The sequence below is a fragment of the Kribbella sp. NPDC055110 genome, from assembly GCF_053607525.1.
Genome location: NZ_JBSGTS010000003.1, coordinates 284,275 through 339,706 on the forward strand (window position 1 = coordinate 284,275; position 55,432 = coordinate 339,706).

Consider the following 55,432-nt stretch of genomic DNA (forward strand, 5'->3'; position numbering starts at 1 on the left):
CAGGTCGCGCGGTGCAGGTCGCGCGGTGCAGGTCGCGCGGTGCAGGTCGCGCGGTGCAGGTCGCGCGGTGCAGGTCGCGCGGTGCAGGTCGCGCGGTGCAGGTCGCGCGAGGTGGGTCGCGCGAGGTGGGGGTGGGGTGGGGTGGGGTTAGTTGGGTGGGGTGGGGTGGGTGGCGGTGATTATGGGGTCGGTTTCGTCGTCGAATTCGCCGATTACTTCTTCTAGGAGGTCCTCTAGGGCTACTACGCCGATTGCGGTGTTGCCGCCGCAGACGACTGCTAGTTGGGCGCGTTCGTCGCGCATGGTGCGGATCGCCTTCGCTACCGGGGTGTTGTCGCCGAGTTCGAGGGCGACGGTCATCAGGTCCGAGGCGCGGCTGGTGGTGTCGCCGGCGGTGGTTACGCGGGCCGCGTCGCGGACGTGCACGATGCCGCAGATCCCGGTGGATCCGTCGGTGCGCGGGCCGACCACGGCGAGGCGGGAGTGGCCCTCGCGGCGGCTGGTCAGCTCGACCTCGCGGGCCGACGCGGACGCCGGGACCGTGGACAGTTCGGCGAGCGGTGTCATGACCTGGCCGACGGTGGTGTTCTGCAACGCGAGCATCGCGGTGAGCAGTTCGTGCTCGGGTTGTTCGAGGGTTCCGTGTTCGCGCGAGGACTCGATCAGCAGCCGCAGCTCGTCCGGGCCGTGTGCGTTGGCGATCTCGTTCTGCGGCGTCACGCCGACCAGCCGGACGCACAGGTTGGCGATCCAGTTGAGAACGCTCAGCAGCGGGCGGAACACGTAGGTGAACCCGCGGAACGGCAACGCCAGCGCGAGCGCCGCTCGTTCGGGGTTGCTGATCGCCCACGACTTCGGCGCCATCTCGCCGAGCAGGACGTGCAGCAGACCGATCCCGGCGACGGCGATGATCAGCGCGATCACATGCCCGACACCTTCCGGGATATGCGCCAGCTCGAAGAGCGGATGCAGCAGATGCGCGACAGCCGGTTCGCTCAGCGAGCCAAGGCCCAGCGTACACAACGTGATCCCGAGCTGTGCGCCCGCGAGCATCAAGGACAGCTCGCTGACGCCGGCGATCGCGGCGCGGGCCGAGCGGCTGCCGGACGCCGCCGCCTCCTCGAGCCGGTGCCGTTTGGACGCGACCAACGCGAACTCGGCGGCCACGAAGAACCCGTTCAACGCCAGCAGTACGGCGGAGATGATCAGAGCGAGCGTCGTACTCATGCGACCCGCTCCATCACGACGATGCCCGGCACCCGGCGTTCGATGGTCTGCACCGTGAGACGCACGTACTCGGGCGGAACCGGCCGCCCGTCGTGGTCGATCCGGTGCGGCAACTCGATGACGAGCGAGTCACCGATGTCCGGGATCCGGCCGAGCCGCGCCATCACCAGCCCGGACACCGTCTCGTAGTCGTCGCTCTCCGGCAGCTGTACGCCGGTCGCCTCGGCGACCTCGTCGACCCGCCACCGAGCAGGCAACACCCACGACCCGTCGCCGCCCTGCACCGGCCCGGTCTCCGGCAGGTCGTCCTCGTCGCGGATCTCGCCGACCAGCTCCTCGGCGATGTCCTCGAGCGTCACGATGCCCGCGAACCCGCCGTACTCGTCGACGACGATCGCCAACTGCCGGCGCGCGACCCGCAGCCGATCCAGGACACCCGGCAGTGGCAGCGTCGACGGTACGGCGACCGGCGGCGACGCCAGCGAGCCGACGGCGATCGTTGCACGGTCGGCCGGTTCGAGCTCGACCACCTCGCCGATCGCGACCACACCGATCACCTCGTCGACCGAGGCCCCGATCACCGGGAACCTGCTGTGCCCGGTGTCCTGCAGCTCGACGACCCGGGTCAGCGGCGCGTCGCGGTGCACGGTGACCACGTCGACCCGCGGGACCATCGCCTCGCCGGCGGTCCGGCCGCGGAAGTCGAGGCCGCGGTCCAGCAGCCGCATCGTGTCCTCGTCCAGCAGGCCCTGCTCGTACGACGTCTCGATGATCCGGTCGAGCTCCTGCGCGGTCGCGCCCTGCGGCAGTTCCTCGACCGGCTCGATGCCGACGCGGCGGAGGATCCGGTTCGAGGCCGAGTCGAACAGGTGGATCAGCGGACCGGCGACGGTCAGGTACAGCAGTGTCGAGCGGGCCAGCCGGAGCGCGATGGCCTCGGACTTCGCGATCGCCAGGTTCTTCGGTGCCAGTTCGCCGAGCACCATCTGGATGATCGTTGCCAGCAGCAACGCCAGGATCACCGAGACCGACCTGCTCACAGCCTCCGGTACGTCGGCCGCGCCGAGTACGTTCTCGAGGCCTTCACCGAGGTACGGCTCGGCGAAGTACCCGGCGAGCAGGGCGGTGATCGTGATGCCGACCTGCGCTCCGGACAGGACGAACGACAGTCGCCCGGTGACTTTCAGCGCTCGCGCCGCGGCCGTGTTCCCATCCTCGGCCAGCGTCCGCAGGCGGCTCCGGTCGACAGCGACGTACGCGAATTCCTGGGAGACGAAGTAGCCGGTGGCGATGGTCAGCACCAGGATCAGGCCCAGGCCGGCCAGGATCAGCATGCGATGAGCTTACCGAGGAACAGACGCCTTCCAGGCGACCACCTGACCGTCGCGGACCAGCTCGCCGTACTGGGCCGGGTCGACGTGGTCGGTCAGGATCAGGTCGGCGATCGGTACGACGGCATCGGCCGGCGACTTCGCCTGGCTGAAGTCGTCGAACCACGGACGGGACGCGCGCGTGTCGACGAGCCCCGGGCAGACGGACGCGACCAGGGTGTTCTCGGCGAGATCCCGCTCCCGTCGCTCGGCCGCGACCGCACGTACCGCCGCGACCTGCGCCACCTTCGACGGGAGGTTGATCCATTCCGGCCAGCCCTGCGCCTGCGCCGTACCGTCGTGGACCGCCGTCCGCCACTCCTCCACGACCTTCTCGACGTCCTCCAGCGAGGCCCCGTCGAACCGTCCCCACAGGTGCTCCGGCAACTGCTCCAGCGTCCCGAGCGAGCTGGCGACGACGATCAGCCGTCCCCCAGGCCGCAGGATCGGCCCGAACGCCCGGAGCATGTACTGCGCGCCGAGGTTCGCCACGTTGACGAACTCGTCAACCTGTTCCACGGGCGTCGCCCCAGGCTCCAACGGCCCGACCGCGTTGGACACCACGATGTCCACGGCCTCCAGTTCGGCTGCCAGCCGCCGTACAGCGTCCCCGTCGGTCACGTCCAGCGCGCGCCCTTCGACCCGCGCCCTTCCTTCCACTCGAGCTGCCGCGGCCGCGACCCGCTCCGGATTCCGGCCGGTGAGCAGGACCAAGTCCTCCGGGTTCATCCGCTGTGCGAGCTCTTCCACCAGTGCATATCCGATGCCTTGGTTCGCGCCGGTGACCAAGGCGATGCGTTGTTCTGTCATGTGGCCAACGTAGGTCCGTGACCGGTATGACTCCAACGAAAGTTCCGCACACGTGGTATGCGTAGATGTCATGGACTTCACCGACGTCTCGCTGGTCGCGCTGCGCGTGTTCCGGGAGGTCGCCGAACGCGGCACGTTCACGGCCGCGGCCACCGCGCTCGGGTACACGCAGTCGGCCGTCTCCCGCCAGATCGCCACCCTCGAACGCGCCGCCGGCAACCAGCTCCTCGAGCGCCGCCGCGAAGGCGTCGTCCTCACCGCCGCAGGACAGGTGGTACTCCGGAACGCTGCCACCGTCCTCGACCAGATCGACGCCACCGCCCGCGAACTGGCCGGCCTCCCGGTCGCGGGCGGGACCGTACGGCTGGGTTGGTTCCCGAGCGCCGGCGCGATCTTGTTGCCACGGGCAATCAGCGCGGTACGTCGGACGCACCCGGCGATCACCGTGACGACGCGGGAGGGATCCACGCCCGCGCTGGTCCGGGCGTTGCGGGCCGGGACGATCGATCTCGCGGTGATCGCGTCCGCTCCGCCGTTCCGGCCGCCGGACGCCGAGTCGCCCGCGTTGAGGCTGGAGACTCTCGCGGAGCGGAGCCTGCGGCTGGCGGTTCCGACCGGGCATCCGCTTGCGGCGCACGACTCGGTGGACGTCGCCGACCTGCGCGGTCAGCGGTGGATCGCCGGGCCGGCGTCGAGCAGTGAGCTGTGGATGGGGGTTTGGCCGGGGCTGGACGAGCGGCCGGTGATCGCGCACACGGTCCGCGACTGGCTCGCGAAGCTCCAATTGGTCGCGGCCGGCGCGGGGCTCACCACGATCTCCGCGTCGATGGCTTCCGCGGTGCCACCCGGTGTTCGGGTGGTCACGGTCCGGGGCGGGCCGCAGGAGTTACGCCGTACGATCCTCGCCCGGCTCCCTGGCAGACTCCCGGAGCCGACAGCCCTACTGGCCGCCGCCCTCCGAGCGGCCGCTCTCGAGGTCAACCCGCCCACCTGACCCGTCAACCGGTGCCTGCGGCGCGGGGTTGGAGACGGCAGCGCCCGTCGCGGGGGTGGAGGTCGCGGAACTCGTCGCGGGGGTGGGAGTCGCGGAACCCGTCGCGGGGGTGGGAGTCGCGGAACCCGTCGCGGGGGTGGGAGTCGCGGAATCCGTCGCGGGGGTGGGGGTCGCTGACGCCGGCGCTTGGGTGGCGGGCAGTTGGGTTGGGGGTTCGTCGTCGCCGTGGCGGGCCTTGTCGAACTCCTTCATCGCGCGGGCCGCGTTGCGGGTCAGCTCGGGGAGCTTCTTGGCGCCGAACAGCAGCACGACGATGACGAGGATGACGATCCATTCGCCGCCTTCGGGCAGCGCGAGCTGTGGCACCATGCCTCCAACGTACGTCGGCGCGCGAACCGTAGGCTGGGCCATATGTCACGAGTCCTGCCCGAGTTGTTCGCGGCCGCGGTCCGTCGGGACGGCGGCGCCCCGTTCCTCACCTACTACGACGACACGACCGGCGAACGGATCGAGCTCAGCGCGGTCACCACCGCGAACTGGGTCGCGAAGACCGCCAACCTGCTCGTCGACGAGTACGACCTGGAGCCGGGCGAAACCGTCGCGATCGGCCTGCCGCCGCACTGGCTCGGCGTGGTCTGGGCGCTGTCCACCTGGTCGGTCGGCGCAGCCCTCACCAGCGGCACCGGCACCCTCGCGATCACCGGTCCGGACTTCGCGATCCGCGGTGAGCGCGAGACCGTCGCCTCCGCGCTGCTCCCGCTCGGCGGACGCTTCCGCGAGCCGATTCCGGACGGCATCCAGGACTACGGGGCCGAGGTCTACAACCATCCGGACGTGTTCGTGCCGTTCGACCCGCCGACGCCGGCCTCCCCGGCGTACGACGACCTCACCCATGAGGACCTGATCGGTACGGCGGAACCGATCAGCGACCGCATCCTCACCGCACGCACCCTGACGGACCGCGACGGCCTGGGCCTGCTGGTCGGGGTGATCGCCGGAGGTGGTTCGATCGTGCTCTGCCGCAACCTGGACCCCAGCAAGGTGGAGCGCCGGGTCACGGACGAGAAGGTCGACCGAGTGCTCGACGGCATCGACGACGGGGAGGCATAACGTGCGGCGGTTCGAGGGAAAGGTTGCGCTGGTCACGGCAGCGGCGCAGGGCATCGGTGCGGCGGTCGCGCGGCGGCTGGCCGACGAAGGCGCGTCGGTGGTCGCGACCGATCTGCAGGAAGACAAGCTCGCCGAGGTCGCGCAAGGGATCGGCTCAAACGCGCTCGCCATCCGAGCCGACGTGACGAACCGGGACGACGTCGACGCGGCGGTCGCGGCCGCGGTCGAGCGGTTCGGTCGCCTGGACGTCGTGGTGAACAACGCCGGCGGGTGCATCGTGCGATCCGTGCCCGAGGATGCCACCGCCGAGGAGTGGCACGCGCAGCTGGACCTCACGCTGGTCGGCGCCTCGCGCTGCATCCAGGCCGCACTGCCGCAACTGGTGAAGAACCGTGGCAACGTGGTCACGATCAGCTCGGTGAACGGGATCGCTGCCTTCGGCAACGTCGAGTACTCCGCCGCCAAGGCCGGTCAGATCGCGATGACGGTCAACTACGCCGCCCGGTACGGCGAACTCGGCGTCCGGTTCAATGTGGTTGCCCCCGGCACCATTCGGACGCCGAACTGGGACAACCAGCCGGACACCCTGGAACGCTTCGGCAAGATGTACCCGCTCGGCCGCATCGGCGAGCCCGAGGACATCGCCGCCGCGGTCGCCTTCCTCGCCTCCGACGACGCCTCCTGGATCACCGGCCACACCCTCCCGGTAGAAGGCGGCGTCCTCACCGGTCCTGGCGTCCTCGACCTGACGACCTCAGGCCCCTTCAAGAAGGAGTATCCAGGGCTCTGAACAGCTGCTCGGCTTGTGCCAGGGCGCTCGGATCTCCTGTAGTGCGGTGCAGGCCGCGGAGCGCGTAGGCCTGTTCGAGTTTGTTGCCGAAGGCACCCCAGTCCGCGGCGGCGCGGGTGAACCCGGCGGCCGCGGCCTCGGTGTCGCCGCGGTGTTCGGCGAGCAGCGCCTGAGCCGTGGTCGCCGAGTACTCGCGCATCGGCAGCACCGGCTCCACGAAGTCCACGAGGACGGCCGCCGCCTCGGCGTGACCGGCGGCGAGTGCCGCGCGTACCAAGGACGGCAGGCGGACATCGAACTCGATGCTGCCGTGCAGACCGGCCAGCGAGGCGAGCAACTGCAGGATCTCCAGGACGCCGTCCCGGTCGCCGTCGCGCGCACGCGTCGTCGCCGCGGGCGAGGCCGCGACGGCGATCATGTCCGGCCAGCCCGCCTCCACCGCCAGCCGGTACGCCTCCTCGGCGTGATCGCGAGCGCCCGGAAGGCCGGCCTCGGCCTCCGCCACCGCCAACGCGCCGAGGACCTCGATGCGCCGCAGCAGGGTGAACGCCGGGGACGGCTGCTCGAGCTGGGCCCGGCACGCCGCGATCACCTCGGCCGACCGGCCGGTCTCGATCATCAACTGCAGGACGGTACAGCCGATCTGCTCCATCATCTCGGCCAACCGGCGCCGGGCGGAGAACTCGCGAGCCGCTTCCAGCTCGCCCAAGGCGACCACCGGCCCCTCGATCTGCCACAGCACCCAGCCGTAGTTCAGCCACGTCACCGCCGCATCGCGTCCCCGACCGCCCTCGAGCAGCGCGGTCAGCGCCTCCTTGACGTCGACCAGCCCACCGGTGTCACCCAGGCCGACCCGGGCGAGCCCGCGCGACTCCAGGGCCCGGAGCGGTACGGCGTACCCCTGCTCGGTCGCGATCCGCAGCGCGAAGTTCGCCGAGTCGATCGCCTCCTGATAGCGGCTCGCGACCACCCGGATGCTCGCCTGGCCCGACAGCAGCAGCGCCAGGTCCTCGCTCGGCCCGAGCGCCTCGAGCATTCCGACCGCCCGGTCGACCGTCGCCAGGCTCTCCTCCATGTTGCTCAGCGAGTACGTCGATGCGCGTAAGGCGAGCGCGACGCCGCGGATGTCCCCGATCGCCTCGAATCCGGCGATCGCCTCGAGGTACGCCGCCTGGGCGTCGTCGAGGCGGCCCGCCTGGAAAGCCGCCCAGCCCCAGCGCAGCAGGACCGTGGGACGTTCCGGATCGCCGGCCGGGCTCAGGGCCAGCGCGCGGTCGAGCAGGGCGAGCGCCTCGTTGGTGTCGAGGTCCATCGCCAGTTCCGCGGCCATCAGCTGGTACTCCCGCGCCCGGGGAGCGATCGCCGTGGCCGCATCCGGGTCGCCCAGTGCTGCGGCAAGGTCCAGGGCCGTGCTGAGGTGGTAGGCGATCAGGTTCGGCGTCTCGGCCTGACAGGCAGCGCAACGCAGCTCGAGCCAGTCGGCGGCGGCGAGGTGCCGCGCCGACCGAGCCGCCCGCGGCACCTGGCTGTAGGCGACGTCCCGGGTCAGCGCATGCCAGAAGGCGTACTCGCGCTGGCCGAGCATCGACGACCGCCGGACCGGACGCACCAACTCCTTGCGGGCCAGTTCCTGCAGCGCCTGGACCACCTCGCCCGGATCACGGTCGGACAGCGCCGCCACGGCTTCGGCCCAGAACACCGGCCCGATCACGGCGGCGTCCGCGAGCAGGGCCTTGCGGTCCGGCTCCAGGGTGTCCAGGCGGGCCGCGATCAGCGCCGCGATGCCGATCGGCAGGTCGGCCGAGCCCGCCTGGTCCGGGCCGCAGTCATTCACGACCCGGGCGAGTTCCTCGGCGTACAAGGGGTTGCCGTCGGCTCGGCGTACCAGCTGGCGACGCGTCTCGTCCGGGACGTCCTGACCGGCGAACATCCCGGTCAGGAGTTGATCGGTCTCGTCCGCGGTGAGCGGCGAGACGCCCAGAGTGAGGGAGTTCTGTACGCCGCGGGTCCATTGCGGCCCGCGTTCGAGCAGTTCGGGGCGGGCGGTGACGACGACCATCAGCGGCAGGTCGGTCAGCCATTCGGCCAGGTGATCGACGAAGGCGAGCATCGCGTCCGTCGCCCAGTGCAGATCCTCGAGAACCAGGACCACGGGCGACTGCTCGGCGAACGACTCCAGCAGTTGCCGCCAGGCCGCGAACGATTCCTCCTGGGTCGCCGACCCCGGTTGAGCGGACCGATCGGCGCCGACCAACGGCCCGACCCGGGCCCGCAGCCACGCACGGTCCGCGCCGTCCGGCACGATCGCGTCGAGCTTTGCCACGGCCTGCGCCGGCGGGTCGGTGTCCAGGATCCCGGCCTGGACCTTGAAGATCTCGGCGACCGGCCCGAACGGCGTCTCGCCGTACGGCAGCGACCGGCCTTCGCGCCAGGTGACGAGCTCGTCGTGCTGATCCAGCCAGGCGCCGAACTCCGCGACCAGGCGCGACTTGCCGATACCCGGCTCGCCGAGCAGCGTGACGAACTGCGGCACCCGCTCTGCGAGGGCCTTCTCGAACGCCGTGCACAGCAAGGTCAGATCGCGCTGCCGGCCGACCATCGGCGTACTGAGGTCGCGGATGACGTCCGTACCGAAGCGGGCTCGCGGCGAGCCGGCCTGCCAGCGTTCGACCGGACGGCTGATTCCCTTGGCCGCAACGGGTTCCAGCGCGTCGTACCCGAAGACGCGACTCGTCGCCTCGTGGGTGCCGTGCCCGACGACGACCGCGCCGATCGGCGCGGAGGACTGCAGGCGGGCGGCAAGGTTGACCACCATGCCGGTGATGAACGGCTCGCCGAGCTCGGGGCGCGCGGTCAGCTGGACCAGCGCTTCACCGGTCTCGATGCCGATCCGGACCTCCAGCGGCCCGTCCGGCAGCATCCGCACCGCGTCGAGGATCGCCAAGGCTGCCCGGACCGCCCGTTCGGCGTCGTCCTCCCGGGACCGCGGTGCGCCGAAGACGGCCAGGATCGCGTCCCCGGCGAACTTCTCGACCGTCCCGCCGTACCGCTCGACCGTCTGCCGCAGGGTCGAGTGGTACGGCGCCAGCCAGCGCCGGACGTCCTCGGGGTCGGCGGACTCGGACGCGGTGGTGAAGCCGACGAGATCGCAGAACAGCACCGTGACGACCTTGCGCTCCTCGGTCATGGCGCCGCCCCCGGGCTGTCGGATCGGTTCAGCTTCCGGACTCGAGGCTGCGGATCCGGGCGGTCAGGGCCTTGAGCAGGGCCTGGGCGACCTCCGGGTTCTCCTTCACGACCGGCTCGAACGCGAGCGCGGACAGCGCGAACGTGGTCAGCCCGTCCGGTCCGGCCACCACGGTCGCGGACCGCGGCAGGCCGTCGATCAGCGAGACCTCGCCGAAGTAGCCCCCCACGCCCAGCGGCTCACGAACGACGCCGTTGACCTCCACGTCGGCCGAGCCTGCCAGCACCACCTGCAGGCCGGCGTCGTGCGCACCCTGCTCGACCACATGACTACCGGCCGGAACCTTCAGCGTGGTGCCACGCTCGATCAGGTCGGACAGCGTGTCCTTGGACAGCCCCTGGAAGAGGTCGATCTTCGCCAGGAACTGCGGCAGGCTCTCGTAACTCATGGATCGCACCCCTCGATCGGTGCCCGGTGCACGGGCAGCACAGTGAACTGCGCCAAAGGCTACAGCCGGTGCGGATCCTCGACCACGACCTCTTAACCCTTCGGCCAGGCCTCCCAGGCGGTGGCGAACATCTCGTCGACGGAAAACGTGTTCTGCCAGCCGAGGTCGCGGGCGGCCAGGTCACCGTTGGCTACGACGCGTGACGGGTCGCCAGGGCGGCGCGGGCCCTCGGTCGGGGTGAAGTCGATGCCCGTGACCCGGCGGGCGGCGTCCATGATCTGGCGGACCGACGTACCGGTGCCGCTGCCGAGGTTGTAGACGGGCTCGAGGGTCTTGCCGGCCTCGAGTGCGCGGGCGGCCGCGACATGGGCGCGGGCCAGGTCGGCGACGTGCACGTAGTCCTTGACCGACGTACCGTCCGGGGTCGGGTGGTCGGTGCCGTAGATCTGCGGCACCTTGCCCTGCGCGAGCAGGTCGCAGACGATCGGGAACAGGTTGTACGGCGACGCGTCGTACACCGTCGGGTCGCCGGACCCCACGACGTTGAAGTAGCGCAGCGACGTGTGGTGCAGCTCCGTCGCGGCCGCCTGGTCGCGGAGCAGCCACTCACCGATCAGCTTCGACTCGCCGTACGGCGACTGCGGGTCCGGCGCGGTGTCCTCCGTCACCACCTCGTCGCGAGGCGTCCCGTAGACACCGGCGCTGGACGAGAACACGAGGTTGCGGATCTCCTTGTCCGCCATCGCTTCGAGCAGCGACACCATCGCGGTCACGTTCTGCGTGTACGTGTGCAGCGGGCGCTGCACCGAGACCCCGGCGTACTTGAACCCCGCGAGATGTACGACGCCTTCGACACCCTCCAGCGCCTGGCGTACCGCCGTACCGTCCAGCAGGTTCGCCTGCACGAACGGCACCCCGTCCGGGACGAACTCCGCCTTCCCGCTCGACAGGTCGTCGATCACGACCACGTCGATCCCGTCGTCGCGGAAGGCGCGCACCACATGCGCCCCGATGTATCCGGCACCACCAGTCACTAGCCAAGTCATGCTTCAGATCCTGCCAGCAGAATCTGACCAGGACCCCGCAAACGGGCCGAATCTGTACCAACTAGCAGACAGTTGCCAGCCAGAAGTAAGCCAACTCGGTCCACTCCACCTCAGCCGGCGCGACCTGCACCGCAAACTCCTCCCGCGACGGAAAGTTCTTCAGCACGTCGAACGTGCGCCCGTCCGACAACTGCCTGGTCTGGTACGTGTCACCGTCGGCCGTCGCCCGGGTGATCGGATAGTTGCTGCCCTCCACGTACCGGTTGTCCGCGAGGATCACCACACCACCCGGCTCGACCCGCTCCCGCAGCCCCTCGATGAACCGCCGTACGTCGGCCCGCAGAACATGGGACCAGAAGAAGCCCGCGAAGATCGCGTCGAACCGCCCCTCGACCGCACCGAGGTCGTACGCGTCCGCGGTCCGGAACCGCACATCGGCCGAACCGTAGGAACGCGTCCGTGTGATGGCGAGCGGCTCCTCGTTGAAGTCCGTCGCGACCACGGACCGCGCCGTGCTCGCCAGCGCGGTCGTCCAATAGCCGGTGCCGGCGGCAACTTCCAGGACCGAACGGCCTTCGACGAGCGGTGGCAGGAGTGCCCGCAGACGGGCCAAGTCCTCCTGCCGTTCCGGCTTCTCGTACACCGCGTCGTACTCACCGGCACGCTCACGGTAGTAACCGGCAAGCTCGTCCATCTGCACAACCTCCGTGTTCGCGGAGGTCCGAGCGACCCAGACATCAGAACCTAGCAGCCCAAACCGGTTTGGGGAGTCCTACCTACCCGAATCGGGCAGCGACACTCCCCGGTCGAAGGCCCGAGGCGCCCCAAACCGGTTTGGGGCGGGTTGTCGAGCGCGCGGTCCGGCGGACGCGAACCTGCGGCGCGGGACGCTAGCTCCGCGTGACCGCGCGGAGTTTCGGCGTGAGGAGGAAGGCTCCGGCGTACAGGATGGCCGCGATGATCAGGAGGCCGTGGAAGCCGATGATCAGGGCGGCGTACTCGAGGCAGCCGCCGAGCATCGCGCCGAGCAGGTTCGCGCCGAAGGACGCCGTACCGTCGGCGGTGTCGGTGAACCGTTTCGCGAAGATCACGTTCGCCGCGAAGATCGGTAGGAACGCGATCAGTACGGCGACCAGCGCCCGCAACCCGACCGGCATCCCGAGCAGCCAGCTGTCCGGGAACACCCACGACAACGCGAGCCCGCCGAACAGTACGGCGAACATCACCTTGACCGGTGGTGTCTTGAACCGCCTGGTCACTTCGACCGCCGCGAGCACCGCCACCAGCACGCCGGCGAACACGATCGCGTTCACGACCCACGTCGTACCGAACAGCAACGCGAACCCGGTGATGCTCTTCGTCTCCAGCAGCATGAACCCGGCCCCGAGCAGGAACAGGTCCGCGTACGGGCGCATCCGCCGGTACGACGCACCGCCGCCGGCGATCCCGACGCCGACGAGACCGGCGACCAGGACCAACCCGAGCGTGATCAGGTAGAGCGAAGGGATCCGGTCCGTGAACAGGTACAGGAACGGCCGGTTGTCCGTCGCGGGCGGCGGAGTCTCCGCGCTCGCGCCGGGCCACTCGGCGGAACAGGTCTGGTCCTGCTCGGTCAGGCCGACCGTCACGACCGCCTGCTGCAGACCGTCGCCGATCTTGTCGACACACGGCTTGTGCCCGAAGGCCTGCTGCGCCGTCGACGCGAGCCGGTCGATCAGCCAGGTCTCGCGGTAGTAGTTGTACATCGCGAACGCGCCACCCGGGTTCAGGTGGTCACGCGCCGACTCGAATGCCTGCTGCGTGAACAGGTAGCTCTCCAGCCGCAGCGAGCTCGCGCCGTTGACCAGCGTCAGCGAGTCCGGCAGCGCCAGCAGGATCAGGTCGTACTTCTTGTCCGTCCGGGACAGGAACGCCCGCCCGTCGTCGATGTGCGAGCTCACCCGCGGGTCCTGGTACGGGTGGTCCGGGTGCAGTGCCTTGCCGAGGTCCCGGATCCGCGGGTCGATCTCGACCGCGTCGACGTGCTGCGCACCCTTCTTCAGCGCGATCGCGACGTCCGAACCGGAGCCCGCGCCGATAATCAGCACGTTCTTCGGCTGCTTGCCGGCGTTCGCCCGCTCGTACGGCAGCCCGTACTGCGGCTCCCACTGCAGGCGCGCGTCGGCCGGGATCGCCTGCTGGTGCGGTACGCCGTTCACCGTGATGGTCAGCAGCGGCACACCCTCCCAGGTGTACTGCTTCGTCTGCACCTTGTAGTACGGCGACCAACTGTTCTCGGCCTTCGTCGACTCCTTGAACAACACCCCGAGCATCACGAGCAGCGGCGCCAGCACCATCGCGGCGCTCAGCCCGGTAGCGACCAACCGCCGACCGGGCACCCCGGAGACCCGCGGGATCATCAGCACCGCGAAGACCACGGTGACGATCAGGCCCCACCAGATCGGCGGCGCGCCCAGGAACGACAGCCCGGTGAACGTGACGATCCCGATCAGCGAGCCGACCAGGTCGAACCGGTACGCCGTCAGTCGCGGAAGCTCCGCGAAACAACGGCCGACCAACTCGGCCGGACCGGCCAGCACCACGGCGGCCGCGATGAAGATGACCGGCAGGATCACCCAGACCGGCGGGCCGGTGGTGTTCAGGCTGGTGAAGTAGATGACGCTCGACGAGCTGCCGCGGTTGACCGTGACCGGCTTCCACGCGATCACCAGGACCAGCAGGCCGAGCATGATCGGCGAGTAGTACGGCAGCCGTTTCGCCCGGCCGGAGCGCAGTACGCCGATCCCGATCCCGAGGAACGAGCCGAGCAGCACGAAGTTCGAGAAGTAACTGAGATGGACGACGTTGGAACCGGTCCAGCGGATCAGCGCGAGCTCGACGAAGAGCATCAGCGCGCTGGACGCGATCAACCGCGTCCGAACACCGAACGGGCTCGGCCAACCGGTCGTGACGACGGGATCAGTAGCGGAGTCGACTGCCATGCGGGGCGACGTTACCGGATCGCCGGGTGTTCTGCGTCACCCCGCAAGGCATCGTGACAGAGGGTCAGTGGCAGCGGGTCAGCGGCGGCGGGCCGGCTTCGGGAGTTCGCAGCCGGACTTGTTCAGGTCGATGGCGCGGTTCGCGGTCAGGCAGGTGTAGAGCCACCAGGTCTGCTGGCCGTACGCCGCACCTTGTTCGACGGTGACGTTGCCGTCGGCGTCCACCTCGCACGGGTTGTTGACCGTGCATTGCTCGCCGTCCTCGTTCCCGGTGTTGTTGATGCCGATGACCTCACCGGTGGAGGTGCTGACCACGGGCGATCCCGACGTACCGCCGATCGTCTCGCAGCCCGGCTGCTGGTACTTGATCGAGTTCTGCCAGGTCCAGTCGCCCTCGCGGAGCTGCGGGATGGTGGCCTGCACCGAGCAGGTGTAGATGCGCTTCCAGTACCCCGACACCACGGCCAGGCCGGCGCCGTCCGCGGGGCCCTGCTTGGCCAGCGTGAGCGGGGACACGTTCAGGCGGCTCTTGATCGACGCGTAGGACTCGTTGACCTCGTACACGATCATGTCGGTCTTGGTCATCGTGCCGAACAGGATCTTGGCGGCGCGGACCGTACCGGCCCGGCTGGAGTCCGGCTTGAGCAGCGTGATCGAGCGCGTCGACGACTTGTTCACCAGGACCTGGCCGGGCTGCAGGAACCCGCCCTCGTAGCAGTGCCCGTTGGTGAGGACGAGCGCCTTGTCGGTGTCGACCGATTCGGCGTACCGGACGAGGGACGCGGAGCAGTTGCTCAGCGCGGCGATCCCGGTGAAGTCGGCGCCAGGCGCCGCTGCTTGGGCGGACGTGGTGCCGAGGAGCGATGTCGTCGCGACCGCTGTGGCGGCCAGGAGCGTACGGAACAGTTTCATGGGGGCGGTTTCCTCACTGGTTGTACGTAGAAGACTTCGTAACGCATCGATCCGCTGCGAACCATCACAGCTGTGTGAAGCAGGGTCAGGTCACGGGTTTTCCTGCGCTCCGTGTCAGGACTGCTACTCTTCGTCTCCGGATCCGCCCGGTCTCGAACCATCGCCCGCCCCGGCACGTCGTACCTGGTGACCAGGAACGACAAGGTACGGTCGGGAGAGCCCGCCCGGAGGAGAACGGAAGGACGTCATGCCGCAGGACAAGCCAGACCTGCGCAATCTTCGCGAGCCGGTCCGGTTCAAGCGGGCGCTGACGCTGCTGCTGATGACACTGGTCCTGCCGGGATCGGCGCAGATCGTCGCGGGCAGCAGAAAGACCGGCCGCTGGGTCTGGCGGGTGGTCGCCGGCCTCGTCGCCATCGTGATCTTCTTCGTGATCCTGGGCCTGATCTGGCGGTCCGGCACGATCAACATCCTGGCCCGCCCGGGCACGCTGCGGATCGTCCAGATACTGCTGATCCTGCTCGCGGTCGGCTGGGCCGTGCTGTTCGTGGACGCGTACCGGCTCGGTCAGCCGCTCACGCTGGAGCGCAATCACCGGCTGATGACCAGCATCATGGACGGCGTCCTGATCTTCGTCGTCGTCGGCGCCTTGATCTACGCGAGCGTGATCGTGAACACGCAGCGCGACTTCGTTGCCAGCGTGTTCGGCAGCGGGCAGAAGTCGAAGGCCGACAAGGGCCGCTACAACGTGCTGCTGATGGGCGGCGACTCCGGCGCGGACCGGATCGGCACCCGCCCGGACAGCATGACCGTAGCGAGTATCAACGCGAACACCGGCCGGACCGTGCTGATCGGCCTCCCGCGGAACCTGGCCAAGGTGCCGTTCCCGGCCGGTACGGCGATGGCGAAACAGTTCCCCGAGGGCTTCAAGTGGAACAAATGCGCCGCCGAGTGCCTGCTGAACGCGGTCTACACGTACGCCGTCAACCACAAGGCCCTGTTCCCGGGCGACGCGAACCCCGGTGAGACCGCGACGTCGCAGGCCATCGAGGCGGTCACCGGTCTGAAGCTGAACTACTACGTGCTGATCGACCTGGCCGGCTTCCGCGACCTGCTGAACGCGGTCGGCGGGATCACGCTGGACATCGGCAAGCGGGTCCCGATCGGCGGCGGCAGCTCGCCGATCAAGGGCTACATCGAGGCCGGCAAGAACCAGCACCTTGACGGGTACCACGCGCTCTGGTTCGCCCGTTCCCGGGCCGAGTCGTCGGACTACGAGCGGATGGCCCGGCAGAAGTGCGTGATGTCCGCGATGCTGAACCAGCTGTCCCCGCAGACCGTGCTGACCAAGTTCCAGGGCATCGCCTCGGCCAGCAAACAGGTGGTCAAGACCAACATCCCGGCCGGTGAACTGGGAACTTTCACGGATCTCGCGCTGGACGCGAAGAAGCTGCCGGTGTCAAGCTTCTCCGCGGTCCCGCCGTTGATCCACACCGGCGACCCGGACTTCGCCTTGATCCGGACCAAGGTCGCGGAGGCGATCGCGAAGTCCGAATCGCTGGACAAGGACGGCTCAGGAGGAGACGGTAAGACTTCGAGCACTCCGAGTAGCAGCAAGCCGACGAGCACTACGACGAAGAAGCCGAGCACCGGTACCACCAAGAAGCCCACCAGCTCACCGACCACACCCGCCGCCGGCGTCGACGACGTCGCATCGATCTGTAAGGCCTGACCTGATATGCCGCTGTCCCACTGGCCACCCGTGTCCGTCGTGATGCCCGTGCTGAACGAGGAACGCCATCTCGAGGAGGCGGTCGGCCGCGTCCTCGAGCAGGACTACCCCGGCAACCTGGAGGTCGTCCTGGCGATCGGCCCGGGCAAGGACCGGACCCAGGAGATCGCGGACAAGCTGGCCGAGAAGGATCACCGGATCAGCATCGTGCCGAACCCGACCGGCAAGACGCCGGCCGCGCTGAACGTCGGCATCGCGCACGCCAAGCACGACATCCTGGTCCGGGTCGACGGGCACGGCGCGCTCACCGACGGGTACATCACCCGCGCGGTCGAGGTGCTGGAGGAGAGCGGCGCGGACAACGTCGGCGGCGTGATGGCCGCCGAGGGCCGGACCCCGACCGAGATGGCGGTCGCCTGCGCGTACCGCTCCCGGCTGGGTCTGGGCGCGTCGACGTTCCACCAGGGCGGCAAGGCCGGCCCGGCCGACACCGTGTACCTCGGCGTGTTCCGGCGGGCCGCGCTGGAGCGGGTCGGCGGGTTCGACGAGACCATGCACCGCGCCCAGGACTGGGAGCTGAACTACCGGATCCGCAAGACCGGCGGCCTGATCTGGTTCAGCCCGGACCTGTCCGTCACGTACCGGCCGCGCTCGTCGCTGTCCGCGGTGGCGAAGCAGTTCTTCCACACCGGCCAGTGGCGCCGCGAGGTGATCCGCCGGCACCCGGAGACCGCCAGCAAGCGGTACCTGGCACCACCGGTCGCGGTCATCGCGCTGGCTGTCGGCACCATCCTCGGCATCATCGGCCTGGCCACCGGCATCAGCTGGCTGGACCTCGGCTTCCTGGCACCGGTCGGGTACGCCGTACTGCTCCTGGTCGGCTCCGCCGTCGAAGGCCGCTACCTGCCGTGGCGGGCACTGTTCTGGATGCCGCTGGTCTGCGCGACCATGCACGTCTCCTGGGGCCTCGGCTTCCTGATCGGCCTCCGGGAGAAGCCGAAGGCCGTCTAGCTCCTCGTCGACTTGATGTAGGCAGCGACGACCTCGTCGACCGGCCCGTCGAGCTTCAGGACGCCGGCGTCCAGCCAGAGGGCGCGGTTGCAGGTCTCCTGCACCACGTCCAGGCTGTGGCTGACCAGGAACACCGTGCCGGCCTGGTCGCGGAGCTCCTTGATCTTCCGCTCCGACCGGACCCGGAACTCGGCGTCGCCGGTGGCCAGCGCCTCGTCGACGAGCAGGATGTCGTGCGTCTTCGCGGACGCGATCGCGAACTTCAGCCGGGCCGCCATCCCGGAGGAGTACGTCGACATCGGCAGGTCGATGAAGTCGCCGATCCCGGAGAAGTCGACGATCTCGTCGTACCGGCGCTGGATCTCGGCGGCGGACATGCCCATCGCGAGGCAGCCGAGGACGACGTTGCGGTCGCCGGTGAGGTCGTTCATCATCGCCGCGTTGACGCCGAGCAGCGACGGCCGGCCGCCGGTGTAGACGGCTCCGGACGCGGGCGGCAGCAGGCCGGCGATCGCGCGCAGCATCGTCGACTTCCCGGAGCCGTTGCGCCCGATCACGCCGATCGCGTCACCCTTGTACGCCGTGAAGCTGACGCTCTTGACCGCGTGCACCTCGCGGATCGTCGGGCGGTCCTGGCGCTTCACGATCCGGCGCAGCGCGGTCGCCGCCGTACCCTTGCCGCCTTGCCCGGCGATCACCTTGTAGATGATGTCGAGCTGGTCGGCGATGACCGTTGGTTCAGCCTCGGCCATAGCGGTCCTCCGCCTGCCAGAAGTACCAGAATCCGGCCGCGAGCATGACGAACGACCAGACGATCGCGATCGACCAGGCGTGCGGCAACTGGTTCGGCCCGTGCTCCTCGAGCAACGACCGCCGGATGATGTCGATGTACGCCGAGATCGGGTTGAACGCGAGCACCTGGATCACCCAGCCCGGCGCGTCGACCTGGGTCAGCTTGGCCGGCAGCGAGAAGAAGATCCCGGACGCGTACAGCCAGGTGCGGGTGACGAACGGCAGCAGTTGCGTGATGTCGGAGACGAAGGTCCCGATCCGCGCGAACACCAGCGTGATCCCGATGTTGAACATGACCTGCAGCAGCATCGCCGGTACGACGAGCAGCCAGCTCCAGGCCGGTCCGTCGGTGAATCCGACGACCACGAACAGGATGCCGAGCGACACCAGCATCTGGTTCAGTTCGTTCAGCACGTAGGCGAGCGGGAGGGTCGCGCGCGGGAAGTGCAGCGTGCGGATCAGCGACAGGTTCAGCGCGAGTGAGCGCGAGCCTTCGGTCATGCAGCGTTGGGTGAACGTGAAGACGAAGATCCCGCTGAGCAGGAACGCGACGTAGTTGTCGATCCCGTTCTTCGTGCCGAGCAGGACCCCGAACGCCAGGTAGTAGACCGCCGCGTTCAGCAGCGGCGTCAGCACCTGCCAGATCGACCCGAGGCGCGCACCGGCGTACATCGCGTACGTGCGGGCGGCGGCGTAGCTGACGACGAACTGGCGACGGCTCCACAACTCGCGCAGGTACCCGCCGAGCGGTGGGCGGACGGAACTCTTGGACAGTCCGTAGCGTCGAGCCAGCGCAGCCGGATCGGTCGGCTCTACGGCGGTCGGCATTGCGCCAATGTACTGCGCTCCGTGACGCGCCCGTGACGCAGGTCAGGCCACTGTGGGTGTCTGATGGTTCCACGCCGTAGCGAGGAGGTGCTCGGTGCGGTGGCTCGGCGTGCGGGGGCGAAGGTCTCGATGCGGAGCATCGTGGCCTTTGCACCCGTGCGGCGAGGTGCCGTGCCGAGTGCCCCGCAGTAGGCGTGGAACCATCAGACACCCACTAAGCGGCCTCTCAGCTTCTCCAGGTCCGCGTCGGTCAGACCACCGTGCCGCAGGTATGCCTCCGGTCCGCCGTACTTCTCGTCCAGATGCCGCAGGATCGCGACGATCGACGCGGCCCGGGTGTCCCGGAACTCGATCATCTCCGGGTGCTTCGCGACGTCCGGCTCCTCGGCGAGCTGCTCTTCGAGCCACTGCGCGAGCCGCGACTGCGTGAGGTAGTAGTCGGTGACGATCTCTTCCTCGGGTACGCCGGCCACGCTCAACGCCAGCGCGACGACCATGCCGGTGCGGTCCTTGCCGCCGTGGCAGTGCACGACCACCGCGCCGTCCGGCTCGTCCGCGATCGCCTTCACCGCGGCCGCGAACAACTCCGGCCGCTGGTCCAGCATCCACGTGCAGGCCGCGACGATCGTCGGCTGCCCGTGGTCCGGGTCCGCCGGATCCACCAGCGACTGCCGCACCGCCAACGGCGTACCGGTGAACGGCGTCGGCGCGATCGCGACCTCACCGTCGCCGCGCAGGTCCAGGATCCGGCTCACCCCGGACCGCCGTACGGCCTCGACGCCGTCCGCGTTCAGGTAGTGCAGACTGTCCGACCGGATCAGCACGCCCGCGCGCACCACCCGTCCGTCCGCGGTCGGCAGGCCGCCGACGTCGCGGACGTTGCGGCACCCGGGCCAGTCGAGATCCATCGCTTTCACCTGTCCTGTGGGCGGTCCGGGTTCGGGCCCGGGTTGTACGGCGGGGGCGCCGGGAAGGTGTGGTTCTGCTGCGGGTAGTTGCCAGGGGCACCTGGCGGGCCGGGGAACGTGTTCGTCGGGCGGTTGCGCCGGCGCTTCTTGACGACTCCGGCGACCAGGAATGCACTGCCGAGACCGCCGAAGATCAGCATCGAGAAGACGACGCCGAGGATCGACAGCACGAACGCGAAGACGGACGACTTCGGCCCGGCCGCGTACGTCGCGCTCGTCTCGTCGTCGGTGCACGAGATGCTGTAGTCCCCGGCCGGTACGGTCTGCGTCGACCGCGCGACGACGTACCAGCTCTCGCCATTGATCGTGATCGTCTCCGACCCGGTCGGCGGCTTGATCGGTACGTCGTTACCGTTCGAGTCCTGCACCTCGCACGGCGGGGTCAGCACCGGGATCGACGCATAGATCGTCAACCCGTCCTTCTTCAGGTGCACAACCCCGCCCTCGATCGACTGCGGCGTCCGCGGCGCCGTCAGGACGATCCGCCATACGAAGAACCCGACCACCAGCACGCCGACGACGAAACAGGCGATGGCGATCTTCGGCAGAATCGACTTCTCGGCCGGCGGCCCGGGCTGTGTCATACCCGCACGGTATCTGGTGCGGGTTCTCTATGAGGACTGGCGCGTGACGGTCAGGTCGTCGCAGTACCCGAACCCGGTGCCGGCCCGGGTGAAGCAGTAGATCGTCGCTGTCGTCGTACTCGGGCCGGTGGTGAAGGTGGCGCTGCCGCCGCGCCACGTCGTGTTGACGAAGGCCGGCGCGCGGACCTCCGACGTACCGTTGAAGGCCTTCGCGCCGATCACGATCTCCGTGTCGTACGCGGAGACCCGGCCCCAGCCGGACAGAACGTACGTCGTGTTGGGCTGCACCGCGACGACCTGCTCGGCGCTCGCCTGGGACGGCCCGAGTTTCAGGCTGTCCGCTCCACTGTGGACGGTGTCCGTGGCGATGAACGCGCGCCCGGACGTCACGCTCCAGCTGGCCGTCGTACCGGATTCGAAGCCGCCGTTCTGGACCAGGTTCGGTCCGGCGCAGGCCGCGTCGTCGAAGGTGGAGCGCTGATGGAATCCGATGTCCGGCCTGCACGCGGCCGGGACCGCAGCGCCGAAGTAGTCCTTGGGGCTCGAGCCCACCAGGTTCAGCCCGGTCCGCAGAGCCGGCGATCCGGCGCCCAGCTTGTACCCGTCGGGTGTCGAACTGCCCGGCGCGACGAGCAGCGGGTTCGCGATCGACTTGTAGGGATCGGCCGGCTCCGACGACGGATGGTTGCCGTAGTAGAGGTTTCCGCGGAACACGTAGTTCGCGACCTGGTCGTAGCCGCCGCTGCCGAGGTTGTAGATGACGTTGTTCGTCCACGTCGCCTTGGTGGAGCTGGACCCGTTGTCCTCGATGACCTTCGTCGACGATCCGCTGGGAAGGTAGAACGTGTTCCCGTAGATCTGCGCCGCGCTCTCGCCGGCGGCGTACAGGATGCGGGACTTGTCGTTGATCGATAGGTTGTAGCGCACGATGGTGCCGGAGGTGCTCCAGCCGCTCGAACAGCCGCAGAACAGGACGAATCCGCCCTCGTTGTCGTGGCTGAAGTTGTACTGGAAGATGACGCCCCGGTTCCCGCCGTCGGAGTCGAACGCCATACCGTCGTTGCAGCACGGGCGGCGCACCCGGTAGACCTCGTTGTACTGGATCACGGTCCGGTCGCTGTTGATGGTCCAGATGCCCGCGTTGTTACCTGCCGAGCGCATCCAGATGTCGTACGCCGTGTTGTGCTCGACGACCGCATCCGCGCCGATGCGCAGAACGATTCCGTCTCCCCCGATGTCGTGGATGACGTTGTTCCGGAAAACGATGTTCGTGTTCGCGGTCCACGCCGGGCCCGACGTACACGCGTAGATCGCGCGGCAGCCCCAGCTGGACGAGGTGGTGAGACCTTCGCGATCGACGTGGTAGATCTCGGAGTTCTCGACGGTGACGCCGTCGAAGTGCGTGGGCGTCGTCGTCCCACTCACCCGGAACTGGATGCCGTTGCTGTTCTTGGTGTCGCCGCCGTTGACGTCGTGCACGTACACGTTGCCGACGACGTAGTGCGTGCCGGTGCCGAAGTCGGCGAGCTCGACGAGGATGCCGTTCCGCTCGGCGACCGTGGCGCCTTGGTTGGTGACCTCGAGGCTGCGGATCTCCCAGTATTGGACGTTGTACAGGTGGATCGCGGCGTACACGGTTCCGCCGCCGGCGATGACGGGGCGCGCGCTGCCAGAGCCATAGGCGTCGACAGTGATCGGCGCGGCGACTGTTCCGGATCCCGACGGTTTCAGCTGACCAGCGCAGGTGACACCGCGGGCGAAGAGCACCTTGTCTCCGGCCGCGAACGCGTGCGCGTTGACCGTTGCGAGCGAGTTCCACGGCGAAGTTTGGGTACCGTTGCCGGCGGTCGTCGCCGAGCAGTCGACGTAGTACGTGGACCCCGCCGCGGACGCGTTGGTACTGGTGAGCGCCGAGGCGACGAGCAGCACCACGAACGCCAGCGCGATCTTCAGTCTCATGCTGAACACCTCCGTCGACAGGTGATCACGGCTCCTGACCGCGGCGCGCCGATTCGGACAAAAGACGACACGTCCTCACGTATCGTCCTGGGAGCATGAGGCAGCCTCTCGGGCCACGACTTCTTGGGTCACAGCGCAGAGAGTTTCTGGTGAAGTGGATCGAGCGCACGGGCTCGGTGTCCGCCCTCGAGGCAGCGACCGCCCTGGGAGCGAGCGTCCGGACAATCCAGCGGGACATCGAGGAACTGTCCACCCAAGGACGGCTCGCCCGCGTCCACGGCGGCGCGGTCGGCGTCGGGCGTCGTACCGCTGCGTCGGCGCACTTGCGACTGGGCATCCTCGTGCCGACTCGGGGCTATTGCTTCGACGCCGTCCTCGCGGGCGCAGAGCAGGCAGCGGCCGCCAGTGGCAGCACGCTGGTGGAAGCCGACTACGACTACACGGACGATCTCGCGGCGGCACGCTACGCGCGGATCAGCAGCCTGGATCTCGATGGACTGCTCGTCACCCCACACCTGCCGGCCGCCACCTGGGGTCAGCTGTGCCGTACCGACGTACCGGTTGTGCTGATCGAACGGCCGTGGGAGCTCGCATGGGTTCGCGACCTCGACCCGGCGACGTCCGTTGCCGCAGCCCGCTCGCCCGTGGACCATGTGTTCACCGACCACGAGGCCGGATCAGTACTCGGCCTCGATCACCTCGCGGCCCTCGGACACCGGACGATCCACTGCCTCATCCGCGACACCCCCACCGCGCCGGCATTACTCCGGACAGCATCGGCGTACGGCGCGACGATCGCTCCGGCCCGCGACGTGACGCTCGGGATCACCCGCCTGCAACGATCCTCGGACCAGAGAAGGGTGCTGACGAGCGCGCTCGAGCAGATCTTCCACAATCGGGAGCCGTCCGCGCTTTTCGTGCACACCGACGAGGACGCGGTCGCTGCCCGCGAGTTCCTCGAGGACCGCGACATCGACGTACCCGGGCAGGTGTCGATCCTCTCGTACGACGACGGGCTCCCGAGCAACCCCGCCGGCGGCCTGAGTGCCATCGCGCCGGATCGCGTCGCTCTCGGCAGACGCGCCGTCGAGATGATCATCGACCGCCTGTGCAGCCGAGGCCGCCACACCCACGACGCCCACCCACCCACCAAACTCGCCATCGTCCCGCGCCTACACCAGCGAGCAACCACAGCGCCCGCCGGCGGGTTACGGTACGCCGAGTAGGCGCAGGCCGGCTGCGGTTGCGGCGGCTGCCACCACGACCAGTACGAAGGGTGCCTTGCGCCAGGCGAGGATGCCTCCTACCAGTACGCCGGCCGGACGGGCGATCCCCGCGGGACCGTGGCCGTCCGTCAAGGCGGACGTGGCGACCAGCGCCGTCAACAGGACGATCGCGGCCACCGCGAGCAGCTGCTGCGCGCGCTCCGGCACCTCGAACCGGCTCCGCAGCGCAGGTCCCGCGAACCGCATCGAAAAGGTGCCCACGGCAAGCACACCGATCCCGACCAGCACCAGTGGAGTGTCAATCATTGTGCGCGACCTCCAACGCGGGCTTCTCGGTGCGATAGAACAGCAGGCCGACCAGCGCGAGCAGCACCGGTAGACCGGCCGGCAGGAAAGGCGTTGCGATCAAGGCGATCACGACACCGGCGAGCGCCGCCGTACGCGTCGATCGATCGCGAAGAGCGGGCAGCACCAGCGCCAGCAGCACCGCGGGGAACGCCGCGTCCAACCCGAAGACGTCGGTGTCGGTGATCACCGAGCCGGCCAGTCCACCAACCACGACCCCGATGTTCCAGCAGACGAAGATGCCGATCCCTCCGGCCCAGTACGCCGCCCGCCGCTGCTTCAGCTCGTCCTGCCCCATCGCGAACGCGACGTTCTCGTCGGTCATCAGGTGACTGCCCGGCCAGCGCCGCCAGCCGCTGCCGATCACGTCGCTGACCGCCAGCCCGAACGCGATATGCCGCGTGTTGATCAGCAGCCCCGCGATCATCGCCGCGATCGGGCTCCCGCCGGCCGCGACGATCCCGACGAACAGGAACTGCGACGCGCCCGCGAAGACCACGATCGACAGCAGGACCGGCACCCACAACGGCAGCCCGCCGCCGACGCTGATCGCGCCGTACGACAGCCCGACGACACCGTCGGCCAGGCAGACCAGGCCGATGTCGCGGGCGAGTCCCCGATCGAGTGTTCGCCATATCGAACGCATGGGCACTATAATGAACGCACACCGCCTGTTCGTCAATCCGAACAACCAGACCGCCATATCGAACATGGAGCGAACACGATGGAATCCCGCGCACCCCTCGACGTGATTGCGTCGTCCCTGCGCCGGCACCGGGCCCGGACCGGCCTGTCCCTGACCGAGGTCGCGAAACGCGCCGGGGTCGCCAAGTCCACGCTGTCCCAACTCGAGTCCGGTACCGGAAATCCGAGCGTCGAAACCCTGTGGGCACTCGCCGTCGCGCTCGACACCCCGTTCGCCGCGCTCCTCGACCCGCCGCGCCCGAAGATCCAGATCATCCGCGCCGGCGAAGGTCCCGCGATCTACTCCGACCAGGCCGACTACAGCGCCACGCTGGTCGCCTCCAGCCCGCCGAACGCGCGCCGCGACATCTACCGCATCGTCGTCTCTCCCGGCCCCGGCCGGAAGTCCGAGCCGCACATGCCCGGCGTCGTCGAACACGTCATCCTCGGCTCCGGCCGCGCCCTCGTCGGCCCGACCGACGAGCCGATCGAACTGCTGCCGGGCGACTACGTGGCCTACCCCGGCGACCTCCCGCACCTCTTCCAGGCGCTCGAAGAAGGCACGATGGCCACGCTCGTTTCCGAGCATGTGTAACGTTAACCGCTCACCTCTGGACATCTACGCGCAGCTCTGCGCATCATCGGTGCAGAGAGCTCTCTGATCGAAGTCCCGCCCCACTTCGCTTGGAGGTAGCACCCCCGATGAGACTCAAGTCCATACTGCTCTGCGCTCTTCTCGGCTTCGTCGCCGCGCTCGTCCCCGGCAGCGCGTCGGCTGTCGGCGTCACGCCCGGCACCTACGTCAACTACACGTTCGACACCGCGTCACTCACCCAGGCCGAGTTCAAGATGACGATCAACGCCTCCCCCGGCCGCGCGAACGTCTACTGGGCCAACCAGTTCGGCTTCACCGGCGGCGACGTCGGTGGGTACACCGGCATGCAGACGCACCGCGACGGCGGTGGCATGTTCCTGTACTCACTCTGGAACTCCACCGCCTGGAAGGCCGGAGACGCCGGCACCTACTGCATCAAGTTCCAGGAGGACGGCACCGGCGGCAGCTGCCGCCTCGACCAGGCCCCGACCGCCGGCCACACCTACGCGTTCGACGTCGCGAGCGAGGGCAGCGGCTGGTACGGCGTGACGGTCCGCGACCTCACCGCCGGTACATCGTTCAAACTCGGCAGCCTGCAAACCGGGTCCGGGAACACGATCAGTACGTCGGGAATGGTCAGCTGGACCGAGTACTTCGACTGGAACAACGACAACGCCACCTGCGACGACGAGCCGTACTCGAAGCTGACGATGAGCGCACCGACCAGCGGCAGCCTCACCGCGCACTTCACCGGGACGTCGGAGAGCAGCGGCTGCGCCGCGGACAGCCAGGTCACGCTGAACGGATCGACCGCCGTCCAGGAGAACGGCATCGGCAACTCGAACTCAGGCGACATCCGCGGCAGCGGCGGCTGCCTGGACGTCTCCGGCTCGGACGGTACGACGATCCTGCTGTACACCTGCACCGGCGGCAACAACCAGAACTGGGTGCACGCGGAGAACTCCACGTTCCACGCCCTGTTCAGCTGCCTCGACGCGAGCGCAACCCAAGCGGGCACCGTGATCCTCTACAGCTGCCACGGCGGCACGAACCAGCAGTGGACACTGCCCGGTGACGGAACGATCCGGACCGGCGGCCGCTGCCTCACCGCACCAGTTGCCCTGGGCAACGCCGTGACAGTTGCCACCTGCAACAACTCGGTGGCGCAGCGCTGGACGGTCTGACAACGGACGACGCCCGGGACCGCACACAGTGGGTCCCGGGCGTCGCGCCGTACGGTGGCTTGCTAGATCTTGCGGCCGACCGCGCCGACGATGCACTCCTCGACCTGGTTCAGCGGCTTGAGCCGCGGGCCGTCCGGCCACCAGTCGTCGCAGAGCACCAGGCCCGGGGCGACCAACTCCTGGCCGGGGAAGAACTCCATCAGTTCCGCGCGGGTGCGGAACCTGCCGCTGCCCATCGGGCTGTGGATGAACTTCTCCTCCATCTTCTGGGCGACCTCGGTGTGCTCCGGAGTCTCCGGGTCGAAGAAATGCGAGATCACCGTGTACGACCCGGGCACCACCGCGTCGACGTACTTCTGCATGATCTGCGCACCTTCGGTGCCGATGTAGTGGTGCAGCGTGCCGGCCTGCATCACGGCGATCGGCTGGCTGAAGTCGAGGAACGCACGCACCTCGGGATTGCTCAGCACCTCGTCCGGGTCGAAGATGTCGGCGCTGACGAACAGGGTGTTCTCGTTCTCCTCCAGCAGCGCGCGGCCGTGCGCGAGCACCACCGGGTCGTTGTCGATGTAGAGCACCTTGGCCTCGGGCTGGATCCGCTGCACGACCTGGTGCGTGTTCTCGGCGGTCGGCAGGCCGGACCCGCAGTCGAGGTACTGCGTGATGCCCGCCTGGCCGGCCAGGAACCGGCACGAGCGGATCAGGAAGTTCCGGTTCGACCAGGCCAGGTCCTGGGCCTGCGGCGCGGCGGCCTGGACCCCACGCAGTACCTCGCGGTCGACCTCGAAGTTGTCCTTGCCGCCCAAGAAGGCGTCGTACACCCGGGCGATGCTGGCCCGGCTGGTATCCACGCCGACCGGGATCGAACTGGGTGCCTTGGTGGCATCGACCATGAGTGGAACCTCGCAGAGAGTGATCGGGAGTTCTGTTGTTCCGACTCTACTGACCGTAGGGTGCTGTGAACACCGCGTAGAGGCGCGTCGGGGTGGACGAGGTGACGATCTGTTGTGAAATGATCAGCTGTTGGTACCGGGACAGCATCTGCTGGGAGGCGACAGGGTGACCGAGCCGGGCGCGTACGGCGGCCCGACCGCCCTGCGCATCATGCTTGGTGTACACCTGCGCCGGCTCCGTGAGGCCGCCGGGCTCACCCGGACCAACGCCGCCTGGGAGGTCCGCGGGTCCGAGTCGAAGATCAGCCGGCTCGAGCTCGGCCGTGTCGGGTTCAAGCTGCGCGATGTCGAAGACCTGCTGACGCTGTACAAGTTGGACGATCCGGACGAGCGCGAGCGCCTGCTCAGCATGGCACGCAACGCGAACGACCCCGGCTGGTGGCAAAGGTACGACGACCTGACGCCGCAGTGGTTCCATTCCTACCTCGGCCTGGAGATGGCGGCCGATCTGATCCGTACGTTCGAGCTGCAGTTCGTGCCGGGTCTGCTGCAGACGCGGGACTACGCCCGGTCCGTCGTACAACTCGGCCGGCAGGACCAGCCGTTGTCGCGGGCCGAGCAGGAACGCCTTGTCTCGTTGCGGATGAGCCGACAGGAAGTGTTGACGCGGCAACGACCCGCGCGGTTGTGGGCGGTGATCGACGAGGCAGTACTGCGACGTCCGATCGGCAGCCGCGAGATCCTCAAGGCGCAGCTGGAGTTCCTGATCGAGTCGGCGCGCCGGCACAACGTGACGCTGCAGATCATCCCGTTCGAGAAGGGCGGGTACACGGCGACCGGCGGCGCGTTCACGCTGCTCCGGTTCAACGACGCCGACCTTCCCGACATCGTCTACATCGAGCATCTGACCAGCGCCGTCTACCTCGACAAGCGCGAGGAACTCGACACGTACGTCGTCACCATGGACGCCGTCTCGATCACCGCGGCCCAGCCCCGCGAAACCGAATCCATCCTCCGCCAGGCCATCGCCGACCTCGACCTCTAACGAGGTTGCGCGCCCGGACCGGGGAGGAGGGCAACTTCACGAGGGGTTGGTTCGTGGCCGGCCTCGCACCGCATGACCACCGTGACGCGCTCCCCGCAATCACCGCGGTGGCGCGGCTCGATCGGCGGCCCGGAGTCCAGCGGCAGGTACTGATCGGCCCACTGGATCATTGCGACCAGCACCGGATACAAATCGAGCCCCGCCTGCGTCAACCGGTACTCCGAACGCTCACGCTGACCGGGCAACCGATACGGATGCCGGCGAATCAGACCGCGCTCGATCAGAGCGGCGAGCCGCTCGGTGAGAACCTGGCGCGGTACGCCGGCCCGCGCCCGGATGTCCTCGAACCGGCGCACGCCGACGAAAACCTCGCGCAGGACATGAAAAGTCCACTTGTCGCCGAGGATGTCCATCGTCCGGGAGATCGTGCAGTTCTCCGTGGACCAGCTCATCGCCTCCGGCACCTGTTCGCTCACTGCCGTACCCATGTGAACCATGATAAGTCCGCTTGACAGACTCAGCCAAGTGGAGCAAGGCTGAATCCGTGAACCAGACTCAGACGAGACCGCCACTCGTCCGCCGCGCCGGCGAACCCGACACGGACGAACTGGCGAGGATGCTGTCCGGGCTGACCGACCTCAGCCGCTACTTCCGGTTCCAGACCGCGATCGGTACGCCGCCACGCCAAGCCCTACTGCTCCGGATGCTGTGCCCCACCGGCACCGCCTTCGTCGCCACCCGCGACCACACGATCGTCGGCCACGCGATGTGGGCCTGGGCCCCCGGCGAATCGACCGCCGAACTCGCCGCCGTGATCGCCGAGGACGACCAGCGCCGCGGCCTCGGCATCCGCATGCTCTCCATCGCCGCCGCCGACGCGATCGCCTCCGGCGCAACCCACTTCCTGTTCGTAGTAAGCGCCGCCAACGAACGCACCATCCGAATGGTCCGCCGCCGCTGGCCCGACGCAACAGTAGAGCGCGACGGCGCCCTACTAACCTTCACAACCCCAGCCCGCCTACCAAACCCCCCAAACAACCAGCCCACGCACGACACCCCCCACAAACACCAACCCCTCAACAACGCAGTACCAGCCATCTAACGCTCCGCCAACCAAACACCACAACTCGCCACGACGCAGGTCGGCATACACCGCGCCCCAGCCCCTCCGACCAACCAGCCCCGGAACCACACGCGAACGGGTATCCAGCGCTCCGGTCAGATGCGTGGGGCGTCGGTAGCGCCATCCGGAGACTCACGACAGGCCGTCGAGACCTGGGACCCGACATTCCCTGCCTCCCCCCACCACCGCCTGTCCCCACCGCACCACCGCTCGCCCGACCGCACCACGGCTCGCCCGCACCGCACCACACCACCGCTGGCCCGCACCGCACGCACCGCACCGCCGCACCCCCACCGCACGCACCACACCACCGCTGGCCCGCACCCCACGCACCGCACCACCGCTGGCCCGCACCGCACCCACCGCACCGCACGCACCGCACCGCCGCACCCCCACCGCTCGCCCGCACCAACCGCACCCCCACCGCTCGCCCGCACCACCGCATGCACCGCACCGCCCGGTCCGTCCGACCGCCGGCCGAGCGAGCGAGCGCGGCGAGCGTCTCGCAGACGAGGGGATATCCGTCGGCGTTGTGGCTTCTCCGTTGGTATTAGACCGGATAACCCACAACACCAGGGGATATCCAGTCTTCTGTCGGACGGGTGGGTGGGTGGTGTGGTGCCGGCTGGCGGGTTATGTGGGCGATGGCGGGAAGCAGCAGGCCAGCGGCGACACAACCCGGCAGTGGAGACCCGCCGACGGGCCGCCATCGGGCTGGCATCGGGCCGGCATGAGGCTTGCAGCACCGGGTGGCCGGCGGGGATCGGGTTGGTGGCGGGACGGCCGCTTGCCGCGGGGTGGTGTGCACGCTCGACAGGTAGTGCACCGGCGAGACGGTGTACGCACGGGCACGTTCACGCTCAGGTGCACTACCCCACCACCCGACACCTCCTGTCGAGCGTGCACATCACACCAAGCCCGGCACCGCCCCGGGACCTGTCGACCACCCACGCATCAGACAGGAGAGCCGGATATCCCCTGGTGTTGTGGGTTCTCCCCTCTAACACCAACGGAGAACCCAGGCGCGCGGGGATATCCGTCCGCGTGACTACTCCGTGGCTCGCGCCCGGAGCCGGGGGCCGGGGGCCGGGCCGACGCAGGGTGCGGGGCCCGGGCCGGGGCGGGGGCGGGGGGCCGGGGCGGGTTGTTTCCCGGGATGGGCATCCCGGGATGGGTGGGTAATCCTCCCCAACCGCTCTGGGCGGTGGCGCGTCGCGTCGGCTGGTGGGCTAGCGGAGGGGGCGGAAGAAGGTTTGGATGTCGTTGGTGAGTAGGGCGGGGGTTTCTAGGGCGGCGAAGTGGCCGCCGTGGGGGAACTCTGACCAGTGGATGATGTGGTGTTGGCGTTCTAGTACGCGGCGGATCGCTGGATCGGTGGGGAAGACGGCTACGCCCGTCGGCACACCCGGCGTCACGTCGTCGACGGGCTGCCGAGATTCGTAGTACAGGTTGGCGGAGGTTGCGCTGGTGTTGGTGAACCAGTAGATCGAGACGTCCGTCAGCAGGTGATCGAGGTCGACGGCGTCCTCGGGTAGGTCGTGTTCCGGGTCGGTCCATTCCCAGAACTTCTCGAGGATCCACGCCAACTGCCCAACAGGTGAGTCGCTCAGCGCGAACGAGATCGTCTGCGGCCGAGTCCCCTGCAAGTCGGCGTACCCGGTGCCGACCGCGCGCAACCGCTCGGCCGCCGCGAGCCGCTCACGTTCGACCTCGTTCAACCGTTCGCGATCTCCTGGTTCGAGCGCCGGATACGCCAGTCCTCCATTGATATGCACGCCGACCACATGCGCCGGATCCACCTGTCCCACCAGAGGCGAGACGACCGATCCGGTATCGCCGCCTTGCGCCCCGTACCGCTCGTACCCGAGCCGCCGCATCAGCTCCGCCCACGCGCGAGCGATCCGCGCGTGGTCCCACCCGGACGTCAACGGCACCGAGAACCCGTGCCCCGGAACGGACGGTGCGACGACGTGGAACGCGTCGCGCGGATCGCCGCCGTACGCCGCCGGATCGGTGAGCGGCCCGAGCACCTCCAGGAACTCGGCCACCGACCCCGGCCACCCGTGCGTCAGCACCAGCGGCAACGCATCAGGCTCCGCCGATCGCACGTGCAGGAAGTGAATCGTCTGCCCGTCGATCTCGGTCGTGTACTGCGGATACTCGTTGAGCCGCGCCTCCCAAACCCGCCAGTCGTACGCCGCCCATCGCTCGACCACCCGCCGCAAGTACCGGACCGGCACCCCACGCTCCCACCCGTCCCCAGGTAGTTGCCGAGGCCAACGAACCCGCCCCAGCCGGACCCGCAGGTCCTCGAGCTCCGCGTCGGGCACCGCGATCCGGAACTCAGAGATCATGCGCCCGCTCGTGCAGCGGCTCGTACAGCCCGACCTCGCCGCCGCCCGGCAACCGGAACGCGGTCAGCACACCCCACCGCTGCCGCTCGACCGGTCGCACGAACTCGACACCGCGCGCCGACAGGTCTGCCATCGTCTGCTCGAGGTTGTCGCACATCAGCAGCAGTTCGTGTGAAGCGGTCTCGGCCGGGTGCATCGCGACCTCGGCGGGTGGCAGCTTGAAGATCAGCCACCCGTGGCCGGCGTCCACGGACCGGTACTCCAGCACGTCCCGGAAGAAGGCGCGGTCCGCGTCGGCGTCGGTGCTGTAGATGATCACATGCGCTCCGTTGATCATCTTCAGCACTGTAGCCGGGAATACCGACAGCGCTCGGTCCGGTTGCCGACAAAGTGATCCTCTTGACTGGCGCGACAGGCAACGTCGGCCGCGAACTGGCGGCACTGCTGCCGGAGGCGCGGGCCCTTGACCGCTCCTCGGGCGCCGACCTCACCAAGCCGCACACTCTGGACGAAGCACTGCACGGAGTCGAGGCGGTCTTCCTGGTGTGGCCGTTTCTCACCTCCGAGGGTGCGACCAATGCGCTGACCAAGATCGCGGAACACGCGCGGAGGGTCGTGTATCTGTCGTCGTCGGCAGTCCGGTTCGGGGCGGACACGGATCCGATCACGCGGCTGCATGCCGATCTGGAGACGGCCGTGCAGGCGTCGGGGCTGGAGTGGACGATCCTGCGCGCGGACACGTTCGCGTCCAACGCACTCGGTTGGGCGGGCCAACTCCGGGCCGGTGACGTCGTGCGCGGACCGGACAGCGCCGCCACCGCGGTGATCGATCCCGCGGACATCGCCGCGGTCGCTTCCGCCGTACTGCGTGATTCGCAGCCCGGCACCACCCACACGCTGACCGGTCCCGACGTACTGAGCCGGGCCGATCAGGTGCGGATTCTCGGCGACGTGCTCGGCCGCGAGCTGACGTTCGACGCGACCCCGTTCGACGACGCGCGAGCGCAGCTGCTCGCGGACGGTCGCCCGCCGGCGCTGGTCGAGGCGCTGATCGGCAGCGCCCGGGACCGCCCGGCCTCCGACCTCGTCACGACGACCGTCCAGGACCTCACCGGCCGACCCGCAAGCACCTTCCGCGCCTGGGCCGACCGGAACCTCGCCGCGTTCAGCTGATCAGTCCTCGACGACGAACTCGGCCGCGAGCGCCGAGAGCATCGTGTCCGGACGGAGCCTGGTCCGGTCCTCGTTCCAGTCTCCGCGGAGGAACTGCTTGGACAGCGGCGGCCGGTCGTACGGCGGATGCCATTCGGCGCCGACCACCGTGATCGGCTCTTGATATCCCTTACGCCGAAGGGCTTCCACGGTCGACAACCCGGCTGCCGAAGCACCGACGACCAGAACGCTCATGGAGTCACCGGAGCGGTCCAGAGACCGACGATGCCGTCGATCAGTCCGTCCGCCATCTCGTGCCAGGTCGCGCGCGCGGTCGGCGTCCCCTCGGCCAGCGCACGCTCGTACTCCGCACACATCTGCACGATCAGATGCCGAGCCATGTCGCCGCGTTCCATCCGTACCGGAATCGGCAGGTCGGCCAGGCACACGCTGAGTCCGTCCAGGATCTGCCGCAGGGTCGGCGAGCTGAGCGATTCCTCGATCTGCACCTCGCGCAGCGCCGGATCGTTCATCAGTTGGGCGTTGAACCGGGCCAGCCAGCTCGGGTTGCCGAGGCCGGCCATATGGTCGGTCGCCGGCCGCACCAGGCAGGTCACCCAGTCGCGGACCTCGATGCTGCCCTCGACCTCGACGACGAGTTCCTTGCGCCGCTCCTCGATCGGCCCGGCGTGCTTGTGCACGATCGCCCGGACCAGATCGGTCTTGGTACCGAAGTGGTACCCGACCGCGGTGTTGTTGCCCTGCCCGGCCGCCTCGCTGATCTGCCGGTTCGACACCTCGTGCACACCACGCTCGGCGAACATCCGCTCGGCCGTGCTCAGGATCAGCTCGCGGGTCGCATTCACCCGAACCGCCCGCACATCTTTCGCCATCATCATCACCACGTCACCAGTACTTCCCGAAGCCCGAGCTGCTCACTATCGGTCACAAGTCATCACCTCCGCGCGGTTTCTGTGTCCAGCTTCCCTCGCCGGCTTGTTTAAGTCAACTGCCTGACTTAGTCTATTGGTTGCAGAAACCAACTATCTATCTCGGCCAGGAGGCTGCTGATGTCCGCTGCACCATCTGTGCGTACCGGGACCGTCGTCCCCGTACTCGCCTCGGCCGGTATCACGGTCGCGCTGATGCAGACCCTGGTGATCCCGCTGGTCCCCGAGCTGCCGCGACTGCTGCACGCGTCGGCGGCCGGCACCGCCTGGGCGATCACCGCCACGCTGCTCGCCGCCGCGGTCGCGACCCCGATCATGGGCCGCCTCGGTGACATGTACGGCAAGCGCCGGATGCTGCTGATCAGCATCGGCATGCTGATCGCGGGCTCGGTCGTCGCCGCGCTCAGCAGCTCGCTCGTGCCGATGATCGCCGGCCGCGCGCTGCAGGGCCTGGCCGCCGGCGTGATCCCGCTCGGCATCAGCATCATGCGCGACGAACTGCCGGCCGAGAAGCTCGGTTCGGCGACCGCGCAGATGAGCGCCTCGCTCGGCGTCGGCGGCGCGCTCGGCCTGCCCGCGGCCGCGCTGCTCGCGGAGAACTTCAACTGGCACACGCTGTTCTGGCTGTCCGCCGCCCTCGGCGCGGTCGTCTTCGTGCTGGTACTGCATTTCGTCCCGGAGTCGGCTGTGCGCTCCGGGGGCCGCTTCGACGTACCCGGTGGTCTGGGACTGTCGATCGGGCTGATTTCGTTGCTGCTGGCAATCTCTCAGGGCGCCGACTGGGGCTGGACCGGCGGGCGGACGCTCGGCCTGTTCGCGCTCGCGGTGGTCGCGTTGCTCACATGGGGCTGGTGGGAGCGTCGTACCAGCGAGCCGCTCGTCGACCTACGTACGACCGCGCGCCCGCAGGTGCTGCTGACCAACCTGGCGTCGATGGTGTTCGGTTTCGCGATGTTCGCGATGTCGCTGGTGCTGCCGCAGCTGCTGCAGATGCCCAAGGCAACTGGTTTCGGGCTCGGCCAGTCGATGCTCGCATCCGGCCTGGTAATGGGCCCGTCGGGTCTGATCATGCTCGTCGCCGCACCGTTCTCGGCGAAGATCTCGAAGACCCGCGGCCCGAAGGTGACGCTGATGCTCGGCGCCCTCGTGGTCGCGGCCGGGTACGGCGTGGGCAGTGTGCTGATGAGCTCGGTCTGGCAGCTCGTGCTGGTGTCGCTGCTGATCGGCGCGGGCATCGGCCTGGCGTACGGCGCGATGCCCGCGCTGATCATGAGCGCCGTACCGGTGTCGGAGACGGCCGCCGCGAACAGCTTCAACACCCTCATGCGATCGATCGGTACGTCGGTGTCCAGCGCGGTCGCCGGTGTGCTCCTCGCGAACCTCACGATCAGCCTTGGCGGCTACACCCTGCCCTCGCAGAGTGGCTTCCGGGTCGTCCTACTGATCGGCGCCGGCGCCGCCCTCACCGCACTGGCGATCGCCTCCTTCATCCCCACCCGCCTGAGCCGCCCGAAGAACCTTACGTCCGAAGAACCGGCGAGACATCTCACCAGTTCTTCGGACGTAACGGGTTAGAGGAAGGCGAGGGTGCGCTCGAGGAGGAGCTTGGCGGCAGCCTCGTCGTACCCGGGCAGGGAGGAGTCGGCGAACAGGTGCTCCTTGCCGGGGTAGAGGAACAGTTCAGCTTTGTCGGTGGCGGCGACCAGGGCGCGGGCAGCGTCCAGGTCGCCGCCTTCCTCGGTGAAGAACGGGTCCTCGTCCATGCCGTGCACCTGCACCGGTACGCCGTCCGGCCAGGTGCCGAACTCCTCGACCGGGAGGCACGAGTAGTAGAAGAGCGCTCCGGCGGCACCGGGGCGAGTCTGCGCCAGCTGCTGCGCGGGCACCACACCGAGCGAGAATCCGGCGTACACCACGTTTTCGGGCAGGCTCTGCGCTGCCTGGACGCCGCGCTCCGCGATCACACCGAAGCCGGTCGCCCGCGCGTAGTCCATCCCCTCGTCAAGCGTCGCGTAGGTGTTTCCCTCGTAGAGATCCGGCGTGTGGACGGTGTGGCCCGCCTGCCGGAGCTCCTCGGCGAACGCCTTCACCCCCTCGGTCAGCCCCTGCGAGTGGTGGTACAGCACGACCTCGGCCATCATCAGCTCCAATGATCCAAATATCCCGAACAATCCACGATGCTAGTCTATTCGAACCATGCCAATCAACAGCTCGGTACCTAACTACGAGCTCGCGGACACCGTCGAGCTGACTAGCGCGGAGCAGGTGCGGGCGATCAGCGATCCGCTCCGGACGACGATTCTCGGGCTGCTGCACGAGCGGGCCGCGACTGTGACGGAGCTGGCCACGGCGGTCGGGCGGCCGAAGAGCACGGTCGCGCACCACGTGAAGGTGCTCGCCGATGCCGGCATCCTGCAGGTGGTCCGGACGCGGCGAGTGCGGGCGATCGAGGAGCGGTTCTACGGACGCGCCGCGCGGATGTTCTTCGTCGGACTCGGCCGGCAGGGCACCGACGGGCAACTGCCGCACGACTTCAACGACTTCGAGGTCGCGGCCGAGGAGTCGAAGCCGGCGTACGACGCGGGTGAGATGCGCTCGTTCATCCGGCACGCCCGCATTCCCGAGGAGCGTGCCGGGGAGTTCTGGCAGCAGGTGGACGCGTTGATCCACACGTTCGACCAGCTCCCCCGCGCCGGCGACACGACGTACGGCTTCACGGTCGGTCTCTACCCGATCGGCGACTACCCGACGCTGCCACCGGCCGAAGACGAGACCTGATCCTCTTCGGCCGCGAACCGGTCGAGTACGTCGATCAGTCGGTCGAGCACGTCCCGCGCGACGGCGTACTCCTGCTCGCCGAATTCCTCCGCGAACCGCTGCTCCAGGTCGATCAGATACCGGAATCCGTCACCCGCCACCGACAGGCCGTGCTCGGAGTAGTCGACCACCTTCGCCCGGCGGTCGTTCGGGTCGGCCTGCATCTCCAGCAGGTCGAGGTCGACCATGTCCCGGATCACCTCGCCCATCGACTGCCTGGTGATCCCGGCCCGGGCGGCCATGTCCGCGGCCCGCGCGCCACCAGCGTGCAAGGTGCCGAAGACCGAGTTGTGGGCCATCTTCACCTCGGTGTGCCCGTCGGCGTGGGCCCGGCGGACCATGTCCGTCTGCAGCGCGCGGTTGGCTCGGTCGACCAGTGCGATCAGCGGCTTGCGATCGGGCCGCGGCACCTCAGGCCTTGACATGTCGTAAGGATACCTTCCAATATATGACAGGAATCCTTACAGTATCAGGGAGGGCCCGATGAAGGCCAGGGAGCTGTACCCGGTAGTGGCCGGTCTGTTCGCGCGGGGGCGCCGGCGGACGGTCCGGGTCGCGATCGAGCAGGAGTACGTCGTCGCCGCGGCCGATGGCGGCGTGGTGCCGATCGAGGAGGTGCGGCGGGCGGCGGAGGGGTCGCTCGCGGCGCCGTACGTCAGCTTCGAGCCCGGCGGCCAACTCGAACTGAGCCTGCCGCCGTCGCTCGACCCGATCGGCGACCTGCGTTGGCTGACTGCCGACCTCCGGCGCCGGCTGGACGGAGTCACGCTGCAGGCGATCCCGGTCGACCCGCGACGGGACGTGCCGCTGCAGCTGACCTCGGCGCGGTACGTCGCGATGCAGCGCCACTTCGACCGCATCGGCCCGGCCGGTCGGCGGATGATGCGCCGTACCGCTTCCACGCAGATCTGTCTCGACTGGTGGCCGGGGCGGGCGGGGATCGAGCAGTGGCGGGTGCTCAACCTCGCCGGGCCGTTCCTCGCCGCGCGCTTCAATCGCAGCGATCGGCTGGCGACCTGGTTGGCGGTCGACCCGGCGCGCACTGCCTTCGACGACAGCCTGCTGCGCGACGAGGACCCGGTCGCGTCGTACGCCGCCTTCGCCGCAGCCGCCACGGTCTTCGTCGACGGGCCGATCGGGCACGTGAGCACGTTGTTCCCGCCGGTCCGCCCGCGCGGGACGTACCTCGAGGTGCGCTTCCTCGACGCCGACGAACCGGACGCGGTCGAGCGCGCGGTCGCCGTACTCAGGCAGCTCGTGTACGACGACGTACGCCGACGCGACGTGCTGCGGGCGCTCGAAGGATCTGGTTCCGCAGACCTGTGGCGCGCGGCGGCAGCCGGCGTACTGGATGAGGAGTTGGCGGCATGAGCGGCGCGTTGTTCGTGACTGATCCGTTGGTCGGACTGCAGGGCGATATCGACGCGAGCGTCGGGTTGATGAGTGCGACGCAGGACCTCGGACTCGACGTCTGGTGTTGCGGTCCGGAGGAGCTCGCGGTCGTCGACGGCCGGGTGTGCGCCCGGGCGCGGCGGATCCGGCTGCGGCCGCGAGTCGCCGGTGGCGATCATCGGTGGATCGTCGACTCGACATGGTGGGACGAGCTCGGTACCGCGGTCGTCGACGTCGCGTCGCTCGACGTGGTCCACCTGCGGATCGATCCGCCCGTCGACGCGCGGTACCTGCACACGACGTACCTGCTCGATCTCGTCGAACAGGCCGGCACGCGGGTGATCAACCGGCCGGAGGGCATTCGCGCGATGCACGAGAAGCTCGTCGCGCTGCAGTTCCCCGAGTTGTGCCCGCCGACGTACGTCGGGGCTGATCCGCAGGCCCTGCGGTCGTTCGTGCGGCGCGTCGGCGCCGCGGTCGTGAAGCCGGTCGACGGGTTCGCGGGGATCGGCGTCTGGCTCGTGCGGGACGACCGGAGCGCGATCGCGTTGCTGGAGTCGGCCACGCACGGCGGGCGCCGGCACGTGATCGCCCAGCAGTTCCTGCCAACGGTTGCGCAGGGCAACAAGCGGCTGTTCCTGCTGGACGGCGAGATCGTCGGCGCGGTCCTTCGGCGCCCGGCCGTCGACGACTTCCGGATCGGGCCGCCGGTCGCACCGGCCGAGATCGACGACCAGGATCGCGCGATCGTCGACGTACTCGGGCCGGTGCTGCGCAAGCACGGCCTGGTCGTCGCCGGTCTCGACGTGATCGACGGCCGGCTGATCGAGGTCAACGTCACCTGCCCCGGCGGCATGCACAAGACCGACGCCCTGCTCGGGACCCACCTCAGCCACACCATCGTCAGCAGTCTGTTCAAAGGAGCATTGGTATGAGCACCATCACCGTTGTCTGCATCGCCCTGCTGGGCATCCTGTTGTTCGTGCTCGGCGCCAACGTCACGCGGAACCGCGCGCTCCGTGCCGGCGGCAACCAGCTGCCGACCGATCCGACCGACCGGCTGTTGATCGCGGTTCGCGCGCACGGCAACGCGGCCGAGTACATCCCGACGATGATCGTGCTGCTGCTGGTCTGCTCGGCGCTGTCCGACAGCTGGCTGGTCGACGTACTCGCCGTCGCGGCCGTCTTCGTCCGGTTCACGCACGCGATCGGCATGCTGCGGTCCCCTTCGCTCGCGACGCACGGTCCGCTCCGCGATGTCGGTGCCATGGGCACCTATCTGGTCGGCATCGCGCTCGGTGTCACCGCGATCGTGACGATCTGACGGATGTCGGCGTGCTGCCGGTCAGCTGACGGAACACCCGCGCGAAGTGCTGGCTGGAGCTGAAGCCGAGGCTCATCGCGAGCGCGGTGATGGTCACGTCGCTGGATTCGAGGAGTTGGCGGGCGCGGTCGATCCGGCGTTCGTTGAGGTAGCGGTGCGGTGGCTGGCCGAGCTCGCCGGCGAACAGTTCGGCCAGGTACGCCGGTGCAAGCCCGACGCGATCCGCCAACTCCGTCAGGGTCCAGCGCTCGTGAAACTCCTGGTCCAGCAGGCGTTTCACCGTCCGTACGGCGGGATGCATCGCGAGCTGCGGCACGGCGGCCGGCGCCAGCGACCGGGAGACCGCGAGCACCAGATGGTCCACCGCGAGCGCCAGCCCCGTCTCGGCGTAGCGGTTCTACGCGGACGATCACGATCGGGCGTTGCCCGACATACCGGCGACGCGTGGGTGGCGGCCGGCGGACGGCGACGTACTGCGGAAGAACGACTACTCGTCGCTTCGGGTGGACGAACTGGCCGCGCTGGTCCGGCATCCGGCGATCGCCGCGACAGCCGCTGCACTGTCCGGTGCCGACGGGATCCGGTTGTGGCACGACCAACTGCTGTTCAAACCGCCCAGCGATTCGGCGCAGCGTGGATCGGCGCAGGTTGGGTGGCACACGGACCGGCAGTACTGGCAGTCGTGTACGTCGGACGAGATGCTGACCGCCTGGGTCGGATTCCACGACGTCGACGAGGTGAACGGCGCGGTGGGGTTCATGCCCGGCAGCCATCGGTGGTCCGTGACCGGGCTGGATTTCTTCTCGCAGGACGTGGCGGGACTGGAGGCGTCGATCGTCGCGCAGGGGTTCGACCCGACTCCCGTCGTACCGCGGATGCGGCGTGGACAGGTCAGCTTCCATCACTGCCGGACCGTGCACGGCAGCTCGGCCAACCTCTCGAATGCGCCCCGCCGGTCGCTCGCGATCCATCTGCAGCCACTCGACAACCGCTGGCGCCCCGGGCCTGCCCACTCGAACGACATCCTCGTCCGCCACAACCCCGACCCCGACTACACCGACCCGGCGATCCAGCCCCAACTCTGGCCGGCTCGCGAAATCCTCAGCGAGACGACATGTCCTTGACGAGGGCGCCCTGTTTCATGATCGCCGCGAAGGCGGTCTCCGGGGTGGCCAGCAACTGGATGTCGTCCAGTGGATTGCCGTTCACGAGGACGAGGTCGGCGAGTGCTCCTTCCTCGACGACCCCGAGAACACCCTGGTACGGACTCCGGGCCGCGGACAGCGCCAACAGTTCGGCGTTAGTGACGGTCGCCATGGTCAGCACCTCGGCCGGCGTGAACCAGCGCGTCATCTTGGCGAGTTGCTTGCCCTGCTTGGCTGCGAGCGCCGGATCGAACAGGGTGTCGGTCCCCCAGGCCAGCCGGACGTCGTGCTTCTTCGCCAGCTCGTACGCCGTTTCCGTCCCGGTCACCATCTGCTCGAACTTCGTCCGGCTCCCCGGCGGGACGGGAGGTGCGTCCTCGTCGTCCAGGAAGGGCTGCAACGACCACCAGACGTCGTTCTCGGCCATCAGTTCGACGGTCTCGTCGTCGAGCAGCTGACCGTGTTCGATGCACTTGACCCCGGCCCGGATCGCCTGCTGGACCGCGCGCGGCGTGTAGGCGTGCACCATCACGTAGGTTCCCCAGTTCTCCGCGGCCTCGACCGCCGCGCGGAGCTCGGCCTCGGTGTACTGCGTGACGTCCAAGGGGTCGTACGACGACGCGACGCCGCCGCCCGCCATGAGTTTGAGCTGCGAGGCACCGAGCATGAGCTGCTCGCGCGCGGCCTCGAACACCGCGCTGACACCGTCGGCGATGCGGACGGCACCGACCAGCTCGGCATGGCTCAGGTAGCCGGTCCGGCCACGTGGAACCTCGTGCCGGGCCCGGAAGTCACCGTGCCCACCGGTCTGCGAGATCATCGCCCCGGACGGGTAGATCCGCGGCCCCGGCACCAGGCCGTCGTCGATCGCCTGCTTGAGCCCGAACGACGGGCCGCCGGCGTCCCGGACCGACGTGAAGCCGCGCAGCAACGTGTCGCGCGCCGCGGCCGCGGCGACGATGTGCAGGAACCCGACATCGCCCGTCAGCGCGGTCATCAGCGGCACCGCGGCGAAGATCGCGTGCCAATGGGCATCGATCAGTCCCGGGATCAGCGTCCGCCCTTCGCCGGGTACGACGTACGCACCGGCAGGGATCTCGGCCGTCGGCGAGATCGTGTCGATGACTCCGTCCCGGACCACCACCTGCATCGGGTCCCCGACACGACCGCGACGTACGTCCAGCACGCGCACCTGATGAAAGACGGTCGGCTGTCCCTGATCCGAAGTCACGGTGGCACCTCTCGCAATGGATTCCCTTCTCGAGAGTAGGACCGTCCTGGTCGGCTCTGCTCACCCGATCTGGAGGAGGAAACCGCGACTCCGGGCGGTCACGCTCCTGGTGAGGCCGGAGGCAGTCCATGGAGGACACGCGCAAGGTCAGGACAGTGGTGGCGGTCGTCCTGCTGATCGCCGGGTGCGTGCTGGCACCGGTGGCGGTCACGGGTGCGTGGGCGCGCACGCAGGTGACGAACACCGATCGGTACGTCGAGAACGTCGTACCGCTGGCCGCCGACGTCGGCGTACGAAACACGATCGCCGACCGGATCACGGACCTGATCCTCCGCAACCTGCCGGAGCGCATCGCGAACGGTGCCCACGGGGTCGTCCGGGGCCAGGTGGGTCAACTGGTCGAGAGCGAGACGTTCCGGACGCTGTGGCGCGGCGCCAACCGAGCGGCGCACGACCAACTGGTCGGCGCGCTGAGTGGTCGGGACGGACCTGTCGGCGTCAACGGCGACACTGTGAGCATCGACCTCGGTCCGTTCGTCGCGGCGGCCAGAGAACGCCTTGTCGCGGCGGGATTCAGTGCCGCGGAACGGATCCCCGATGTCCATCAGAGCTTCGACCTGTTCTCCTCGCCGGACCTGTATCGGGCCCAGCGCGGCTACCGCCTGCTGGACCGATTCGGCACGGTGCTGCCGTTCGTCGCCGGCGGGTTGCTGGTCCTCGGACTCTGCGTCGCCGTCGATCGTCGCCGTGCACTGCTGGGCACAGGACTCGGCGTGGCCGTCTCGATGGTCGTGCTGGGCATCGTCGTGGCGATCGGCCGGCAGCACTATCTCGACCGGCTGCCGGCCGAGCTCAGCCCGGCGACCGGCGCCGCCGCGTTCGACATCCTGACCCGATCCCTCCGGACGGCACTCCTGGTGGTTTTCGTGATCGGCGTGATCGCGACCGGAGCGGCTGTGGTCGCGGGACTCGTCACCCGGCGTCGATCGGCTCGAAGGGCGGGATCTGCAGGACTTCCAGGATGTTGACTCCGAGCATGTCGAGGTGGTTCAGGATGCCGGCCAGCGCTGCCTGATCGGCGAGGTATCCGTGCAGCACGGTCTGCACCGGCTCTGGATCTACCGCCAGTGCGGGAAACGCCTCGGTCAGCTCGTCCGACAACGTGCCCTGCACCCGGATCACGTAGTGGCCCATGGCAACGCCCCCTTTCCCGGCGCCACTCACTGTGCCGCGGCAGCGGTGGCAGGGCATCACCCTTCCCGGGCGATGGGTGGTCCGGACCACATCGGCTCCCCCGGATCGTGGGATGCCGGCACGCCGATCCGACGGCAGGGTGGTGGAGTGGCAGACCCCTCACCGCGACCGGAATCGACCCACAAGGCTCGGCGCCGAGTCCCCAAGACGCTGGTGCGCGTGGGCCGGCTGTTGCTCGTCGCCGTCGTCGCCTGGCTGTTGCTGCGGCTGCTGCGGGCCATCGACTGGAGCCAGGTCGGCTACGCGATGACTCACCTGAGCCCTTGGCAGATCGCGGTGGTCCTCCTCGTCCTGCCGATCCGCCGATTCGTACTCGCGGCTCCGCTGGCACTGTTCGTGACCGGACTCAACGTTCCGCGTGCGATGGTCAACGACGTCGCGGCCACCTCGGTCGCGACGATCGCACCGTCGCCGGGCGATGTCGTCGTACGGCTGGCAATGCTCCGATCGTGGGGCATCGACGCGAAAGCGGCGGCGTCCGGACTGACGCTCAGCACCCTGATGTTCTACGTCGCCCGGCTGGCCGCGCCGGTTCTCGGGTTCGTCATCTTCTGGGCCGGCCGGACCTTCTACGCACCGTTCGCCTGGGCAGCACTCGTTTTCGGCGCCGGGGCCGTCGCGTTGCTGGCCGGCCTGGTCTACGCCGTACGGGCAGAGCGGACCGCCGCGGCGCTCGGACGGATGCTCGGTTCGTTGCTACGAAAGGTGCGGCCGTCCGCCAGCGGACCGGACGAGTGGGCCGAGCGACTGGTCGACTTCCAGGCCCACAGCGCGGGGCTCCTGAAAGCGCAAGGCCGGCTCGCGGTCGTCAGCTTGTGCGGTCTGGTCGTCGTGGAGGCTGGTGTGCTCGTGATGTGCCTCGGCTTCGTCGGCATCCCGCTGACCGGCGCCACCGTCCTTCTGCTCGCGTGCACCTTCCTCGTCATCTATCCACTCACCGGGCTGCCGCTGATGGGCGCGGGGGTGCTCGACGCGACCTACGCGGCGTTCGTCTCGACGCATAGCGATCTGGAGGCAACGGCACTCGTCGCCGGACTGCTCGTCTGGCGGGTCGCTGTCCAGGTCGTACCGGTCGTGGTGGGCCTGCTGGCGCTGGTGCGGTGGCGCCACCTCGAACGACGGGCGGCGAGCCGCCGTGCGACGTGAGCGCCCGGATCACCTAGATCGGGTGATCCTGTCATCGGCGCTGCTGGTGCTGGCGGCGTTGCTCTTCGGCGGTACGGAACCTGCAATGGCCGCCAGCTCTCCGGACGATGTCGCGGCGCAGCAGCTGGCGGACCGCTACGCGCCGGTGGTCAAACTTCAGGACAGCGCAGCCCGCTGCGCCGACGGCGAGCACTTCCGGCCGATCGACGTCCAGGCCGTGCTCGGCAATCAGGAGGTCGCCCTGCGCGGCCCGTGGCGGCCGCCGGATCTGATCAAGACCCAGCCAAAGGGTTCGGACCTCGGGTTGCAGTACGCCGGGCACTTCCTGGACTTTCCGGGCGATCCGCTGCGCCCCGCCTGTGACTACGCCAACTGGTCCGCGCAGCTCAACGCCGAGTACGCCGCGACTGTCTACGCCCACGTCGCGCGGGACCCGGCGTACCCCGGACAGCTCTCGCTGGAGTACTGGTTCTTCTACATCTTCAACGACTACAACAACACCCACGAAGGCGATTGGGAATCGATCCAGCTCATCTTCGACGCATCCACGCCGGCGGCCGCACTGACCACGTCCCCGACCGCGGTGGGGTACAGCCAGCACGGCGGGGCCGAACGCGCGCGGTGGGGCGACGCCAAGCTCGAACTCGTCGACGGGACCCATCCGGTCGTCTACCCGGCGGCGGGTTCGCATGCGAACAAGTACGGGCAACGCCTGTACCTCGGGCGCGGCTCGGAGGGACTGGGCTGCGACGACACCACCAGGCCGCAAGCGGCGATCGAACCCGAGGTCGCCTATGTCCCGCTGAACCGGTCGGACTACCTGGCGCAGTACCCCTGGCTCGCGTTCCAGGGCCGATGGGGTGAGCGTCAGCGATCGTTCTTCGACGGACCGACCGGACCGAACATGAAGGAGTCCTGGACGGCGCCGATCCAGGACGCCGAGGCGAACTGGCGCGACGACAGCACCACTGTGCCCGCCGGAACCTTGCTCGGACCGAGCAGCACCCGGGTCTTCTGCGCCGCCGTCGCCACCGGATCGAACCTGTTGCGCGAAACCCTCGACCGGACCTGGCTGCTCGGGCTCGTGCTCGCCGTACTCGTCGCTCTGGTGTGGTTCGCTGCCGGCCGGACGCAATGGACCGATGCCGACCCACTTCCCGCCCGCCGGCCACGAGCCTGGGGTCAGGCGGTGGCCTCGGCGATCCGCCTCTTCCGTCGGCAACCGGGCCTGTTCGGTGGGTTCGCCGCCGCCCTGGGCGTCCTGGGCCTGATCACGGTCACTCTGGCCGAGCTCCAGGCGGCCAGGCGGGATGCGCCGACGGACCTCGGCGCACCGACCGAGGACGCGACCGGCTTCTGGGCATCGATCCTCGCGCTGGCCGTCACCCTCCTCACGATCGCGACGTACGTCGTCCTCCTGGCGGTCGTGATGCGGACGCTCGATCAACTCGACCGTGGCGCCCCGGTGACGGCACGGGCCGCGCTGCGCCACGTGGTGACGATCCGATGGCCGCTGGCTCGCGCCTGCACACAGTACGTCGCCGTGCTGTTCGTCCTCACGATCTTCGTGGCGACGATCCCGGTGGCTGTGTACTACGCCGTCAGCCGCGCGTTCATCGTGCAGGTCCTCGTCGCCGAGCACTGCTCCGGGGGTACGGCGCTGAGACGCAGCCGTCACCTGGTGATGCGCCGGTGGTGGCGGACCGCCGTACCCCTGACGCTGGTGGTCGGGTTGGGCCTGGCCGTCGGACCGATCGCCGGCATCGTCCTGCTGCTGGCGACGGACTGGTCACCGACGTTGATCAACGTGGTGTCGTCGATCCTGTTCGCGCTGGCGATGCCGATCGCTGCTGCGGCCGTGGCCTACCTGTACTTCGACCGTGCCACCCCGCGGTCACCTGGATCGGGTGAGCTGCCGGACGCGCCGCAAACCTATCCTCGGGACGGCCAGGAGCGCGTGGCACACGACTCGCCGGCACAGCCGTCGGACTCCTGAGCGGATCAGAGGAGGTCGAGATGGGTCAGGCCGACAACCAACCCCCGGCCGCCGGACCCTCGACGAGCGGGCACCGCTTCCACCCCGCCCAACTGCTGACACTCGGTCTCCCGGTCGGCCTGGTGGCCGGCGCGCTCGTGACCGCGGTGATCTTCCTCGCCGTCGACCGCGGCGGCACCTCGTCGGCATCGGGCGCGGCAGATCCTGGTACGGCGATGTGCGCGGCGATCCCGGTCGCGAACCAGGTGCTGCCGTCGATCGTGACCATCTCGGCCCGTCGCGGCGCCGCCGCGGGAACCGGGTCCGGACAGCTCATCCGCAGCGGCGGGTACGTCCTGACCAACGACCACGTCATCTCGGTCGCCGCGGGCTCCGGCGGTGCGGTGTCCGTGCGGTACAGCGACGGCCGCACCTCCGACGCGACGATCGTCGGCCGCGATCCGAGTACGGACCTGGCCGTGCTGAAGGTGGCCGACGGCGCCGGCGACTATCCCGTCATCGCGGTCGGTTCGTCCGGGTCGCTGCAAGTCGGCCAGCCGGTGATCGCCCTCGGCGCCCCGCTGGGGCTCAGCAGCACGGTCACGTCGGGCATCGTGAGTGCGCTGGACCGCTATGTGCCGGTGCCGGGTGACGCGGTCACCCATCACCTGATCGGTGCCGTCCAGACCGACGCGGCCATCAACCCCGGCAACAGCGGCGGCGCACTGGTGGACTGCTCCGGGCGCCTGGTCGGTGTCAACGCCGCGATCGCCACGGTTCCGGATGCGTCGGGCGCCGCCGGCGGCGGGAGCGTCGGCCTCGGCTTCGCGATTCCGGTCGATCTGGCGAACCCGATCGCCGAACAGCTGATCAGCACCGGCAAGCCCGGGCATCCGACGACCGGCCTCCAGGTCCAGGAGATCCCGCCCGCGGTCGCGAAGGCCGCCGGGACACCGACCGGGCTGTTCGTGCTCGGGGTCGACGCCGGCGGCCCCGCGGTGCAGGCGGGCCTGCAGGCGGGCGACATCATCACCAAGGTCGACGGCCAGGCGGCCGTCAGCAGCGAACAGATCGTCGTGGCGACCTTGACCCGCCAGGTCGGGGACAAGCTCGAGCTGACCTATCTGCGATCCGGCAAGCCGGCAGACGCCACCCTCACGTTGGGCGCACCCTAACGCGCCTCAGAACGACCAGACGAGTGGGATGACTAGGAGCGCGACCGCGAGCCACCAGAGCATCACCGGCAGCCCCAGCTTCCAATAGTCGCCGAAGCGATAGCCCGCGGGACTCATGATCATCATGTTCGCGGCCGTGGAGATCGGGGTGAGCAACGAGGCCGAACCAGCGACCGCGATCAGCATCAGCACGGGTTTGATCGACGTACCCGTGCCTGCCGCGGCGGCGACCGCAATCGGCGTGACGATCAGGACCGTCGCGGTGTTGCTGACCACCTGGCCGAGGAGCGCGGTGAGGACGAACAGGGCCAGCAGCAACAGGTACGGGCGGCCCGTGCCGACGGCGTCGACGATCAGTCCGGCGATCCGATCCGCACCGCCGCTCGACTGGATCGCACCCGACAACGGGATCAGGGCACCGATCAGTACGACGATCTGCCAGGAGATCGCCCGATACGCCTGCTGCGTCCGGACGACCCGGGCCAGCACCATCGCCGTCGCCGCGAGCAGGCCCGCCATCGCGGCCGGTACGACGCCGGTCGCGAGCAGCACGATCATCGCGGCCAGGATCGCGACCGCGATCGACGCGTTGGCGCCCCACGGAATCGCCTGGCGCCGGACCGTCTGCGGCGAGTCCACGAGCAGGATGTCCCGGTCCTCGCTGAGCTCGTCCAGCGCCGCCCAGACGCCGTGCACGAGCAGCGCATCGCCTTCGGCGAGCTGGGTCGGCCGCTTGCCGCGATCCTTGCCCATCCGCTGGACCGCGACGATGACGAGGTCGGGTCCGCGACGCATGCCCGGGAAAACCGTCTCACCGACCAGCGACGACCGCGGCGGGACGACGGCCTCGACCACGCCGGCCTCACGGGTCATCAGATCGTCGACCGGTGTCATGGTCACCGCGAGCCGCGCTTCGGCGGTCAGGCTGTTCACGTCCGCCTCAGCGCCGGTCACGACCAGGACATCGCCCACATCGAGCGTCGCTGTGTCCGGCCGATGCCGTCCGTGCCCGTCCTGGACGCCCGCGATCTCCACGCCGGGGTACGGCGAGAGATCGAGCTCGCGTACCTGCCGGCCCACCAACGGCGACAGGTCGCGGATGCGCAGCCGGTAGAAACCGTCGGCCAGGGCGGCGTAGTGGGTGTCGAGGGTCTCGGCGTGCAGCGCGAGATCCGCGGCCGGATGTGCGGGACGGGCGTGCGGCAGCAGCCGCGGACCGGCCAGCACCGAGATGGCGATCGTGCCTGCGACCAGCGGCACTCCGACCACCGCGAACGCGAAGAACGGGAAGTCGCCGGCCCCTGCGTCGTGCGCCGCCTCGGAGACGATGATGTTTACCGGCGAGCCGGTCAGCGTGAGCAGCGATCCGGCGCTGCCGACGAAGGTCAACGGCATCAGCATCCGCGACGGTGGCTCACCGGCCCGGATCGCCAGCATGACGACGAGCGGGAGCAGCGCCGCGACGGCTCCGTTGAGGGTGATCAGCGCGGTCAGCACCGCGCACAGGCCGGTGACGGCGATCAGCAGCCGGGCTCGCGTCGTACCGGCGTACCGCACGATGGTCTGGCCGACCCAGGCGGTCACACCGGTCGAGTCGATGCCCTCGCTCACCACGAACAGCGACGCGATCAGGATGACGACCGGATCACCGAAGCCCGCGACCACCGCGGGAAAGGCGACCAGGCCGCTCGCCCACAACACCACCGCCGTGAGCACCGCGACCACCTCGACCGGCAGCCGGTTCCAGATGAACGCCGCGACGACGAGCCCGAGGACGATCAGGCTCAGCGTCGCGTCGTCCATGACCGGCCCTAGCCGAGGTGCACCGGTGCGGACGGGCCCCAGGGAATCCCGATCAGGTACCAGACGATGTAGAACAGCGTCCACGTGACCAGCACGATGCCGGTGTAGGGCAGCATCATCGACACCACTGTGCCGATGCCGGCCTTCTTCCGGTACTTCTGGCACACCAGCACGATGAACGGCAGGTACACCATCAACGGCGTGATCACGTTCATCGGGCCGTCACCGACCCGGTAGGCCGCGACCACGGTCTGCGGCGCGATGCCGAGCCGGTAGAACAGCGGTACGAAGATCGGCGCCAGGATCGCCCACTTCGGGATCACTCCGGGCATGATCAGGTCGATGATCGCCACCAGCAGGATGAACCCGATCAGCAGCGGCAGCGCCCCGATGTCGGCCCGCTCCAGCAGATCCGCGAGACCGGTGGCGGCCAGCGTCGACATGTTCGTGTAGTTGAAGTAGGCAATGAACTGGGCGATCAGCAGCATCAGGAAGATCAGTCCGCCCAGCCCGTTGAACGTCTTCACGATCGCGTTGATGACGTTGGTGCTCCCGGTCAGCGACTTCGCGCCGCGGCCGTAACCGAGGCCGGCAGCCAGGAACAGCATCGAGATGATGAAGAGCAGACTGCTCATGAACGGCGACGAACCGAAGATCTCTCCGGTGTCCGGGTTGCGGAGCGGCGCCTTGGGAATGAAGGTCAGCGCCGACACGATCGCCACCGCCACCAGCAGGTAGTAGACCGACCAGCGCAGCCCGCGGGACTCCAGCTGCATCTCCTCGTCGCTGGGCTGGTGGTCGGCCGGCGCGTCCTCGGGGGCCTCGGCCGGGTCGTACCTGCCGAGCCGCGGCTCGAGGATCCGCTCGGTGATGACCGTCATCACGAGCGCGCAGAAGATCGTCGCGGCGATGCTGAAGAAGAAGTTGTGCGTGACGTTGAGGTGCACGTCGGGCGCGACCAGAGCGATCGTCTCGTTGGTGACTTCGGTGATGATGCCGTCCGCCGGGGTGATCAGCACGTTGACGAAGAAGGCCGCGCTGACCCCGGCGTACGCCGCCGCGATGCCGGCCAGCGGGTGCCGCCCGAGGGAGGCGAACGCGGCCGCACCCAACGGGATCAGGACCAGGTAGCCGGCATCGGAGGCCACGCTCGAGATGCCGCCGAGGAGCACGATGATGAACGTGATCAGGCCGCGCGGCGCGACCTTGACCATTTTCCGGATCAGGGCCGCGATCAGCCCGGCTTCCTCGGCGACGCCGACGCCGATCATCGCGACCAGGATGACCGCGACGACGCCGAAGTCGTTGAAGTTCTGGACCGCCGTGGTGAAGATGAAGCGGATCCCGTCACCGGTCAGCAGACTCTCGGCCGTGATCGTCTCGTGGTGCACCTGGTAGTCCGGTACGGCGGGCGCCGGCGGCGCGTCGTTGCCCGGAACGCTCGTGCCTCCCGGGTACTCCGGTGCGACCTGGACCGTCGCGGGTTCGACGACCTCGGTCGTGACGCTGGTGCCCGTCCAGGACAGGATCTGGGACAGGACGATCACGAGGAGGATCAGGGCCAGGAAGATCAGCGCCGGGTGCGGAACCTTGTTGCCGACCTGTTCGATGCCGTCGAGGATCCGCTGCATCCGGCTCTTCGCGGTCGGCGTCTTCTCCGCCTTGGCGTTCACGATCCCGATCCGCCGCTGCTCGCCGGTGGCGTGAAGGACAGCGCGAACTCGATCAAGAGCTTCGTGCCGAAGCCGGTCGCGCCCTTGTTCCGCCAGGTCCGCGGCGCCGCAAGCTGAGCGGTGCCGGCGATGTCGACGTGCGCCCAGGGATGCCCGGCGACGAACTCCTCGAGGAACAGCGCGGCCGTGATCGACCCCGCGTTGATCCCGCCCATGTTCGTCAGGCCGGCGACCACCGAGTCGAGCTGTGACCGGTACGGCCGGTGCAGCGGGAGCTCCCAGACCGGCTCGTCGACGACGTCGCCCGCGCGCCGGAGTTGATCGACGACAGTGGCGTTGTTGCCCATCACGCCGGCGATCTCGACACCGAAGGTCCGCAGGCACGCACCGGTCAGCGTGGCGATGTCGACGATCGCGTCGACCGGCTCCTCGGTCGCCAGCGCCAGCGCGTCCGCCATCACCAGGCGGCCCTCGGCGTCGGTGTTCAGTACCTCGACCGTCGTTCCGTTGCGCATCCTCAAGACGTCACCGAGCTTCAGCGCCGATCCCGAGGGCATGTTGTCGGTGCACATCAGGTAGCCGGTCACCGCCGACGTACACCCGAGGTCGCGCAGCGCCGTCATGGCTGCGAGCACCACCGCCGCCCCGCTCATGTCGTTCTTCATCTGCGCGTGCGACTCGTCGCTCGGTTTCAGGCTGATGCCGCCGGAGTCGTACATGATTCCCTTGCCGATCAAGGCGATCCGGCCGGTGGGCTGCTCGGGCTCGTACCGCAACCTGACCATCCGAGGTTGGTCGACGCTGCCCCGGTTCACGCCGAGCAGTCCCCCGCAGCCCAGCTCGATCAGCTGCTGCTTGTCGAAGACCTCCACCCGCAGCCCGGCCGGCGGACCGACCTCGAGCGCGACCTCGGCCATCCGTTCGGCCGACAGCGTGCTGGCCGGACAGTTCGCCAGATCCCGTCCGAGGCAGTACGCCGCAGCGACGATCCGGCCACGCTCCACGCCGAGACGAGCGGCCTCGGCGTCCTCGTCGGAGGCGACCACCGTGAGCGACTCCAACGTCGGCTCGTCCGCGCCACGGCCGACGAAGTACCGCCAGCGGGAGAGCAGCACGCCCTCAGTCACAGCCTGAGCGAAGTCGGCGACCGAGATGCCGGCGTCCCGTGACGGCACCTCGATCGCGAGGCGCCGGTGCCACGGAACGGCCCGGGCGAACTCCGCGGCCAGGTCGCGCGCGAGCGTGGCGTCGATCTGGTCCGGCGTCCCGATCCCGACGGCGACCCGGACCGGACTGCCGCTGTGCGGCTGCACCAGGGCCTGGCCGCGTTCGCCGGTGAAGCCGGCCGCCGCCAGGCCCGCGGCGTCGATACCGAGCTCGGCGCCGGGCTCGGCGTCCGCCGCCACCGGAACCGCGAGCGCGTCGACCTCGGCTTCGGCCTGCTTCAGCGAAGCGACACCGACGGCCGCCCCTCGCCGGGTCGAGGGAATCGGATCGAAGTCGTCCGGGATCGTGTTCACGAGACCTCCTCCTGCCGGCTGCTCCGGCGCCGGGTCAGGACTGCAGGGCCGCGACGAGTTCTTCCTCGCGCTCGCGCGTCAGGTTGGTCTGCAGGATGGTCGGGCTGTACGGCTTCAGCGCCTCGACCACCCGGTCGACGGTGGCCGACCGCGCCAGCAGGAACACGGCGGCGTGGCCCTCCTGCAACTCCTGGCCGATCTCCTTGATCAGCTGGTCGCTGACCCCGATGTCGGTCAACTTGCCGCTGATCGCACCGCTGGCCGCACCCACGACCAGACCCGCGAGCGGGTTCAAGAAGATGAGGCCGATCAGCGAGCCCCAGAGCGCCCCGCTGGCGGCGCCGAGTCCGGTCAGGTTCACGGTCTGCTGAATGCGTACCTTGCCTTTGGCGTCCTTGTAGGCGATCGCCGCGTCCTCTCGCTGCAACAACTGCTGCTTGGCCAGGTCTTCGGTGAGCTGCACGACGCGCTCGGCGTCTTCGCGGCTGTCCAGACCGAGCACCACCAGATGGGTCATGTCGGGTTCCTCCCGGGGATGGCGCGCCGAGGTGCGCGCCGACCGCTTCATCCCACCAACGCGCCGCGCGGCCGTCCTCCTCCGATTAAGGTGATTCTCAGAGATTCGGGTGAGGTGCGGCGCCGCGGTCAATCCCGCTTGCGGTGCACCCTCGGAACGCGCGCCCCGATCCACACGGCGACGACGACCAGCAGACCGATCCCGATCAGCCAGCCCCACAGGCCCTCGGAGACCGGACCCAGCCGGCCCAGCCCGAAGCCACCCGGGTCCTTCGCGTCCTGCAACGCGACGATGTAGGCGATGATCGCGCGCTTGTCCTCAGGCAGCAGGACGGCGTCGGAGAAGACCGGCATCTGCTGCGGTCCGGTCAGCATCGCCTGGTACATGTTCCGCGGCGTCGTCGACATCAGCGACGGCGCGTACCGGCCGTTCGGCAGTGCGCCGCCCCGGCCGGCGAAGTTGTGGCAGGCCGTGCAGTTCGTCCGGAACAGCTCCCCGCCCCGAGCGACTTCCTCCTGCGTCGCCTTGCTGACGTCGTACGCGTCGGACGCCGGGATCGCGGGTCCGGGAGCGAGCGAGGCGATGTACGCCGCCAGCGCCGCGATCTCGTCCTCGTCGTAGACGGGCGGCTTCTGCGGTATCTGCGCTCCGGGCTGGGCAGCAGGCATCCGGCCGGTGCTGACCTGGAAGTCCACCGCGGCCGCACCCACCCCGATCAGCGACGGGCCGGCCATCCGGCCCTCGCCGTTCGTCCCGCCTTCGGCGTGCAGCCCGTGGCAGCTGGTGCACCCGACCGCGAACAGCCGCCGTCCTTGCTCGATCTGCTGGGACTGGGGTCCGTCCGCACCCGCGGCGCCGCTCGGGACCAGCGCGGCGTAGGCCAGGCCGACGGCAACCAGCGCCGTACCGACCACCGGGATTCTGAGCCGGGACCTGAACCTCGGGCCGCGCAGCTTTCGCGGTGTCGCACCACCGGCATCGCGCATCTCCGCACCTCCTGGACGCCGCGGAGTCCAGCAGAACCGAGCCGGGCGTTCTTGGGATCACCCGAATCGGGGGAGCCGGTCAGCGGGAGTCGCGTTCGGCCTGCCGCCGGCTGCCGAGCGCGCGGGTGGAGGCATCCTTCTTGAGACCCCCGGTGGTCTTGGCTGCGCGCGGCCGGGGGCTGGTCGCCGGCGCGGGCTTACCGGCCGGTCGTTTCGCGGCGGGACGCTTCGCGGCGGCGGGCGCCGGGCGGGCCGACCGCCCCGCCGCGATCCGCTCGGCCCGAAGTTCCATCGAGGCCCGCCGAGCGGCGGCCGCGACTTCACGGCTCACGGTCGCCAGCACCGACTCGAACAGTTCGGCTTTGTCCCGGTCGCGCTGGTTGCGCGCGTACGAAAGGCCGCGGCCGCCGACGTCGGCAACGGCCGCGCTCGCGCCGCGCCGGTAGTTCTTGACGTACTTCGTCCGCGTCCGCCGGATGCGCTGGTGCAGGTCCAGCAACTCGTCCTCGTCCAGCCGCTTCAGCGCGTCCTGCTCGGCCTCGGCCACCAACTGCCGCTCGGCCTCGGTCAACGAGTTCAGCAGGCCTTGGTTCATCGCAGTCTCCTTTGTCCGCCGAATGTCCTTGTCTCCACCGCAGGTGCGGGCTGCAGCAGGCCGACCCCACGTGCGACCCGAAGCGCCGCGGACCGCTTCTCGACACCGAGCTTTCGGTACAGTGCCATCAGGTGGGTCTTCACCGTGTTCTCGGTGATGAACAACGCCTTGGCGATCTCGGTGTAGGAGTTGCCGAGCGCGAGCTGATCCAGGACCTCGGCCTCCCGCACCGTCAGCCGGATCCGCGCACCGTTCAGGACGGCGCTGAGGCGACGAGGCGGTACGGCGTGTGCGTCGGGCCTGGTCCGCGCCAGCAACGTCACTCCACCGGACCCGGTCGACCTGCTCTGGTACGCCGACAGCTTCTCGAGCGCGATCGCGGCGAACGGGTGCGAGTTCGGACTCGCGACGTACTCGCGGAGCTGGTCGAGGAAGACCGGCTCACCGCCCGCGGGGATCAAGGCGTGCAGGATGCGCTGCGGCGCCACGCGAATGAGGGTGTCGACCAACGACGCCTCGGCACCGACCGGGTCCGCCGCCCGCACCAGCAGAACGGTCCGGAACGCCGCCGCCGCCGAT

The 55,432-nt window shown here is 69.0% G+C and carries 56 protein-coding genes (1 of these 56 cut by a window edge); 21 read left to right on the forward strand and 35 right to left on the reverse strand.

The annotated features are described in order from the left end of the window. Positions 1–147: 147 nt before the first annotated feature. Genes ACWF0M_RS07310 through ACWF0M_RS07320 form a run of 3 tightly spaced genes read right to left on the reverse strand, consistent with a single transcriptional unit; the run spans position 148 to position 3,407 of the window. Entirely contained in the window at positions 148–1,227 is a 1,080-nt protein-coding gene (locus ACWF0M_RS07310) for a hemolysin family protein (protein WP_452234748.1), read from the reverse strand. Then, positions 1,224–2,561, reverse strand: a complete 1,338-nt coding sequence (locus tag ACWF0M_RS07315; protein WP_452234749.1) for a hemolysin family protein — start codon at positions 2,559–2,561, stop codon at positions 1,224–1,226. Before ACWF0M_RS07315 ends, ACWF0M_RS07310 begins: the two co-directional genes overlap by 4 nt. A gap of 9 nt (positions 2,562–2,570) precedes the next feature. Continuing rightward, positions 2,571–3,407, reverse strand: coding sequence for an SDR family NAD(P)-dependent oxidoreductase (locus ACWF0M_RS07320; protein ID WP_452234750.1), 837 nt, complete (start codon positions 3,405–3,407; stop codon positions 2,571–2,573). Between the two features lie 70 nt (positions 3,408–3,477). Between ACWF0M_RS07320 and ACWF0M_RS07325 the strand changes: the two genes are divergently transcribed. Beyond that, positions 3,478–4,401, forward strand: a complete 924-nt coding sequence (locus ACWF0M_RS07325; protein WP_452234751.1) for a LysR family transcriptional regulator — start codon at positions 3,478–3,480, stop codon at positions 4,399–4,401. Here ACWF0M_RS07325 and tatA read toward each other — a convergent pair. Beyond that, the gene (gene tatA, locus ACWF0M_RS07330; protein WP_452234752.1) at positions 4,348–4,770 is read right to left on the reverse strand and encodes a twin-arginine translocase TatA/TatE family subunit; all 423 of its coding nucleotides are present in this window, start codon (positions 4,768–4,770) and stop codon (positions 4,348–4,350) included. The two genes, ACWF0M_RS07325 and tatA, sit on opposite strands and share 54 nt — an antisense overlap. Positions 4,771–4,812: 42 nt before the next feature. On the opposite strand from tatA, the gene ACWF0M_RS07335 reads away from it, so the two are divergent. Next, a complete protein-coding gene (locus ACWF0M_RS07335) occupies positions 4,813–5,511 on the forward strand; it encodes a TIGR03089 family protein (RefSeq protein WP_452234753.1) in 699 nt (232 codons plus the stop codon). Position 5,512: 1 nt separating this feature from the next. Further along, a complete protein-coding gene (locus ACWF0M_RS07340; RefSeq protein ID WP_452234754.1) occupies positions 5,513–6,301 on the forward strand; it encodes an SDR family NAD(P)-dependent oxidoreductase in 789 nt (262 codons plus the stop codon). On the opposite strand, the gene ACWF0M_RS07345 is transcribed toward ACWF0M_RS07340, so the two are convergent. The 6 genes from ACWF0M_RS07345 to ACWF0M_RS07370 all read right to left on the reverse strand — a co-directional run bounded on the left by ACWF0M_RS07345 (position 6,276) and on the right by ACWF0M_RS07370 (position 14,875). Next, positions 6,276–9,488, reverse strand: a complete 3,213-nt coding sequence (locus ACWF0M_RS07345) for an AAA family ATPase (protein ID WP_452234755.1) — start codon at positions 9,486–9,488, stop codon at positions 6,276–6,278. The genes ACWF0M_RS07340 and ACWF0M_RS07345 overlap by 26 nt on opposite strands. 28 nt (positions 9,489–9,516) lie before the next feature. Further along, a complete protein-coding gene (locus tag ACWF0M_RS07350; RefSeq protein WP_452234756.1) occupies positions 9,517–9,936 on the reverse strand; it encodes a cyclic nucleotide-binding domain-containing protein in 420 nt (139 codons plus the stop codon). 92 nt (positions 9,937–10,028) lie between these two features. Further along, a complete protein-coding gene (galE, locus tag ACWF0M_RS07355; protein WP_452234757.1) occupies positions 10,029–10,982 on the reverse strand; it encodes a UDP-glucose 4-epimerase GalE in 954 nt (317 codons plus the stop codon). Positions 10,983–11,043: 61 nt separating this feature from the next. Continuing rightward, a complete protein-coding gene (locus ACWF0M_RS07360) occupies positions 11,044–11,676 on the reverse strand; it encodes a class I SAM-dependent methyltransferase (RefSeq protein WP_452234758.1) in 633 nt (210 codons plus the stop codon). A 196-nt stretch (positions 11,677–11,872) separates the two neighbouring features. After that, positions 11,873–13,963: a spermine/spermidine synthase domain-containing protein gene (locus tag ACWF0M_RS07365; protein WP_452234759.1), complete on the reverse strand. Its 2,091-nt coding sequence runs from the start codon at positions 13,961–13,963 to the stop codon at positions 11,873–11,875. 78 nt (positions 13,964–14,041) lie between these two features. Then, the gene (locus ACWF0M_RS07370) at positions 14,042–14,875 is read right to left on the reverse strand and encodes a S1 family peptidase (protein ID WP_452234760.1); all 834 of its coding nucleotides are present in this window, start codon (positions 14,873–14,875) and stop codon (positions 14,042–14,044) included. Between the two features lie 247 nt (positions 14,876–15,122). On the opposite strand from ACWF0M_RS07370, the gene ACWF0M_RS07375 reads away from it, so the two are divergent. Together ACWF0M_RS07375 and ACWF0M_RS07380 are read left to right on the forward strand one after the other, a co-directional pair. Beyond that, positions 15,123–16,607, forward strand: coding sequence for an LCP family protein (locus tag ACWF0M_RS07375; RefSeq protein ID WP_452234761.1), 1,485 nt, complete (start codon positions 15,123–15,125; stop codon positions 16,605–16,607). A gap of 6 nt (positions 16,608–16,613) precedes the next feature. Then, positions 16,614–17,618, forward strand: a complete 1,005-nt coding sequence (locus ACWF0M_RS07380; protein WP_452234762.1) for a glycosyltransferase family 2 protein — start codon at positions 16,614–16,616, stop codon at positions 17,616–17,618. Here ACWF0M_RS07380 and ACWF0M_RS07385 read toward each other — a convergent pair. The 5 genes from ACWF0M_RS07385 to ACWF0M_RS07405 form a co-directional block, all read right to left on the reverse strand. Beyond that, positions 17,615–18,370, reverse strand: a complete 756-nt coding sequence (locus ACWF0M_RS07385; protein ID WP_452234763.1) for an ABC transporter ATP-binding protein — start codon at positions 18,368–18,370, stop codon at positions 17,615–17,617. The genes ACWF0M_RS07380 and ACWF0M_RS07385 overlap by 4 nt on opposite strands. Further along, entirely contained in the window at positions 18,357–19,238 is an 882-nt protein-coding gene (locus ACWF0M_RS07390) for an ABC transporter permease (RefSeq protein ID WP_452234764.1), read from the reverse strand. Before ACWF0M_RS07390 ends, ACWF0M_RS07385 begins: the two co-directional genes overlap by 14 nt. Positions 19,239–19,441: 203 nt before the next feature. Continuing rightward, entirely contained in the window at positions 19,442–20,146 is a 705-nt protein-coding gene (locus ACWF0M_RS07395) for a tyrosine-protein phosphatase (RefSeq protein ID WP_452234765.1), read from the reverse strand. 5 nt (positions 20,147–20,151) lie between these two features. Next, on the reverse strand, positions 20,152–20,790 hold the full coding sequence (locus ACWF0M_RS07400; RefSeq protein ID WP_452234766.1) for a hypothetical protein: 639 nt from the start codon (positions 20,788–20,790) through the stop codon (positions 20,152–20,154). A 27-nt stretch (positions 20,791–20,817) separates the two neighbouring features. Next, positions 20,818–22,749: a right-handed parallel beta-helix repeat-containing protein gene (locus ACWF0M_RS07405; RefSeq protein ID WP_452234767.1), complete on the reverse strand. Its 1,932-nt coding sequence runs from the start codon at positions 22,747–22,749 to the stop codon at positions 20,818–20,820. 95 nt (positions 22,750–22,844) lie between these two features. On the opposite strand from ACWF0M_RS07405, the gene ACWF0M_RS07410 reads away from it, so the two are divergent. Continuing rightward, positions 22,845–23,975, forward strand: coding sequence for a substrate-binding domain-containing protein (locus tag ACWF0M_RS07410; protein WP_452234768.1), 1,131 nt, complete (start codon positions 22,845–22,847; stop codon positions 23,973–23,975). Here ACWF0M_RS07410 and ACWF0M_RS07415 read toward each other — a convergent pair. Together ACWF0M_RS07415 and ACWF0M_RS07420 are read right to left on the reverse strand one after the other, a co-directional pair. After that, on the reverse strand, positions 23,958–24,281 hold the full coding sequence (locus ACWF0M_RS07415) for an AzlD domain-containing protein (protein WP_452234769.1): 324 nt from the start codon (positions 24,279–24,281) through the stop codon (positions 23,958–23,960). The two genes, ACWF0M_RS07410 and ACWF0M_RS07415, sit on opposite strands and share 18 nt — an antisense overlap. Beyond that, positions 24,274–24,966, reverse strand: a complete 693-nt coding sequence (locus ACWF0M_RS07420) for an AzlC family ABC transporter permease (RefSeq protein WP_452234770.1) — start codon at positions 24,964–24,966, stop codon at positions 24,274–24,276. Before ACWF0M_RS07420 ends, ACWF0M_RS07415 begins: the two co-directional genes overlap by 8 nt. Positions 24,967–25,044: 78 nt before the next feature. Here ACWF0M_RS07420 and ACWF0M_RS07425 point away from each other — a divergent pair, with 78 nt between their 5' ends. Together ACWF0M_RS07425 and ACWF0M_RS07430 are read left to right on the forward strand one after the other, a co-directional pair. Further along, complete coding sequence (locus ACWF0M_RS07425) at positions 25,045–25,599, forward strand: helix-turn-helix domain-containing protein (RefSeq protein WP_452234771.1); 555 nt, start codon at positions 25,045–25,047, stop codon at positions 25,597–25,599. A gap of 107 nt (positions 25,600–25,706) precedes the next feature. Continuing rightward, on the forward strand, positions 25,707–26,783 hold the full coding sequence (locus tag ACWF0M_RS07430) for a ricin-type beta-trefoil lectin domain protein (RefSeq protein ID WP_452234772.1): 1,077 nt from the start codon (positions 25,707–25,709) through the stop codon (positions 26,781–26,783). A 62-nt stretch (positions 26,784–26,845) separates the two neighbouring features. On the opposite strand, the gene ACWF0M_RS07435 is transcribed toward ACWF0M_RS07430, so the two are convergent. Further along, positions 26,846–27,676: an SAM-dependent methyltransferase gene (locus tag ACWF0M_RS07435; protein ID WP_452234773.1), complete on the reverse strand. Its 831-nt coding sequence runs from the start codon at positions 27,674–27,676 to the stop codon at positions 26,846–26,848. 166 nt (positions 27,677–27,842) lie between these two features. On the opposite strand from ACWF0M_RS07435, the gene ACWF0M_RS07440 reads away from it, so the two are divergent. After that, on the forward strand, positions 27,843–28,721 hold the full coding sequence (locus tag ACWF0M_RS07440) for a helix-turn-helix domain-containing protein (protein ID WP_452234774.1): 879 nt from the start codon (positions 27,843–27,845) through the stop codon (positions 28,719–28,721). On the opposite strand, the gene ACWF0M_RS07445 is transcribed toward ACWF0M_RS07440, so the two are convergent. Then, the gene (locus ACWF0M_RS07445) at positions 28,718–29,209 is read right to left on the reverse strand and encodes a winged helix-turn-helix transcriptional regulator (protein WP_452234775.1); all 492 of its coding nucleotides are present in this window, start codon (positions 29,207–29,209) and stop codon (positions 28,718–28,720) included. The genes ACWF0M_RS07440 and ACWF0M_RS07445 overlap by 4 nt on opposite strands. Positions 29,210–29,265: 56 nt before the next feature. Between ACWF0M_RS07445 and ACWF0M_RS07450 the strand changes: the two genes are divergently transcribed. Next, positions 29,266–29,823: a GNAT family N-acetyltransferase gene (locus ACWF0M_RS07450; protein WP_452234776.1), complete on the forward strand. Its 558-nt coding sequence runs from the start codon at positions 29,266–29,268 to the stop codon at positions 29,821–29,823. Between the two features lie 1,250 nt (positions 29,824–31,073). Here ACWF0M_RS07450 and ACWF0M_RS07455 read toward each other — a convergent pair. Further along, positions 31,074–32,198, reverse strand: coding sequence for an epoxide hydrolase family protein (locus ACWF0M_RS07455; RefSeq protein WP_452234777.1), 1,125 nt, complete (start codon positions 32,196–32,198; stop codon positions 31,074–31,076). Further along, positions 32,188–32,535, reverse strand: a complete 348-nt coding sequence (locus tag ACWF0M_RS07460; protein WP_452234778.1) for a VOC family protein — start codon at positions 32,533–32,535, stop codon at positions 32,188–32,190. The genes ACWF0M_RS07455 and ACWF0M_RS07460 overlap by 11 nt, the downstream gene beginning before the upstream one ends. A gap of 53 nt (positions 32,536–32,588) precedes the next feature. On the opposite strand from ACWF0M_RS07460, the gene ACWF0M_RS07465 reads away from it, so the two are divergent. After that, a complete protein-coding gene (locus tag ACWF0M_RS07465) occupies positions 32,589–33,371 on the forward strand; it encodes an NAD(P)H-binding protein (RefSeq protein ID WP_452234779.1) in 783 nt (260 codons plus the stop codon). Here ACWF0M_RS07465 and ACWF0M_RS07470 read toward each other — a convergent pair whose 3' ends face one another. Next, positions 33,372–33,605 (reverse strand): FAD-dependent oxidoreductase, encoded by a 234-nt coding sequence (locus ACWF0M_RS07470; protein WP_452234780.1) that lies wholly within the window; start codon positions 33,603–33,605, stop codon positions 33,372–33,374. Further along, positions 33,602–34,243 carry a TetR/AcrR family transcriptional regulator gene (locus tag ACWF0M_RS07475; protein ID WP_452234781.1) on the reverse strand — a complete coding sequence of 214 codons (642 nt, stop codon included), beginning with the start codon at positions 34,241–34,243 and terminating at the stop codon, positions 33,602–33,604. The genes ACWF0M_RS07470 and ACWF0M_RS07475 overlap by 4 nt, the downstream gene beginning before the upstream one ends. Positions 34,244–34,420: 177 nt before the next feature. Here ACWF0M_RS07475 and ACWF0M_RS07480 point away from each other — a divergent pair, with 177 nt between their 5' ends. Further along, positions 34,421–35,875: an MFS transporter gene (locus ACWF0M_RS07480; RefSeq protein ID WP_452234782.1), complete on the forward strand. Its 1,455-nt coding sequence runs from the start codon at positions 34,421–34,423 to the stop codon at positions 35,873–35,875. On the opposite strand, the gene ACWF0M_RS07485 is transcribed toward ACWF0M_RS07480, so the two are convergent. Next, on the reverse strand, positions 35,872–36,441 hold the full coding sequence (locus tag ACWF0M_RS07485; protein WP_452234857.1) for a dienelactone hydrolase family protein: 570 nt from the start codon (positions 36,439–36,441) through the stop codon (positions 35,872–35,874). The genes ACWF0M_RS07480 and ACWF0M_RS07485 overlap by 4 nt on opposite strands. 55 nt (positions 36,442–36,496) lie before the next feature. On the opposite strand from ACWF0M_RS07485, the gene ACWF0M_RS07490 reads away from it, so the two are divergent. Next, positions 36,497–37,078 (forward strand): ArsR/SmtB family transcription factor, encoded by a 582-nt coding sequence (locus ACWF0M_RS07490; RefSeq protein WP_452234783.1) that lies wholly within the window; start codon positions 36,497–36,499, stop codon positions 37,076–37,078. Here the strand turns inward: ACWF0M_RS07490 and ACWF0M_RS07495 are convergent. Next, positions 37,042–37,542 (reverse strand): MarR family winged helix-turn-helix transcriptional regulator, encoded by a 501-nt coding sequence (locus ACWF0M_RS07495; RefSeq protein ID WP_452234784.1) that lies wholly within the window; start codon positions 37,540–37,542, stop codon positions 37,042–37,044. The genes ACWF0M_RS07490 and ACWF0M_RS07495 overlap by 37 nt on opposite strands. A gap of 58 nt (positions 37,543–37,600) precedes the next feature. Between ACWF0M_RS07495 and ACWF0M_RS07500 the strand changes: the two genes are divergently transcribed. The 3 genes from ACWF0M_RS07500 to ACWF0M_RS07510 are packed head-to-tail and all read left to right on the forward strand — an operon-like array spanning position 37,601 to position 39,833. After that, complete coding sequence (locus ACWF0M_RS07500; protein ID WP_452234785.1) at positions 37,601–38,488, forward strand: glutamate-cysteine ligase family protein; 888 nt, start codon at positions 37,601–37,603, stop codon at positions 38,486–38,488. After that, positions 38,485–39,444, forward strand: coding sequence for an ATP-grasp domain-containing protein (locus tag ACWF0M_RS07505; protein WP_452234786.1), 960 nt, complete (start codon positions 38,485–38,487; stop codon positions 39,442–39,444). Before ACWF0M_RS07500 ends, ACWF0M_RS07505 begins: the two co-directional genes overlap by 4 nt. After that, the gene (locus ACWF0M_RS07510) at positions 39,441–39,833 is read left to right on the forward strand and encodes an MAPEG family protein (protein ID WP_452234787.1); all 393 of its coding nucleotides are present in this window, start codon (positions 39,441–39,443) and stop codon (positions 39,831–39,833) included. The genes ACWF0M_RS07505 and ACWF0M_RS07510 overlap by 4 nt, the downstream gene beginning before the upstream one ends. On the opposite strand, the gene ACWF0M_RS07515 is transcribed toward ACWF0M_RS07510, so the two are convergent. Then, on the reverse strand, positions 39,811–40,197 hold the full coding sequence (locus ACWF0M_RS07515; RefSeq protein ID WP_452234788.1) for a helix-turn-helix transcriptional regulator: 387 nt from the start codon (positions 40,195–40,197) through the stop codon (positions 39,811–39,813). The two genes, ACWF0M_RS07510 and ACWF0M_RS07515, sit on opposite strands and share 23 nt — an antisense overlap. 58 nt (positions 40,198–40,255) lie before the next feature. Here ACWF0M_RS07515 and ACWF0M_RS07520 point away from each other — a divergent pair, with 58 nt between their 5' ends. Further along, positions 40,256–40,957 carry a phytanoyl-CoA dioxygenase family protein gene (locus ACWF0M_RS07520; protein ID WP_452234789.1) on the forward strand — a complete coding sequence of 234 codons (702 nt, stop codon included), beginning with the start codon at positions 40,256–40,258 and terminating at the stop codon, positions 40,955–40,957. Here ACWF0M_RS07520 and ACWF0M_RS07525 read toward each other — a convergent pair. Then, positions 40,935–42,209: an amidohydrolase family protein gene (locus tag ACWF0M_RS07525; protein ID WP_452234790.1), complete on the reverse strand. Its 1,275-nt coding sequence runs from the start codon at positions 42,207–42,209 to the stop codon at positions 40,935–40,937. The genes ACWF0M_RS07520 and ACWF0M_RS07525 overlap by 23 nt on opposite strands. Before the next feature lie 128 nt (positions 42,210–42,337). Between ACWF0M_RS07525 and ACWF0M_RS07530 the strand changes: the two genes are divergently transcribed. Then, a complete protein-coding gene (locus ACWF0M_RS07530; protein ID WP_452234791.1) occupies positions 42,338–43,237 on the forward strand; it encodes a hypothetical protein in 900 nt (299 codons plus the stop codon). On the opposite strand, the gene ACWF0M_RS07535 is transcribed toward ACWF0M_RS07530, so the two are convergent. After that, positions 43,182–43,403 (reverse strand): hypothetical protein, encoded by a 222-nt coding sequence (locus tag ACWF0M_RS07535; RefSeq protein WP_452234792.1) that lies wholly within the window; start codon positions 43,401–43,403, stop codon positions 43,182–43,184. The two genes, ACWF0M_RS07530 and ACWF0M_RS07535, sit on opposite strands and share 56 nt — an antisense overlap. Positions 43,404–43,622: 219 nt before the next feature. On the opposite strand from ACWF0M_RS07535, the gene ACWF0M_RS07540 reads away from it, so the two are divergent. From ACWF0M_RS07540 to ACWF0M_RS07550, 3 genes are read left to right on the forward strand one after another with little or no spacing between them, the layout of a single operon-like run. Next, a complete protein-coding gene (locus ACWF0M_RS07540) occupies positions 43,623–44,609 on the forward strand; it encodes a lysylphosphatidylglycerol synthase domain-containing protein (protein ID WP_452234793.1) in 987 nt (328 codons plus the stop codon). Continuing rightward, the gene (locus ACWF0M_RS07545; protein WP_452234794.1) at positions 44,599–46,605 is read left to right on the forward strand and encodes a hypothetical protein; all 2,007 of its coding nucleotides are present in this window, start codon (positions 44,599–44,601) and stop codon (positions 46,603–46,605) included. The genes ACWF0M_RS07540 and ACWF0M_RS07545 overlap by 11 nt, the downstream gene beginning before the upstream one ends. 20 nt (positions 46,606–46,625) lie before the next feature. Continuing rightward, positions 46,626–47,759, forward strand: coding sequence for a S1C family serine protease (locus ACWF0M_RS07550; protein WP_452234795.1), 1,134 nt, complete (start codon positions 46,626–46,628; stop codon positions 47,757–47,759). 6 nt (positions 47,760–47,765) lie between these two features. Here ACWF0M_RS07550 and ACWF0M_RS07555 read toward each other — a convergent pair whose 3' ends face one another. From ACWF0M_RS07555 to ACWF0M_RS07585, 7 genes are all read right to left on the reverse strand, one after another. Further along, positions 47,766–49,562 carry an SLC13 family permease gene (locus ACWF0M_RS07555; RefSeq protein WP_452234796.1) on the reverse strand — a complete coding sequence of 599 codons (1,797 nt, stop codon included), beginning with the start codon at positions 49,560–49,562 and terminating at the stop codon, positions 47,766–47,768. A gap of 8 nt (positions 49,563–49,570) precedes the next feature. Then, entirely contained in the window at positions 49,571–51,235 is a 1,665-nt protein-coding gene (locus ACWF0M_RS07560) for an AbgT family transporter (protein WP_452234797.1), read from the reverse strand. Continuing rightward, positions 51,232–52,755 (reverse strand): leucyl aminopeptidase family protein, encoded by a 1,524-nt coding sequence (locus tag ACWF0M_RS07565; RefSeq protein WP_452234798.1) that lies wholly within the window; start codon positions 52,753–52,755, stop codon positions 51,232–51,234. Before ACWF0M_RS07565 ends, ACWF0M_RS07560 begins: the two co-directional genes overlap by 4 nt. 34 nt (positions 52,756–52,789) lie before the next feature. Next, a complete protein-coding gene (locus ACWF0M_RS07570) occupies positions 52,790–53,272 on the reverse strand; it encodes a DUF1269 domain-containing protein (protein WP_452234799.1) in 483 nt (160 codons plus the stop codon). Positions 53,273–53,400: 128 nt separating this feature from the next. Continuing rightward, on the reverse strand, positions 53,401–54,258 hold the full coding sequence (gene qcrC / locus ACWF0M_RS07575; RefSeq protein WP_452234800.1) for a cytochrome bc1 complex diheme cytochrome c subunit: 858 nt from the start codon (positions 54,256–54,258) through the stop codon (positions 53,401–53,403). A 79-nt stretch (positions 54,259–54,337) separates the two neighbouring features. Continuing rightward, on the reverse strand, positions 54,338–54,853 hold the full coding sequence (locus tag ACWF0M_RS07580) for a hypothetical protein (RefSeq protein WP_452234801.1): 516 nt from the start codon (positions 54,851–54,853) through the stop codon (positions 54,338–54,340). Further along, on the reverse strand, positions 54,850–55,432 hold the end of the coding sequence (locus ACWF0M_RS07585) for a LuxR C-terminal-related transcriptional regulator (RefSeq protein ID WP_452234802.1). Its footprint extends 2,123 nt past the window's final position; only the last 583 of its 2,706 coding nucleotides appear in the window; the start codon falls outside the window, past its right edge; its stop codon occupies positions 54,850–54,852. The genes ACWF0M_RS07580 and ACWF0M_RS07585 overlap by 4 nt, the downstream gene beginning before the upstream one ends.

Bases quoted from the DNA above. Each gene is read 5' to 3' on its own strand.
- ACWF0M_RS07310 (WP_452234748.1), bottom strand. From the start codon at position 1,227: ATGAGTACGACGCTCGCTCTGATCATCTCCGCCGTACTGCTGGCGTTG.
- ACWF0M_RS07315 (WP_452234749.1), bottom strand. From the start codon at position 2,561: ATGCTGATCCTGGCCGGCCTGGGCCTGATCCTGGTGCTGACCATCGCC.
- ACWF0M_RS07320 (WP_452234750.1), bottom strand. From the start codon at position 3,407: ATGACAGAACAACGCATCGCCTTGGTCACCGGCGCGAACCAAGGCATC.
- ACWF0M_RS07325 (WP_452234751.1), top strand. From the start codon at position 3,478: ATGGACTTCACCGACGTCTCGCTGGTCGCGCTGCGCGTGTTCCGGGAG.
- tatA (WP_452234752.1), bottom strand. From the start codon at position 4,770: ATGGTGCCACAGCTCGCGCTGCCCGAAGGCGGCGAATGGATCGTCATC.
- ACWF0M_RS07335 (WP_452234753.1), top strand. From the start codon at position 4,813: ATGTCACGAGTCCTGCCCGAGTTGTTCGCGGCCGCGGTCCGTCGGGAC.
- ACWF0M_RS07345 (WP_452234755.1), bottom strand. From the start codon at position 9,488: ATGACCGAGGAGCGCAAGGTCGTCACGGTGCTGTTCTGCGATCTCGTC.
- ACWF0M_RS07350 (WP_452234756.1), bottom strand. From the start codon at position 9,936: ATGAGTTACGAGAGCCTGCCGCAGTTCCTGGCGAAGATCGACCTCTTC.
- galE (WP_452234757.1), bottom strand. From the start codon at position 10,982: ATGACTTGGCTAGTGACTGGTGGTGCCGGATACATCGGGGCGCATGTG.
- ACWF0M_RS07360 (WP_452234758.1), bottom strand. From the start codon at position 11,676: ATGGACGAGCTTGCCGGTTACTACCGTGAGCGTGCCGGTGAGTACGAC.
- ACWF0M_RS07365 (WP_452234759.1), bottom strand. From the start codon at position 13,963: ATGGCAGTCGACTCCGCTACTGATCCCGTCGTCACGACCGGTTGGCCG.
- ACWF0M_RS07370 (WP_452234760.1), bottom strand. From the start codon at position 14,875: ATGAAACTGTTCCGTACGCTCCTGGCCGCCACAGCGGTCGCGACGACA.
- ACWF0M_RS07375 (WP_452234761.1), top strand. From the start codon at position 15,123: ATGCCGCAGGACAAGCCAGACCTGCGCAATCTTCGCGAGCCGGTCCGG.
- ACWF0M_RS07380 (WP_452234762.1), top strand. From the start codon at position 16,614: ATGCCGCTGTCCCACTGGCCACCCGTGTCCGTCGTGATGCCCGTGCTG.
- ACWF0M_RS07385 (WP_452234763.1), bottom strand. From the start codon at position 18,370: ATGGCCGAGGCTGAACCAACGGTCATCGCCGACCAGCTCGACATCATC.
- ACWF0M_RS07390 (WP_452234764.1), bottom strand. From the start codon at position 19,238: ATGCCGACCGCCGTAGAGCCGACCGATCCGGCTGCGCTGGCTCGACGC.
- ACWF0M_RS07395 (WP_452234765.1), bottom strand. From the start codon at position 20,146: ATGGATCTCGACTGGCCCGGGTGCCGCAACGTCCGCGACGTCGGCGGC.
- ACWF0M_RS07400 (WP_452234766.1), bottom strand. From the start codon at position 20,790: ATGACACAGCCCGGGCCGCCGGCCGAGAAGTCGATTCTGCCGAAGATC.
- ACWF0M_RS07405 (WP_452234767.1), bottom strand. From the start codon at position 22,749: ATGAGACTGAAGATCGCGCTGGCGTTCGTGGTGCTGCTCGTCGCCTCG.
- ACWF0M_RS07410 (WP_452234768.1), top strand. From the start codon at position 22,845: ATGAGGCAGCCTCTCGGGCCACGACTTCTTGGGTCACAGCGCAGAGAG.
- ACWF0M_RS07415 (WP_452234769.1), bottom strand. From the start codon at position 24,281: ATGATTGACACTCCACTGGTGCTGGTCGGGATCGGTGTGCTTGCCGTG.
- ACWF0M_RS07420 (WP_452234770.1), bottom strand. From the start codon at position 24,966: ATGCGTTCGATATGGCGAACACTCGATCGGGGACTCGCCCGCGACATC.
- ACWF0M_RS07425 (WP_452234771.1), top strand. From the start codon at position 25,045: ATGGAATCCCGCGCACCCCTCGACGTGATTGCGTCGTCCCTGCGCCGG.
- ACWF0M_RS07430 (WP_452234772.1), top strand. From the start codon at position 25,707: ATGAGACTCAAGTCCATACTGCTCTGCGCTCTTCTCGGCTTCGTCGCC.
- ACWF0M_RS07435 (WP_452234773.1), bottom strand. From the start codon at position 27,676: ATGGTCGATGCCACCAAGGCACCCAGTTCGATCCCGGTCGGCGTGGAT.
- ACWF0M_RS07445 (WP_452234775.1), bottom strand. From the start codon at position 29,209: ATGGGTACGGCAGTGAGCGAACAGGTGCCGGAGGCGATGAGCTGGTCC.
- ACWF0M_RS07455 (WP_452234777.1), bottom strand. From the start codon at position 32,198: ATGATCTCTGAGTTCCGGATCGCGGTGCCCGACGCGGAGCTCGAGGAC.
- ACWF0M_RS07460 (WP_452234778.1), bottom strand. From the start codon at position 32,535: ATGATCAACGGAGCGCATGTGATCATCTACAGCACCGACGCCGACGCG.
- ACWF0M_RS07470 (WP_452234780.1), bottom strand. From the start codon at position 33,605: ATGAGCGTTCTGGTCGTCGGTGCTTCGGCAGCCGGGTTGTCGACCGTG.
- ACWF0M_RS07475 (WP_452234781.1), bottom strand. From the start codon at position 34,243: ATGGCGAAAGATGTGCGGGCGGTTCGGGTGAATGCGACCCGCGAGCTG.
- ACWF0M_RS07480 (WP_452234782.1), top strand. From the start codon at position 34,421: ATGTCCGCTGCACCATCTGTGCGTACCGGGACCGTCGTCCCCGTACTC.
- ACWF0M_RS07485 (WP_452234857.1), bottom strand. From the start codon at position 36,441: ATGATGGCCGAGGTCGTGCTGTACCACCACTCGCAGGGGCTGACCGAG.
- ACWF0M_RS07490 (WP_452234783.1), top strand. From the start codon at position 36,497: ATGCCAATCAACAGCTCGGTACCTAACTACGAGCTCGCGGACACCGTC.
- ACWF0M_RS07495 (WP_452234784.1), bottom strand. From the start codon at position 37,542: ATGTCAAGGCCTGAGGTGCCGCGGCCCGATCGCAAGCCGCTGATCGCA.
- ACWF0M_RS07500 (WP_452234785.1), top strand. From the start codon at position 37,601: ATGAAGGCCAGGGAGCTGTACCCGGTAGTGGCCGGTCTGTTCGCGCGG.
- ACWF0M_RS07505 (WP_452234786.1), top strand. From the start codon at position 38,485: ATGAGCGGCGCGTTGTTCGTGACTGATCCGTTGGTCGGACTGCAGGGC.
- ACWF0M_RS07510 (WP_452234787.1), top strand. From the start codon at position 39,441: ATGAGCACCATCACCGTTGTCTGCATCGCCCTGCTGGGCATCCTGTTG.
- ACWF0M_RS07530 (WP_452234791.1), top strand. From the start codon at position 42,338: ATGGAGGACACGCGCAAGGTCAGGACAGTGGTGGCGGTCGTCCTGCTG.
- ACWF0M_RS07535 (WP_452234792.1), bottom strand. From the start codon at position 43,403: ATGGGCCACTACGTGATCCGGGTGCAGGGCACGTTGTCGGACGAGCTG.
- ACWF0M_RS07550 (WP_452234795.1), top strand. From the start codon at position 46,626: ATGGGTCAGGCCGACAACCAACCCCCGGCCGCCGGACCCTCGACGAGC.
- ACWF0M_RS07555 (WP_452234796.1), bottom strand. From the start codon at position 49,562: ATGGACGACGCGACGCTGAGCCTGATCGTCCTCGGGCTCGTCGTCGCG.
- ACWF0M_RS07570 (WP_452234799.1), bottom strand. From the start codon at position 53,272: ATGACCCATCTGGTGGTGCTCGGTCTGGACAGCCGCGAAGACGCCGAG.
- qcrC (WP_452234800.1), bottom strand. From the start codon at position 54,258: ATGCGCGATGCCGGTGGTGCGACACCGCGAAAGCTGCGCGGCCCGAGG.
- ACWF0M_RS07580 (WP_452234801.1), bottom strand. From the start codon at position 54,853: ATGAACCAAGGCCTGCTGAACTCGTTGACCGAGGCCGAGCGGCAGTTG.